This is a genomic window from Thalassotalea euphylliae (assembly GCF_003390335.1).
In the GTDB taxonomy this organism is placed as follows: domain Bacteria; phylum Pseudomonadota; class Gammaproteobacteria; order Enterobacterales; family Alteromonadaceae; genus Thalassotalea_F; species Thalassotalea_F euphylliae_B.
This window is the reverse complement of the sequence record NZ_QUOU01000001.1, coordinates 1,267,917-1,325,587: the sequence shown is the minus strand read 5'-3', so window position 1 is coordinate 1,325,587 and position 57,671 is coordinate 1,267,917. Positions and strand designations below refer to the sequence as shown.

The 57,671-nt window shown below is 42.4% G+C and carries 51 protein-coding genes and 2 pseudogenes (2 of these 53 cut by a window edge); 14 read left to right on the top strand and 39 right to left on the bottom strand.

The genetic code is table 11. From position 1 onward, the window contains the following. From DXX93_RS05905 to DXX93_RS05880, 6 genes are all read left to right on the top strand, one after another. Nucleotides 1-735, top strand: the 3' end of a protein-coding gene (locus DXX93_RS05905) for a vWA domain-containing protein (RefSeq protein ID WP_116007281.1). Its footprint begins 1,200 nt before the window's first position; the window shows 735 of its 1,935 coding nt (coding positions 1,201-1,935); the start codon falls outside the window, past its left edge; it ends in the stop codon at nt 733-735. A gap of 2 nt (nt 736-737) precedes the next feature. Continuing rightward, the gene (locus DXX93_RS05900) at nt 738-2,480 is read left to right on the top strand and encodes a BatD family protein (protein WP_116007280.1); all 1,743 of its coding nucleotides are present in this window, start codon (nt 738-740) and stop codon (nt 2,478-2,480) included. Nucleotides 2,481-2,594: 114 nt separating this feature from the next. Continuing rightward, nucleotides 2,595-3,161: a sigma-70 family RNA polymerase sigma factor gene (locus DXX93_RS05895; RefSeq protein WP_116007279.1), complete on the top strand. Its 567-nt coding sequence runs from the start codon at nt 2,595-2,597 to the stop codon at nt 3,159-3,161. Then, nucleotides 3,154-3,867: a DUF3379 family protein gene (locus DXX93_RS05890; RefSeq protein ID WP_116007278.1), complete on the top strand. Its 714-nt coding sequence runs from the start codon at nt 3,154-3,156 to the stop codon at nt 3,865-3,867. Before DXX93_RS05895 ends, DXX93_RS05890 begins: the two co-directional genes overlap by 8 nt. Before the next feature lie 123 nt (nt 3,868-3,990). Then, nucleotides 3,991-5,451: a sodium/proline symporter PutP gene (gene putP / locus DXX93_RS05885; RefSeq protein WP_116007277.1), complete on the top strand. Its 1,461-nt coding sequence runs from the start codon at nt 3,991-3,993 to the stop codon at nt 5,449-5,451. 328 nt (nt 5,452-5,779) lie between these two features. Then, nucleotides 5,780-7,000 carry an EAL and HDOD domain-containing protein gene (locus DXX93_RS05880; RefSeq protein ID WP_116007276.1) on the top strand — a complete coding sequence of 407 codons (1,221 nt, stop codon included), beginning with the start codon at nt 5,780-5,782 and terminating at the stop codon, nt 6,998-7,000. Nucleotides 7,001-7,074: 74 nt separating this feature from the next. On the opposite strand, the gene galE is transcribed toward DXX93_RS05880, so the two are convergent. From galE to DXX93_RS05835, 9 genes are all read right to left on the bottom strand, one after another. Then, the gene (galE, locus tag DXX93_RS05875; RefSeq protein ID WP_116007275.1) at nt 7,075-8,085 is read right to left on the bottom strand and encodes a UDP-glucose 4-epimerase GalE; all 1,011 of its coding nucleotides are present in this window, start codon (nt 8,083-8,085) and stop codon (nt 7,075-7,077) included. A gap of 53 nt (nt 8,086-8,138) precedes the next feature. Then, complete coding sequence (locus tag DXX93_RS05870) at nt 8,139-9,095, bottom strand: DHH family phosphoesterase (protein ID WP_116007274.1); 957 nt, start codon at nt 9,093-9,095, stop codon at nt 8,139-8,141. Between the two features lie 60 nt (nt 9,096-9,155). Next, nucleotides 9,156-9,755, bottom strand: coding sequence for an adenylyl-sulfate kinase (cysC, locus tag DXX93_RS05865; RefSeq protein WP_116007273.1), 600 nt, complete (start codon nt 9,753-9,755; stop codon nt 9,156-9,158). A gap of 46 nt (nt 9,756-9,801) precedes the next feature. Continuing rightward, entirely contained in the window at nt 9,802-11,529 is a 1,728-nt protein-coding gene (locus tag DXX93_RS05860) for an SLC13 family permease (protein ID WP_116007272.1), read from the bottom strand. Between the two features lie 100 nt (nt 11,530-11,629). Next, nucleotides 11,630-13,042: a sulfate adenylyltransferase subunit CysN gene (gene cysN, locus DXX93_RS05855; protein WP_116007271.1), complete on the bottom strand. Its 1,413-nt coding sequence runs from the start codon at nt 13,040-13,042 to the stop codon at nt 11,630-11,632. Between the two features lie 71 nt (nt 13,043-13,113). Beyond that, nucleotides 13,114-14,013 (bottom strand): sulfate adenylyltransferase subunit CysD, encoded by a 900-nt coding sequence (gene cysD, locus DXX93_RS05850; protein WP_116007270.1) that lies wholly within the window; start codon nt 14,011-14,013, stop codon nt 13,114-13,116. A gap of 301 nt (nt 14,014-14,314) precedes the next feature. Further along, the gene (gene galU, locus DXX93_RS05845; RefSeq protein ID WP_116007269.1) at nt 14,315-15,217 is read right to left on the bottom strand and encodes a UTP--glucose-1-phosphate uridylyltransferase GalU; all 903 of its coding nucleotides are present in this window, start codon (nt 15,215-15,217) and stop codon (nt 14,315-14,317) included. 35 nt (nt 15,218-15,252) lie between these two features. After that, nucleotides 15,253-16,260 carry an NAD-dependent epimerase gene (locus DXX93_RS05840; RefSeq protein ID WP_116007268.1) on the bottom strand — a complete coding sequence of 336 codons (1,008 nt, stop codon included), beginning with the start codon at nt 16,258-16,260 and terminating at the stop codon, nt 15,253-15,255. A 44-nt stretch (nt 16,261-16,304) separates the two neighbouring features. Then, nucleotides 16,305-17,648, bottom strand: coding sequence for a UDP-glucose dehydrogenase family protein (locus DXX93_RS05835; protein ID WP_116007267.1), 1,344 nt, complete (start codon nt 17,646-17,648; stop codon nt 16,305-16,307). Between the two features lie 600 nt (nt 17,649-18,248). On the opposite strand from DXX93_RS05835, the gene DXX93_RS05830 reads away from it, so the two are divergent. From DXX93_RS05830 to serA, 4 genes are all read left to right on the top strand, one after another. Beyond that, complete coding sequence (locus DXX93_RS05830; protein ID WP_116007266.1) at nt 18,249-19,775, top strand: peptide MFS transporter; 1,527 nt, start codon at nt 18,249-18,251, stop codon at nt 19,773-19,775. Between the two features lie 230 nt (nt 19,776-20,005). Continuing rightward, a complete protein-coding gene (locus DXX93_RS05825) occupies nt 20,006-20,707 on the top strand; it encodes a 5-formyltetrahydrofolate cyclo-ligase (protein WP_258872594.1) in 702 nt (233 codons plus the stop codon). A 42-nt stretch (nt 20,708-20,749) separates the two neighbouring features. Beyond that, nucleotides 20,750-21,409, top strand: a complete 660-nt coding sequence (gene rpiA, locus DXX93_RS05820; protein ID WP_116007265.1) for a ribose-5-phosphate isomerase RpiA — start codon at nt 20,750-20,752, stop codon at nt 21,407-21,409. 111 nt (nt 21,410-21,520) lie between these two features. Further along, nucleotides 21,521-22,750, top strand: a complete 1,230-nt coding sequence (serA, locus tag DXX93_RS05815) for a phosphoglycerate dehydrogenase (RefSeq protein ID WP_116007264.1) — start codon at nt 21,521-21,523, stop codon at nt 22,748-22,750. Between the two features lie 116 nt (nt 22,751-22,866). Here serA and DXX93_RS05810 read toward each other — a convergent pair whose 3' ends face one another. The 6 genes from DXX93_RS05810 to DXX93_RS05785 form a co-directional block, all read right to left on the bottom strand. Beyond that, the gene (locus DXX93_RS05810; protein WP_116007263.1) at nt 22,867-23,355 is read right to left on the bottom strand and encodes a phosphatidylglycerophosphatase A family protein; all 489 of its coding nucleotides are present in this window, start codon (nt 23,353-23,355) and stop codon (nt 22,867-22,869) included. Further along, nucleotides 23,352-24,323: a thiamine-phosphate kinase gene (thiL, locus tag DXX93_RS05805; RefSeq protein ID WP_116007262.1), complete on the bottom strand. Its 972-nt coding sequence runs from the start codon at nt 24,321-24,323 to the stop codon at nt 23,352-23,354. The genes DXX93_RS05810 and thiL overlap by 4 nt, the downstream gene beginning before the upstream one ends. Before the next feature lie 16 nt (nt 24,324-24,339). Beyond that, nucleotides 24,340-24,756 carry a transcription antitermination factor NusB gene (gene nusB, locus DXX93_RS05800; protein ID WP_116007261.1) on the bottom strand — a complete coding sequence of 139 codons (417 nt, stop codon included), beginning with the start codon at nt 24,754-24,756 and terminating at the stop codon, nt 24,340-24,342. A 65-nt stretch (nt 24,757-24,821) separates the two neighbouring features. Beyond that, on the bottom strand, nt 24,822-25,286 hold the full coding sequence (gene ribH, locus DXX93_RS05795; RefSeq protein WP_116007260.1) for a 6,7-dimethyl-8-ribityllumazine synthase: 465 nt from the start codon (nt 25,284-25,286) through the stop codon (nt 24,822-24,824). A 151-nt stretch (nt 25,287-25,437) separates the two neighbouring features. Further along, nucleotides 25,438-26,532, bottom strand: coding sequence for a glycosyltransferase family 4 protein (locus DXX93_RS05790; RefSeq protein WP_116007259.1), 1,095 nt, complete (start codon nt 26,530-26,532; stop codon nt 25,438-25,440). A 17-nt stretch (nt 26,533-26,549) separates the two neighbouring features. Further along, nucleotides 26,550-27,419, bottom strand: a complete 870-nt coding sequence (locus DXX93_RS05785) for a glycosyltransferase (protein ID WP_116007258.1) — start codon at nt 27,417-27,419, stop codon at nt 26,550-26,552. A 115-nt stretch (nt 27,420-27,534) separates the two neighbouring features. Between DXX93_RS05785 and DXX93_RS05780 the strand changes: the two genes are divergently transcribed. Continuing rightward, nucleotides 27,535-27,846, top strand: a complete 312-nt coding sequence (locus tag DXX93_RS05780) for a DUF6170 family protein (RefSeq protein WP_116007257.1) — start codon at nt 27,535-27,537, stop codon at nt 27,844-27,846. A gap of 1 nt (nt 27,847) precedes the next feature. Here DXX93_RS05780 and DXX93_RS05775 read toward each other — a convergent pair whose 3' ends face one another. The 5 genes from DXX93_RS05775 to DXX93_RS05755 form a co-directional block, all read right to left on the bottom strand. Beyond that, entirely contained in the window at nt 27,848-28,774 is a 927-nt protein-coding gene (locus DXX93_RS05775) for a hypothetical protein (protein WP_116007256.1), read from the bottom strand. 413 nt (nt 28,775-29,187) lie between these two features. Beyond that, nucleotides 29,188-30,315: a hypothetical protein gene (locus DXX93_RS05770; protein ID WP_116007255.1), complete on the bottom strand. Its 1,128-nt coding sequence runs from the start codon at nt 30,313-30,315 to the stop codon at nt 29,188-29,190. Beyond that, nucleotides 30,278-31,309, bottom strand: coding sequence for an LVIVD repeat-containing protein (locus DXX93_RS05765; RefSeq protein ID WP_181902155.1), 1,032 nt, complete (start codon nt 31,307-31,309; stop codon nt 30,278-30,280). The genes DXX93_RS05770 and DXX93_RS05765 overlap by 38 nt, the downstream gene beginning before the upstream one ends. Nucleotides 31,310-31,313: 4 nt before the next feature. Further along, nucleotides 31,314-32,015, bottom strand: coding sequence for a GDSL-type esterase/lipase family protein (locus tag DXX93_RS05760; protein WP_116007253.1), 702 nt, complete (start codon nt 32,013-32,015; stop codon nt 31,314-31,316). A 494-nt stretch (nt 32,016-32,509) separates the two neighbouring features. Then, the gene (locus DXX93_RS05755) at nt 32,510-34,036 is read right to left on the bottom strand and encodes a hypothetical protein (RefSeq protein WP_147302645.1); all 1,527 of its coding nucleotides are present in this window, start codon (nt 34,034-34,036) and stop codon (nt 32,510-32,512) included. 145 nt (nt 34,037-34,181) lie between these two features. Between DXX93_RS05755 and DXX93_RS05750 the strand changes: the two genes are divergently transcribed. The 3 genes and pseudogenes from DXX93_RS05750 to DXX93_RS21170 form a co-directional block, all read left to right on the top strand. After that, nucleotides 34,182-35,195 (top strand): glycosyltransferase family 2 protein, encoded by a 1,014-nt coding sequence (locus DXX93_RS05750; RefSeq protein ID WP_181902154.1) that lies wholly within the window; start codon nt 34,182-34,184, stop codon nt 35,193-35,195. Further along, nucleotides 35,192-35,458 (top strand): annotated as a pseudogene (locus tag DXX93_RS21175) (hypothetical protein); the annotation flags it as partial. The gene DXX93_RS05750 and the pseudogene DXX93_RS21175, both read left to right, overlap by 4 nt. Before the next feature lie 90 nt (nt 35,459-35,548). Then, a pseudogene (locus DXX93_RS21170) lies at nt 35,549-35,707 on the top strand (DapH/DapD/GlmU-related protein); the annotation flags it as partial. 38 nt (nt 35,708-35,745) lie between these two features. Here DXX93_RS21170 and DXX93_RS05740 read toward each other — a convergent pair. From DXX93_RS05740 to DXX93_RS05650, 19 genes are all read right to left on the bottom strand, one after another. Then, nucleotides 35,746-37,299 (bottom strand): right-handed parallel beta-helix repeat-containing protein, encoded by a 1,554-nt coding sequence (locus DXX93_RS05740; RefSeq protein ID WP_147302644.1) that lies wholly within the window; start codon nt 37,297-37,299, stop codon nt 35,746-35,748. 109 nt (nt 37,300-37,408) lie between these two features. Next, a complete protein-coding gene (locus DXX93_RS05735) occupies nt 37,409-38,587 on the bottom strand; it encodes a CDP-glycerol glycerophosphotransferase family protein (RefSeq protein ID WP_181902153.1) in 1,179 nt (392 codons plus the stop codon). Between the two features lie 20 nt (nt 38,588-38,607). After that, a complete protein-coding gene (locus DXX93_RS05730; protein ID WP_116007247.1) occupies nt 38,608-39,414 on the bottom strand; it encodes a hypothetical protein in 807 nt (268 codons plus the stop codon). Beyond that, the gene (locus DXX93_RS05725) at nt 39,414-40,652 is read right to left on the bottom strand and encodes a lipopolysaccharide biosynthesis protein (RefSeq protein WP_147302643.1); all 1,239 of its coding nucleotides are present in this window, start codon (nt 40,650-40,652) and stop codon (nt 39,414-39,416) included. Before DXX93_RS05725 ends, DXX93_RS05730 begins: the two co-directional genes overlap by 1 nt. Beyond that, nucleotides 40,642-41,925, bottom strand: coding sequence for an O-antigen ligase family protein (locus tag DXX93_RS05720; RefSeq protein WP_181902152.1), 1,284 nt, complete (start codon nt 41,923-41,925; stop codon nt 40,642-40,644). Before DXX93_RS05720 ends, DXX93_RS05725 begins: the two co-directional genes overlap by 11 nt. Nucleotides 41,926-41,961: 36 nt before the next feature. Further along, nucleotides 41,962-42,900, bottom strand: coding sequence for a GNVR domain-containing protein (locus tag DXX93_RS05715; protein ID WP_116007244.1), 939 nt, complete (start codon nt 42,898-42,900; stop codon nt 41,962-41,964). Nucleotides 42,901-43,015: 115 nt separating this feature from the next. Next, nucleotides 43,016-44,080, bottom strand: a complete 1,065-nt coding sequence (locus tag DXX93_RS05710) for a glycosyltransferase family 4 protein (RefSeq protein WP_116007243.1) — start codon at nt 44,078-44,080, stop codon at nt 43,016-43,018. Between the two features lie 2 nt (nt 44,081-44,082). Then, complete coding sequence (pssE, locus tag DXX93_RS05705) at nt 44,083-45,252, bottom strand: PssE/Cps14G family polysaccharide biosynthesis glycosyltransferase (protein ID WP_116007242.1); 1,170 nt, start codon at nt 45,250-45,252, stop codon at nt 44,083-44,085. After that, the gene (pssD, locus tag DXX93_RS05700; RefSeq protein WP_116007241.1) at nt 45,249-45,743 is read right to left on the bottom strand and encodes a PssD/Cps14F family polysaccharide biosynthesis glycosyltransferase; all 495 of its coding nucleotides are present in this window, start codon (nt 45,741-45,743) and stop codon (nt 45,249-45,251) included. The genes pssE and pssD overlap by 4 nt, the downstream gene beginning before the upstream one ends. Before the next feature lie 13 nt (nt 45,744-45,756). Then, nucleotides 45,757-46,149, bottom strand: a complete 393-nt coding sequence (locus DXX93_RS05695; protein ID WP_116007240.1) for an adenylyltransferase/cytidyltransferase family protein — start codon at nt 46,147-46,149, stop codon at nt 45,757-45,759. A gap of 76 nt (nt 46,150-46,225) precedes the next feature. Next, on the bottom strand, nt 46,226-47,029 hold the full coding sequence (locus DXX93_RS05690) for a putative capsular polysaccharide synthesis family protein (RefSeq protein ID WP_116007239.1): 804 nt from the start codon (nt 47,027-47,029) through the stop codon (nt 46,226-46,228). A 17-nt stretch (nt 47,030-47,046) separates the two neighbouring features. Continuing rightward, complete coding sequence (locus tag DXX93_RS05685) at nt 47,047-48,366, bottom strand: oligosaccharide flippase family protein (protein WP_116007238.1); 1,320 nt, start codon at nt 48,364-48,366, stop codon at nt 47,047-47,049. Between the two features lie 3 nt (nt 48,367-48,369). Further along, nucleotides 48,370-49,092: a sulfotransferase family 2 domain-containing protein gene (locus DXX93_RS05680; protein ID WP_116007237.1), complete on the bottom strand. Its 723-nt coding sequence runs from the start codon at nt 49,090-49,092 to the stop codon at nt 48,370-48,372. Between the two features lie 41 nt (nt 49,093-49,133). Beyond that, nucleotides 49,134-50,393: a glycosyltransferase gene (locus DXX93_RS05675; RefSeq protein WP_116007236.1), complete on the bottom strand. Its 1,260-nt coding sequence runs from the start codon at nt 50,391-50,393 to the stop codon at nt 49,134-49,136. 268 nt (nt 50,394-50,661) lie between these two features. Next, entirely contained in the window at nt 50,662-52,389 is a 1,728-nt protein-coding gene (locus DXX93_RS05670) for a hypothetical protein (RefSeq protein WP_116007235.1), read from the bottom strand. A 247-nt stretch (nt 52,390-52,636) separates the two neighbouring features. After that, complete coding sequence (locus DXX93_RS05665; RefSeq protein ID WP_116007234.1) at nt 52,637-54,226, bottom strand: hypothetical protein; 1,590 nt, start codon at nt 54,224-54,226, stop codon at nt 52,637-52,639. A 394-nt stretch (nt 54,227-54,620) separates the two neighbouring features. Continuing rightward, nucleotides 54,621-56,717 carry a type II secretion system protein GspD gene (locus DXX93_RS05660; RefSeq protein ID WP_116007233.1) on the bottom strand — a complete coding sequence of 699 codons (2,097 nt, stop codon included), beginning with the start codon at nt 56,715-56,717 and terminating at the stop codon, nt 54,621-54,623. Nucleotides 56,718-56,787: 70 nt separating this feature from the next. Next, a complete protein-coding gene (locus tag DXX93_RS05655) occupies nt 56,788-57,330 on the bottom strand; it encodes a hypothetical protein (protein ID WP_116007232.1) in 543 nt (180 codons plus the stop codon). Beyond that, nucleotides 57,330-57,671, bottom strand: partial view of a hypothetical protein gene (locus DXX93_RS05650; protein ID WP_116007231.1) — the 3' portion only. It continues 252 nt past the right edge of the window; 342 of the gene's 594 nt are visible here — the last part of the coding sequence; its start codon lies off the right edge, out of view — the gene reads right to left on this strand; it ends in the stop codon at nt 57,330-57,332. The genes DXX93_RS05655 and DXX93_RS05650 overlap by 1 nt, the downstream gene beginning before the upstream one ends.

Below are 57,671 nucleotides of genomic sequence, written 5' to 3'. Positions count from 1 at the left end.
GATTTTCAAGGAGCGGCAAAAGCCTTTGCTGAATTAGACAGTGCGCAAGGCTATTACAATCAGGGCAACGCGCTGGCTAAAATGCAGCAATTTGACGAAGCGATTAACGCCTATGAGCAAGCATTAGCGATGTCACCTGAACACAGCGATGCAAAAGCTAACAAAGCATTGATTGAAGAGTTGAAAAACCAACAACAAAATCAGCAAAACTCAGATAATGACTCAGAGCAAAACGCTGACAATAGCTCAGACAAGGAAAGTCAACAGCAAGGTGATGACAGCCAAGGCGACCAATCGCAAAACCAACAAGATCAACAAAGCGATGCTGAGCAAAACAACGAGCAGAGTTCAGACCAACAGGACAGCGCCCAGCAAAATAGTGATCAGCAAAACAACGCTCAAGAAAACAATGAGCAAAACAATAGCCAGCAAGATCAATCACCTCCTGATAGCGGCTCACAGCAACCGGAGCCATCGGATTCAGAAAATACGCCTGAAAACGAGCAAGCAGGAGATCCGCAAGCACAACAAAGCCAAGCGCCCGAAGAGACTAATCAACAAGCTCAGGCAGGAAGCTTAGGTGACCCGCAAGATCAAGAGCAAGCGCAAAAACATCAACAACTGCTCAAGAAAGTCACAGACGACCCGTACTTATTGCTACGTAACAAAATGCAGTTGGAATATCAAAAAAGACGCCAAGAAGGTTCAAATAACGGAGTTAAGAAAAAGTGGTAAGAATGTTATGGCTAGTGACCTTGATAACAGTGGGACTATGCTTTTCACCAACAAGCCTTGCGCTCAGTAAAATCACCGCAAGCGTTGATAAAAACCCGGTCACGGTCAAAGAATCCGTTGTCCTTACCATAGTTGCAGACGATGATGTTGACTCTAACGCGCTTGATACATCAAAGCTGTTAGCTGACTTTATTGTCGGTCGCACGTCAGTGAGTTCGCAAACAAGCATGATTAATTTCAACACGACTCGCACCACGACGTGGCAGACGCTATTAATTCCCCGTCGAATGGGCAATATCACGATTCCGCCGCTGACCATTGAAAACCAGCAAACCGATCCCATCACCTTGACTGTGCTCGATGCCAATGACCCAGCGGCGAGCCAACAACGCGATGTTTTTATCACAGCACAAGTGTCTAATACCGAAGTGTATGTGCAACAAATGCTGACCTTGACGGTTAACATTCACATTGGTGCCGAATTAAAGCGTGGCAGTTTAACGGAGCCAGAGCTTGAAGGCGCAACCATAGTGCAAGTGGGCAAAGATGCTGAATCTGACACCCGCGTCAATGGTAAGCGTTATCGCGTGATCACGCGCACCTTCTCGGTGACGCCACAACAAAGCGGTGAGTTTGTCTTACGATCACCAATGTTTAGCGGTGAAATCATGATGCAATCGGGTCGCCGTAATAGCTTTATGTCATTTGGTGAAAGTAAAGCCATTAGCGTCTTAGGTGACGAAGTGCCAATTACCGTAAAACCCATGCCAGCAAGCTTTTCAGGTCATTGGTTACCCAGCGAATTACTAACCCTGCACGAAGAATGGCAACCGGATACTTCCTCAGGCGAAGCGTTTCGCGTTGGTGAGCCAATCACTCGTACCATCACCTTAACTGCGGTTGGCGTGAGCGAAGAGCAATTACCCGATATCGAGTTAACGGCACCGCAAGGGATTAAAATTTACCCCGATCAGCAAACCACACATGCTAATGCGGCAAATGGCCGCCATGTCAGCCAAGCGGTGAGTAATTTTGCGATCGTCATTAGTAGACCGGGTCAATACACCTTGCCAGCGCTAGAAGTTCCTTGGTTTAACACAGTTACCAAGCGCATCGAAAAAGCGATATTACCGGCCAAAACCATTGACGTGGTAGCAGGTGAATTTGCTGGAGCATTTCCTGGAGAACAGGGCAATACAGCCCCCATCGCAAGTGTCGATGCCAGTTCAAACCCAATAACGGGCAGCGCACCTTCAACAAGCACAGCGCCAGTTACTGTTTATCAGGCGCATTGGCTACAATGGGTGTTTTTGAGTTTGTGGATAGCGACTAGCCTTGCTTGGGCAACGACAGAGCTGACTCGCCGAGCGCGAAAGAACAGCCAAAGTAAGCAAATTAGTGAAAAAAACATGCCCGTAAGCAACGCACAATTGGCGCTGATTGCCGCCTGCCAGCAACAAGACGGTCACAAGGCAATAGGCTTGCTCGTTGCTTGGTTTAATCAAGTAAACGGCGCATCTGAGCAATTTATAGATGAAAAAGGCAAAGCCGTTGAAACCATCGCCGAGCTAAAACAAGTTAGCCAAGACACAGCGCTGAATGAAGCAATTGACGAGTTACAGCGCTATTGCTTTAGTGGTCAAGCGTGTTCATGGTCAGGCAATGCACTGGTTAGTGCTATCAATCGCATCAGTAAACAGCAACAACAAAAGAATGCTGACGCGTTACCTCAATTAAACCCATAACACACTCTTTTTCGCATGGGATAGGTGCGCTTTAGCGCACTTTTTTCTGTCTTATCAAGCAAGTTCCGGTTAAGCTAGCGCTATATTCAGTGGCGCTAGCTGTCCGGATCCTCAATGATAAAAAAAATTCGAAATAATTTAACCACTGCTAAGGTCTCATCCAGCATGAGTACAAAACAAGTTAGATATGAAGCCTTAGTTAAAGCGTTACATACCGATTTATTCCGTTATGCGTATTGGTTAACTCATGACAAGCAAGTAGCGGAAGACCTAGTGCAAGAAACCTTTTTAAGAGCTTGGCGTGCGTTAGACTCATTGAAAGATGAAAAAGCCGCCAAGTCTTGGTTAATCACTATTTTACGTCGTGAAAATGCACGCCGCTTCGAGCGTAAACGTTTTGACATGGGCGAATATGAAGAAGCATCGATTACTGATCACCTATCGACCAGTACCGAGCAAGAAATCGAAAACCACTGGCTACGTGAGCGCATTGCAAAAATGCCAGAGGAATACCGTGAGCCACTTGTACTTCAGGTGATCGGTGGGTTTAGTGGCGAAGATATCGCCGAAATGCTTGGGCTCAATAAGAACACTGTCATGACACGGTTGTTCAGAGCGCGCAATCAGCTCAAAGATGCTTTAGACAAAGAACCAGTGAAAAGAGGTAACTATAGTGGATGATTTGCAGTTTAGGCGACATTTGTATGCTGCACCCAATAGTCAGGATCCGGAATTTTTAGCTGCCAAGCAGGCGGATGAGTCTCGCGCACAATTTGCTCAAGAAATTGAGGAATTAGACAGTAAAATAGCGCAAGCACTAAAAGTACCTGTACCAGAGGATTTGAGTAATAAGCTGATCTTGCGTCAAGCGATGGCAAGTCATCAGCAACAAAAGCGCAAAAGTCGTATTCATTTGGCGTTAGCAGCATCCGTTGCTTTTGCCGTTGGCTTAACCGTTAATATGCTGCAGTTTTCAAGCGCCTATAACAACGTAGGTGACTACGCGATGGCGCATGTGTACTACGAGCAAGATAATTTTAGCAATGATATGCCGGCAAACATTACGTTGGCGTCGTTGAATAACAAAATGTCGACCTTTGACGGTAACTTTATCGACATGATTGGCCAGCTTATCGCCGCTGACTATTGCCGTTTCGATGGCATTAAGAGTTTACATTTAGTGTTTCAAGGAGAATCATCGCCAGTCAATGTGTTTATCGTACCTGAGCGTGACGAAGTGGCGTTTGCGGAAGCATTTAGCGATGAGAAACTCAATGGTAAGTCATTTAAGCATGGCAAAAACCAGGTGATTGTCGTTGGTGATAAAACAGAGTCACTCAACCAATGGAAAGAGAATATTAACAAAAATATTCAGTGGTCTATTTAGTCTAGCCCTCTGTTGTTAACCTCTGTTTACTCTTGCCTATTCACAATTGTTGACTAAAGTGGAACAGGCATTTGATTCTTGTTAGCATGGCTGGATAATCAGTCATCTAGCAAGAATAATATAATGACAACATCCCTTCCCACCCTTGTCACCTTTATCGGTTACTTACTAGCCATACTTTCCATCGGCTTCATTGCCTATCGCGCAACAGACACCTTGAGTGATTACATTCTTGGCGGACGCCAGTTAGGGCCAGCCGTTACCGCGCTAAGCGTAGGGGCATCGGATATGAGTGGCTGGCTATTGCTTGGCCTACCCGGCGCTATTTACCTCTCGGGTGCCAGTGAAGTTTGGATTGGTGTTGGCTTGGTGATTGGTGCTTTTTGTAACTGGCTTATTGTCGCCCCTCGCCTGCGACAGTTCACCGCCAACGCCAATGATTCCCTAACATTGCCTGAGTTTTTCGAGAATCGATTCAACGACAAATCACATATTTTGCGCTTTATCTCTGCCCTCACCATTCTTTTGTTTTTTACCTTTTACGTATCATCAGGCTTAGTTGGCGGCGCCATTTTATTTGAAAAAGTGTTTGGACTTGATTACACGCAAGCACTAGTGGTTGGTGCATTAGTGATTGTTACTTACACTTTTCTCGGCGGCTTTTTAGCAGTCAGCTGGACTGACTTTTTCCAAGGGTGCTTGATGTTGATCGCCCTTATTTTCCTGCCGATTGCCGCCATCAGTGCGCTCGGCGGGCTAGAGCAAACAACAACAGCCATTGCAGCCATTAACCCCGATTACGACAATTTATTTAAAAACTTTACCTGGTTAGGCTTTATTTCATTGATGGCTTGGGGATTAGGTTATTTTGGCCAGCCACACATTCTCAGCCGCTTTATGGCAATTCGCTCGACAAGCGACATCCCGACATCGCGTAACATTGCCATGGTTTGGATGGTCGTTTCACTTGCTGGCGCACTAGCCGTTGGTCTAGTTGGCCTTGCTTATTTTGCCGACCAGCCACTGGAAAATCCTGAAACCGTATTTTTACAGCTCGCCTCTGCCGTGTTAAACCCTTGGCTGGCAGGTTTACTTATCGCCGCCATTTTATCGGCGATCATGAGTACCATCGATTCACAATTACTGGTGTGCTCAAGCGTCATTGTGGAAGATTTTTACAAACACATCAGCAAGCGTGACGCCAGCGAAAAAGAGCTGGTTTGGCTGTCGCGCCTGTCACTTGCGGTAATCGCGATTATTTCGACCTTGATTGCGACAAATCCAGAAAGTAGCGTGCTTGATTTAGTGAGCTATGCTTGGGCAGGCTTTGGGGCAGCATTTGGGCCAACGGTCATACTGGCCTTGTTTTGGTCTAAATTTAATAAGTTTGGCGCTATTGCCGCCATTGCCAGCGGTGCCATCACAGTGGTGGTATGGAAGCAACTGAGCGGCGGTATATTCGACTTATACGAAATCGTGCCGGGCTTTATCGTTGCTTTTGTTGCTGGTTTTATTGTTAGTCGCTTAATCGACTCAAATAACACCGAGCCTGAGCAAATATTTAATCAATTGCAACAGGAGTAGCTGCCGAGTACTTACTCACCTGTAGCTAGGCTATCTGGGTCGTTTTCTTTCTGCACAGGTGACGGATTATTTAGCGCTAGATAGGCCATAATTTGAGACAAAAAATTGGCTATCTGGCGTGCTTTACCTTATAGTGCGTTAAATTTTTGTGAGTAAGCTAACAGACTATTAACGAACGCGTTTAAAAACTAGTTTTAGCGCTGCTAAAACCGTAATAAACTTTGGTTAAATATCAGTTTTACGGCAATGAGCAGTTATTAGCTAACAAGCGTTTAACACCATCACTTACTCACGTGCCATACAGAATTTCGCTAAGGATTTTTACTCGATGTATTTTTATGCAGCGCGTCAACCCATACTTGATAAAAACAAAAATCTCTTCGCCTACGAATTGTTATTTAGAGATAGCATAGATAACGTTTTCCCAGAAATTGATGGTGACGTAGCAACCAGTAAAATGGTTGAAGCTAGCCAATTTAACATGGGAATACACGAGTTCACGGGTAACAAGCCAGCTTTTATCAACTTTACACTAGATACCTTGAGCAAAGGCTACCCTGCCATGCTAACCAAGGAAGAAGTGGTTGTCGAAATTCTAGAAACCATTAAGCCGGGCAAAAAGCTGTTGGCGCTTTGCCAAGACCTTCACCAAAAGGGCTACACCTTAGCGTTAGATGACTATATCCATCAAAACGTGTGGGCGCATTTTTACCCTTATATCAAGATCATTAAAATTGATATTCAAGACACCTCTTTCGAGCAAATTAAAGAAATAAAACAAGCCATCGCTAAATATCCTCATATTCAGCTGTTGGCAGAGAAAGTAGAAACGTACGAAGAGTACAACCAAGCCCTGGAATTAGGTTTTGAATACTTTCAAGGGTACTTCTTTTCCAAGCCAGAAATGGTAAAAACCAAAAACTTGTCGCCATCACAAATTGCGATGGCTGAGCTTTTGTATGAAACTAGCAAACCAGAGCTTGATTTGGCGAGCATCACTTCGGTTTTTGAGCGTGATGTGACGCTTTCATACAAGCTATTGCGCTATGCTAACTCACCGATATTTAGACGCCGCAGTGAAATTGCGACAATCAAACAAGCCCTCGTCATTTTGGGCTCAGCGGAACTAAAACGTTTTATCGGTTTGATGTTTGCAGCCAATGTCAACCCAGACAAGCCGTCAGAGCTTATTAACTTATCCATGGCACGGGCAAAATTCTGTGAACTTGTCGCTACGAAGGTTACTCCGCCACTGGATAATTCAATCGCCTTCTTAACTGGCTTATTGTCGTTGATCGATGCGATCTTAGATGAAGATATAGAAACCGTACTCGAAAAACTGCCATTGTCACAAGAAATCAAAGACACCTTACTGACAAAGAAAGGGGTTATGGCGGCACTAATCACACTGCTAGAGCTGATTGAGCGAGCAGAATGGGACAAAACAAGCTTAGTGATGGATAAGCTTCAGCTCGATAAAGAGCAAACCGTTGAGTTTTATAACCAAGCACTTGCTTGGGCAGATGAACAAGCCCAGCAAGTCAGCTAAAAAAAGAGCACCTGCGGTGCTCTTTTTCATGTTAATGACCCATCCTAAATAAGGTTGACGACTTGTCAGCATCATTACTCATACCCATTGGGATTCATTGATTGCCAACGCCATGTATCAGCTATCATGGCACTTAAATCCAGCTCTGTTTGCCAATTAAGCAGCTCTTTTGCTTTGCTCGCCTCAGCAAACACGGTGGCGATATCACCCGCTCTGCGCGGCACGATTTGATAAGGAATGTCTTTACCGCTAGCGGCCTTAAAGGTCTCGACTATTTCAAGTACCGATGTACCATTACCGGTGCCAAGGTTAATGGCGTGACAGCCCGGTAAGTCGGTGAGCTTGTTAAGCGCTTTAACATGCCCCTTGGCTAAATCGACAACGTGAATGTAATCCCTTACCCCTGTGCCGTCTGGCGTATCGTAATCATCACCAAACACGCTTAGCTGTGCTAAACGCCCTACCGCCACTTGCGCGACATAGGGCAATAAGTTATTGGGAATACCTTTGGGGTTTTCGCCAATTAGCCCTGATTGGTGGGCACCTATCGGGTTGAAGTAGCGCAAATTCACGATTGACCACTGCGGGTCGCTTTTGGCTAAGTCTTGCAGAATATGCTCAATCATCAGCTTGGTTTGCCCATAGGGGTTCGTTGCTGATGTCGGCATGGTCTCAACGAGTGGCGATTGGTTGTGCTCACCGTAAACTGTTGCTGACGAGCTAAACACCAAGCGTTTACAGTGGTGTTTTGCCATCACTTCAAACAAGTTTACCGAGCCACTGACATTGTTGTGATAATAGCTAAGTGGTATTTCTGTTGACTCGCCAACGGCTTTAAGGCCAGCAAAATGGATTACCGCCTCAATGTTAAAATTGCTAAAGACTTGCTCGAGGTCTTCACGGCTGCAAATATCACCTTTAACAAAGTGTGGTTTGCGACTGGTAATTTGTTCGATTCGAGTGAGCACAGCTTCTGAGGCATTTGCCAAATTATCGAAAATCACCACGTCTTGATCGCGTGATAACAGCTCAACAACCGTGTGACTGCCAATGTACCCCATACCACCTGTTAATAATAAACTCATTGCATCCTCGCTAACGCTCTTACGAGCTTGTAGTCATCGTTATTGTGTTGAGATTAAGCATAATACGCGACCAGCGTATCGATAAATTTTGGTAATTGCGCTTGCGGCAACTGATTAATGCCAGCAGCTGCGGCTCGGCCACCACCAGTTGCAAACTGAGTACAGATATTATCTGCACCTTGGCGATTACTAAGCGGTGCCCGCAAGCTTACGGTAAACGTATCATCGCCATTTTGTGTTAATACAGCGTGTGCTTTATCCGGCGACTGATTCGCTAAATCGTTGCCAAGCACACCACTAACGCGCCTCGCCCAAGCCTGGTCGGGCAGCTCTATGACCTTGGCGATATGATTGTCGTGATGACAAAGCGCTTGTGCGGCATTGCTCATATCTTGCTGATAAGCCGCTTCGAGTTGATAAAACACTGAATTTGTATCTGCTCTAAGGTCAAGTGGATTGGTGTGCTGCAGCAACACTTTGAAGAGTTTAGCTGGCGCGACATGTAAGTCTTCAACCGTACGGCCATAACCATTGTAATTCACGTAGATACCAAGCGCCTGCAAAAAAGCTTGGTCTTGTTCGCTAACGCTATGCTGTTTAGCCAACTCAACCGCAGCGTTATTCATATTGTCACCAAAGGCCGCGGCAATCGCCCATAAATAATGGGCGTGGTTTAGGTGCTCATTCACCAGTAAACTGGTACACGTATTGGCATCTAAATCAATAATAGCCTGCAGATTTGGATTATCTGGGATATCGCCAGCGCGGTGATGATCAACGTAAAATACAGGTTTATTAGCCGCCAGCAGTTTAGCTACCCCGTCAGCGTTTTTTTCCATTGAAATATCAAGCGCGGTAACTGACGTTACTTGCGCCACGTCCAGTTTCGCCAACAGCGAGATATCACGTTTAACGCCAGTCACTAAAGTGCTCTCTTTTGGCTCTGCCAAGCGAAGCTGCACTAGCGCTAAAATTCCGTCAGCATCGCCATTAAATACATCAAAATGCATACTTTTTCCTTGTCTTGAGCTGGCTGTAAAAGTTCATCAAAGAGTTAAGCACAGGCAGATTTAAGACAAATAGCCATGGTCAGCGAGGTAGCTAACAATTTGCTCGGCACATTGCGTTATATCCAGCTCCGACGTTTTAACGTGTAATTCTGGCGCTTGTGGAATGTCGTAGGCAGAATCGATACCGGTAAAGTCTTTAATCTCGCCCGCTCGGGCTTTCTTGTATAAGCCTTTGGGGTCGCGCTGCTCACAAATGTCGATAGGCGTATCGATAAACACTTCGATAAATTCCCCTGCCGCTAACAGCTCGCGCGCTTGGGCGCGATCTGCTTTAAAGGGTGAGATAAACGCAGTAGAAACAATTAATCCAGCATCAATAAACAATTTGCTTACTTCGCTGATACGGCGAATATTTTCAACCCGATCGGTATCGCTAAAGCCCAGATCGCCATTTAAGCCGTGGCGTACATTGTCGCCATCTAATAAATAGGTATGATGACCACGTTCAAATAACAAGGCATCAACCGCATTGGCAATTGTTGATTTACCTGATCCGCTTAGACCCGTGTACCAAAGTAGACAAGGGCGCTGTTTTTTCTGCGCTGCACGTTGGCATTTAACCACTTGTTGTTGGTGCCAGACCGTATTTTCTGTTTTCATCGGTGTGTTGTACCTAGCTATTAATCGTTAGTTACTAATATAGTGACTAGAATGGGAAGACAAGTGGGATCATCACTAACACCACCAGTGAATATGTCAACGAGACAGGAATACCGAACTTAACGAAATCCCCTAAGCGATAATTACCCGCGTTATATACCATGACATTCGTTTGATAGCCATAGGGGCTAATAAAACTGCCACTAGCAGCGAACGCTACCGCCATCACAAATGGCAGAGGACTGGCATCCAGCCCCAGCGCAATATTGTAAGCTATTGGAAAAATTAGCGCGGCGGCGGCATTATTGGTGACAAGTTCGGTAACCAATAACGATAAAACGAAAATTAACACAAAGGCGACATAGATACTTTTGCCATCTAACACGCGCTCAACGTTTTCCGCCATAACGGCCGCTAAGCCACTGTTTTCCATGGCATTGGCGAGCGTTAATGCGCTTAGCACTATCATCCAGATTTCCAGCGGAAAGCGACGTTTGATCTCGTTAATTGTCAGGCAACCCGAGAAAACCAGCAGCGCGACATAAAACATCAAACATTTGAGTAGCGAGATGGAGGTAAAAACAGACACACCTATGGTAATAAAAAAGCCAGCAACGGTGAGTTTGTCTCGCCAGCCCGAGAGCATGTTGTCGGGTTTGTGACCAGACAATATATAAAAGTTTTTAGATAAGTTAGTACGCGAACTAAAGTCACCACCAACGGCAAGCACGAGAAAATCCCCTGACTGAATGGTAATTTCACCAAGCTTGCCCGACAAGGTTTCCCCTTCTCGACGAATTGCGACAACGGCAGCATCGAAACGCGCTCGAAAGCCTGCACTTTTTAAGCTTTTACCTATCACAGAGGAGTCCGGCTTAATCACCACTTCCGTAAGGTTGTCTCGTAGCAAGCCATCTTGTTCGGCAAATAGCGTAAGGCCATCAAACTGTTGCAGTGTCAAAACTTTGGTAATATCACCACTAAAGATCAGTTTGTCTTTCGGCTGAAGCACTTCTTCCGGCGTGACCGGTGAAATCAAGCGCCCTTTTCTGACCACTTCGACCAAAAATATTGAATCCAGGTTGCGCAAGCCATTTTCTTCAACGGTTTTGCCAATCAAACTCGAGTCTTCAGCAATTTCTGCTTCAAGCAAATACTCTTTGGTTTGCAGCGCTTCTTCGGCAATATCAGGCAATGAACCCGCTCTAAGGGCGATGACAAAGAAGCAAATAACCAGTGCGGTGCCACCAACTAAGGTGAAATCGAAAAACTGCAGTGGCTGGCCACTTTGCTCGATGTACATACTGTTAACCAGCAAATTCGTCGATGTCCCGACAAGCGTTAATGTGCCACCGAGAATGGCGACAAAAGACAATGGCAGTAACAATTTTCCAGGGTTGATTAGTGTGTTGTTTTTTATGGTATTAATTAAACTTGCAACAACAGCGGTGTTATTCATTAGCGCCGAAGCAAATGCAGCACTGAGTAACGTACGCAGAGTCGATTTAACTTTTGAACCACTAATTAAAATGTTAGAAAGTTTGCGCAGCACGCTGGTTCGCTCAAAAGAAAACGAACAAAACACAAGCAACAGCAAGGTCACTAAACCTGGGTTGACCGCGTTATACAAAATGTCTTGCGTAGAGACAATAGAGGCCAGCAAGCACGTTAAAGTAGAGGCAAAAAATACCCGCTCAGGTACTTTTTGAAATCTGATTAGGCCTAAAAAGGTAGCTACGAAAACAGCCAGCACAAACCATTGCATTGCTGTCATAAAAGCAGTCTCTTCAAGTAGTTGCAGTTACATTGCCCTTAACCACTTACTATTACCCAAGTTATTGAGTCGCGCAAGTGGTTAAAGGATTTTAACGGAATTAATTGAATAACTTAGCAATATCGCGCGCGCGCCAATGCGGGAAATGCTTGCGTACTAAGGCATTAAACTCGATTTCAAACGCAGAGAAGGTTTGTGCTTCATCTTTTTGCGTTTCGTGGTTGATCATACCGGCGCCAACAGTAATGTTCGTTAGGCGATCAATAATGATAAACGCACCTGTCTCTGGGTTTGTTTGGTAGGGGTCAAAGTGCAACACTTGAGCCACTTCAAAATTCACTGAGCCGATTTCGTTTAGCGCTAAATTAGTCGCCTCACTTTGCTCTAAGGTGTTAACATCCGTTCGGCTAACAATGCTCGATACATGACCCGTCGTCAGTTTGCTGCCGTGTTTAATGTAGTATTCACGGCCCGTTTCTAACGCGTCATCGTGCATCCAAACCACAGAGGCGTTGAATTCTTTAGACGAAACAATGCTACTGCCTTTGCGTACTATCATTTCACCGCGACTGATATCAATTTCGTCGGTCAGCGTTAGTGTTACCGCTTGGCCGAGCTCTGCGCGCTCAAGCTCGCCATCGAAAGTGACGATAGATTTGACTTCGCTCTCTTTGCCCGATGGCAAAGCGACAACCGTATCCCCCACACGTACTTGGCCAGCAGCTACCGTACCGGCAAAACCGCGGAAGTTAAGGTGTGGGCGATTGACATATTGCACAGGAAAGCGGAATTCACTTAATTGATTCGCAGGCTCAACCTTGATGGTGTTGAGTAATTTCATCATGGTCGCACCGGGGTACCAAGGCATATTTTCACTTTCATCAACAACATTATCACCGTTAAGCGCCGAAATTGGCACAAAGCGAATATCATCAAAATTCAGTGCTTCGGCAAATTCACGGTAGTCTTTTTTGATTTGCTGGTAACGATCTTGGTCGTATTCCACCAAATCCATTTTGTTCACCGCAACTAGCACGTGCTTGATGCCGAGTAATGAGCAAATAAACGAGTGACGACGCGTTTGAACCTGCACACCTCGACGTGCATCAATTAAGATGATCGCTAAATCACACGTCGATGCACCCGTTGCCATGTTACGAGTATATTGCTCATGGCCAGGGGTGTCGGCGATGATAAATTTGCGCTTTTCAGTAGAGAAGTAACGATAGGCAACATCTATAGTGATACCTTGCTCTCGCTCCGACTGCAAACCGTCAACAAGTAACGCTAAATCAACCGCTTCACCGGTTGTACCTGATTTCTTGCTGTCTTTTTCTATCGCCGCTAACTGATCTTCAAAAATCATTTTTGAGTCGTGAAGTAAGCGACCAATAAGTGTACTTTTGCCGTCGTCAACACTACCGCAAGTTAAAAAGCGAACCAGCTCTTTGTTTTCATGCTGCTTTAAGTAAGCTTCAATGTCTTGTTCAATTAAGTCTGATTGGTGACTCATCTTGGTAAATCCTAATTTATCTAATTCAGAAAATGTGCGTAAAAAATGTTGGTGCTAACGTTTATGTGCCGTTAGAAATAGCCTTCCATTTTTTTCTTCTCCATCGAGCCAGAAGAGTCATGGTCAATCACGCGACCTTGGCGCTCTGAAGTTTTGGTAAGTAACATTTCCTGAATAATATCAGGCAAAGTTGCTGCTTCTGATTCAACGGCCCCGGTTAACGGGTAGCAGCCTAACGTTCTAAAGCGAACTTTTTTCATCATCGGTGTTTCGTTTTCACCCAGTGGCATGCGCTCGTCATCCACCATGATCAAGGTACCGTCGCGCTCTACTACTGGGCGCTCAGCGGATAAGTAAAGCGGCACAATTTCAATGTTTTCTAAATAGATATATTGCCAAATATCAAGCTCAGTCCAGTTAGACAGCGGGAATACGCGAATGCTTTCGCCTTTATTTACCTTGCCGTTGTAGACATTCCACAACTCAGGGCGCTGACTTTTCGGATCCCAGCGGTGATTTTTATCACGGAACGAGTAAACGCGCTCTTTCGCACGAGATTTCTCTTCATCGCGACGAGCACCGCCAAACGCGGCATCAAACTGATATTTATCTAACGCCTGCTTGAGCCCTTGCGTTTTCATGACGTCGGTATGTTTAGCACTGCCGTAATCAAACGGATTCATGCCCATCGCTATACCGTCAGGGTTTTTATGAACAAGCAGCTCAAACCCATATTTTTCCGCCATTTGATCGCGAAACTGGATCATTTCTTTGAATTTCCAGTCGGTATCAACGTGCAGTAGTGGGAAAGGAATTTTACCTGGTGCAAATGCTTTGCGTGCCAAGTGCAAAAGAACCGCAGAGTCTTTACCAACCGAGTAAAGCATGACGGGTTTGTCAAATTCCGCAGCTACTTCGCGAATAATGTGAATAGATTCAGCTTCGAGCTTTTGTAGGTGTGTTAAGTTCATGGGCAAGTCATTAGGTTAAGTTTAATAATTCGAATAATTGACGAACAGTGTGACCGTTATATTTATTATCACATTTGCCGCTAACCCTTGAATAAACATAGCCTTATTAGGCGAGCTTGTACTTGCTGCCCTGAACTATGTAATTGCTAGTTAGCTTATTCTGATATGGTCATTATTCTGGCATATAAGACTACTGCAGACCATATAACAATCTGCTTTCATATAACTTCTGGTTATTTAAAAGCAGATATGCCTAAGCGGAACCCCATTGTTCCGCAATTTTCTGGTTTAGCTTTGAGTTTTAGCTTTGCTGGTTAAGTTCAGCAAGAAACTCACTAAATTGTGCTTTGAGTTCAGGGTGGCGAAGTGCATATTCCACATTCGCTTTCATGTAACCAAATTTTGAACCGCAGTCGTGTGACTTGCCCGTCATGTGAAATGCTTCCACCGTTTCCACTTTCATCAAGCTGGCAATGGCATCGGTCAGCTGAATTTCATCACCCGCGCCCGGCGGTGTAAATTCAAGTAGATCCCAAATTTGCGCTGACAAAACATAACGGCCAACCACGGCTAAATTCGATGGCGCTTTTTGCACTGGTGGCTTTTCAACCACGGCGGTCATTGGTGCGACATCTCCGGCGTTAAGCTTAGCACCGCCGCAATCGACCACACCGTAGCTACTCACTTTTTCCATCGGCACAGGCTCAACCATGATCTGGCTATGGCCACTTTCGTTGTAGCGAGCAAGCATGGCTGCTAAATTTTCTGTTTCAAGGTTTGCGCTACTGTCGTCGAGAATGACATCCGGTAAGACCACGACAAATGGCTCATCGCCCACTAATGGTCTCGCTTTTAAAACAGCATGACCTAGCCCCTTAGCTTCCCCTTGACGCACGTGCATAATGGTTACGTCTTTCGGACAAATCGCTTGCACTTCTTCTAGCAACTGACGTTTGACACGCATTTCCAGTGTTGTCTCTAACTCAAAAGACTTATCGAAGTGGTTTTCAATGGCGTTCTTTGAAGAGTGAGTGACTAAAATTATTTCTTTAATACCCGCATCAACACATTCGTTGACAATGTACTGTATTAAAGGTTTGTCTACGATGGGGAGCATCTCTTTGGGAATCGCCTTCGTCGCGGGTAACATACGAGTGCCCAAGCCCGCGACAGGAATTACTGCTTTTCTAATTTGCGCTGCCATATTCTTCCTTTACGTTTTTTTTATCTAAATATTAATTAAATTTGGTAATAACGGCGATACCAGTCAACAAAGTGCTGAACGCCCTCTTCTACTTTCACCTGAGGTTTATAGCCAGTTGCAGAAAACAGCTCTTCAACATCGGCATATGTTTGATAAACGTCCCCCGGCTGCATTGGCACCATGTGTTTTTTCGCTTTACGCCCAATTGCTTGCTCAAGTGACTCGACAAACGACATCAGCTTAACTGGCTGACCATTACCAATATTAAGCACCCGATATGGCGCGCTGCTCGATGCGGCACTACCTATTTCAACGCGCCAATCACAATTGCTAGCTGGCACCTGAGCCTGAACGCGAATAACGCCTTCAACAATATCGTCAATGTAGGTGAAGTCTCGCCTCATGTCACCGTGATTATAAATATCGATGGCTTGGCCTTCAAAAATCGCCTTAGTGAACTTGAACAATGCCATATCTGGCCTACCCCAAGGGCCATATACAGTGAAAAAACGCAAACCTGTGGTCGGCAAGCCATACAAGTGGGAATAGGTATGCGACATTAGCTCATTAGACTTTTTGGTTGCTGCATACAAAGATACGGGATGGTCAACAGCATCAGCAGTCGCAAAAGGCGTTTTATTGTTGAGACCATACACAGAGCTAGAAGAGGCGTATACGAGATGCTCGACCTTGGTATTGCGACAGCCTTCCAATATGGTTAGGTGTCCAACTAGGTTAGCATCTGCGTATGCCATCGGGTTGTCGATGGAGTATCGAACGCCAGCCTGGGCAGCTAGGTGTATTACTCGAGTAAACTTTTCTCGGCAAAACAGGGCGGCGATGCCATCTCGATCGACAAGGTCGAGTTGCTCACAATGAAACAATTTATGGTCATTGAGCTGCGCTAGTCGTGCTTTTTTTAAGTTTACGTCGTAATAGTCGTTGAGATTATCAATCCCGACCACATAATGACCCAGTGCCAGTAATCGCTGAACGACGTGAAAGCCGATAAAGCCTGCCGCTCCTGTGACTAAATATTTCACTGTCGCACTCCGTTCGCTATTTCACTGCGCCAAACACCATCTCATTAATTCACTGCTTGTACGCTATCACCACGACCAATTGCATAATAACGAAAGCCACGTGATGACATCTGTTGCGGATCATACAAATTACGGCCGTCAACTACTATTTGGTGTGTTAATGTCTCGGCGATATAGTCAAAATCAGGTGCTCTAAACTGGCTCCACTCCGTACAGATAACGAGCGCATCAGCACCTTTCAACGCCTGCTCTTTGGTACCAACCAAAGTCAAATCATCACGATCCCCGTATATTCGCTGACACTCATCCATCGCTTCTGGATCATATGCTTGAACTAAAGCACCAGCTTGCCACAGTGCTTCCATTAACACACGTGAAGATGCTTCACGCATATCGTCCGTTTGCGGTTTGAACGACAACCCCCAAAGTGCAATTTTTTTCCCTTCAAGTTCACCATTGAAGTAATTGTGCAAATGCGTAAATAGTTTACGCTTTTGTTTGTAGTTAACACGTTCAACCGCTTCGAGTAAAGTCGGTTGGTAATCTATACCTTGTGCTGTACGCACTAATCCTTGTATGTCTTTGGGGAAACAGGAGCCGCCATAGCCGCAGCCTGGGTAAATAAATTGATAACCAATACGGGAGTCGGAGCCGATACCATGACGCACTGCTTCGATATCTGCCCCCAATTTTTCAGCTAAATTCGCCATTTCATTCATAAATGAAATTTTGGTCGCCAGCATGCAATTGGCCGCATATTTTGTCAGTTCAGCCGAGCGAACATCCATAAATATCATACGATCGTGATTGCGATTAAATGGTGCATACAGCTCGCGCATTGCTTCGCGAGAATTTTCATTGTTGGTGCCAACCACGATGCGATCAGGCTTCATACAGTCGTTAACTGCCGCTCCCTCTTTGAGAAATTCAGGGTTAGAGACGACATCAAAGTCGAGCGCTGCATTGCGAGAGTCTAGCACTTGCTGGATACGAGCACTCACCTGATCTGCGGTGCCCACAGGCACGGTCGATTTATCAACAACAATTTTTGCCGATGTCATATGGGTAGCAATGGTTTCTGCAACCGCTAACACGTATTTCAGATCGGCTGAGCCATCTTCATCTGGCGGTGTACCAACAGCTATAAATTGAAGCGTACCATGCTCGACTCCGGCTTTAGCATCGGTTGTGAAATTTAACAGGCCATCTTTGTAGGTTTGCTCAACAATAGGCGTCAAACCCGGTTCATAAATTGGAATAATTCCTTTTTTTAGGTTGGCAACTTTTTCCTCGTCGACATCAACACAAACTATGTCATGCCCAACAGAGGCCAAAATAGCAGCTTGCACTAAACCGACATAGCCAATGCCAAAAACCGTTATTTTCATGAATTCCCTACTCGAAGATAGTTTTGCTTAGGAGCAACTTCGCTTTGCATAAGCATATTTTTTATTTTCCGCCCTTTGCAACAAGCAGGCAAAGCGCAACAAGAATTAACAAAGAATTATGATAACCAAGTTTCATTCTAAGAGATAGCCAATCACCGGGCTCGTCAACAAAAAGCCTTTCAATTAGCTAATAAAACCTCAGCTCTGGATAACTAATGTGCTTCTCGCGGCTATTTTTACTGCTACCAGCGTTAAATTTACTTGCAATACGACCCCACGGATGGGGGAGATAGAGCGACGTTGAACCCTAAGCCGAGACTCGCTATTGACGCGCAAATTTGTCTTGATATCAGCAAAAATTTCTCGCTAGAAGATAACGATGAACATAGCATTTGAATTGATTTGTTATTCACTATTGTTACCCAAAACTAAGGTTAATAAAGCAATATTTGAGCATAATTAGTTGGTATCAAGATTAGATTAAATACTCGGTAAAATATTTCAGCTTACATTTCAAAGCCTTTATCTCGCTAGCCTTGCGTTTCTGTGTCAGCAAAGGTATAACACGGGCTGATTTTGAATATTAGAAAGGATAATTATATGAATTCCCCTACTCAAGGGACTTTCTTCGGTCATCCAAAAGGCTTGCAAACCCTTTTCTTTACAGAAATGTGGGAGCGCATGAGCTATTACGGCATGCGTATGTTGCTTGTCTTATTTATGACAGCAACGTTGCAAGAAGGCGGTTTAGGTTTAACTGTTGCATCAGCCGCAGCAATTTACGGCTTGTACACAGCAAGCGTATATTTTATGGGCTTACCTGGTGGTTGGCTTTCAGACAGATTACTTGGTGGTCAAAAAGCCGTATGGTACGGTGGTATCATTATTATGATCGGCCACATTGTGTTGGCAATTCCTAGCGACAGCACCTTCTTTATTGGTTTGATATTGGTGGTTTTAGGTACAGGTTTACTTAAACCCAACATTGGTGCCATGGTTGGCATGATGTACTCAGAAAAAGACAACCGCCGCGATAGTGGTTACGCGCTTTACTACATGGGTATCAACATCGGCTCACTGATTGGCTACTTTGTTTGTGGTTACTTAATGGAAAACCAAGGCTGGCACTACGCCTTTGGCGCTGCCGCTATTGGGATGGCGGCAGGCTTAATCATGTACCGCAAAACGCTACCCAACCTAAACGGTGTTGCGGCTCAGCCTGCGTCGCCACTTTCACCGCAAGGCCAAAAAATTACATGGTCTGTTATTGCGGTGTTTCTAAGTGCTGTTGCTGTCGTTGCGACCTTGATTATGCAAGGTGTGCTCAGCTTTGACGCCGTCGCTGTAGCGGAGACTGTGGCGCTTGTATTTACAGCAACATTCGTATTGTATTTCGGTGCGATATTCTTCATGGGGCAATTAACGGGTAATGAAAAACGCCGCATGCTTGCGCTACTATTGATCTGTATTGCCTCAGCATGTTTCTGGTCAGGCTTTGAACAAGCGGGTTCATCACTTAACTTATTCGCGCGTGATTACACAGATCGCTTAGTGGGTAGCTTTGAAGTTCCAACTGGCTGGTTCCAATCACTTAACTCGATTTTCATCATTCTACTTTCACCTTTCTTTGCTGCGTTATGGATTAGCGTGGGTAAGCGCTATGTTAGCCCGGGTTATGGCATTAAATGTGCCGTTGGCTTGGTGATCATGGCGAGTGGTTTTATTGTGATGTTCTTCGCTGCTCAATATGCGGCGTCTGGTCTTAAAGTCGCGCCTTACTGGTTAGTTGCCACTTACTTTTTGCACACTGTTGGTGAGCTTTGCCTTAGTCCTGTTGCCTTGAGTGCAGTAAGTAAGTTATCACCGCGTCGCTTTGCTGGCCAAATGATGGGGGTGTTTGTCTTAACTTACTCTATCGGTAACATTATTGCGGGCTTACTAGCAGGTAACTTCGACCCTAACAATGTCTCAGAAATGCCAAACCTTTACATTCAAATTAGCCTATTCAGCATTGGTATTGGTATCGTTATCTTACTGCTTAGCCTGAAAAGCCGTATTTGGGAAAACCTTCCAGAAGACGAAAAAGCAGAAGATAAAGTTGACGGTAAAGCCGCTGTCGCAACTTAGTTCGTTAGTTTGACTTGCTTTGCTTTAACCACGAAATAAGCAAACAAATAGGCAAGTAAAAAATATGAAAAGCACCATCATGTATGGTGCTTTTTTTTGGCTTATTGTTTGGCCAGCTGCCTTTTACTAGCAGCTTTGAGCTACTTTTTAATCACAAATATGTTTACACTAACTTTCCTTTACTGGCTAACAAGGCTTTAATAGCTTACTGAAAGGACTGACTAACCACAGTGTTGAACTCATTAACTAAACTAGCTGCCGATCAAGTCCTGAACTCGACAGCAGCTAAACAGATAGCGCATCAAAAGGTACAAATCCGGAAAAACGTGCGGGCGAAACGCAACTCACTCGATGATGTTTTCCAACGCTCCGCGGCAATAAGTTTGTCTGACAAGCTATCAACGCTGCCGAGCGTTATGCGTGCTAAAACCGTTGCACTTTATCTCGCCAATGACAGCGAACTTAGCCCCTCACCTTTTATAAAATGGTGTTGGCAACACGGAAAACAGGTTGTACTGCCCGTTTTACATCCCTTTTCTAAGGGACATTTATTGTTCCTTTGCTATACACCAGAGAGTAAAATGCGCATTAACTGTTTTGGCATTCCTGAGCCTGCCCTTGATGTAACGACCGTGATGCCACTGCCAGCAATCGACATCATTTTCACGCCGCTTGTCGCATTTGATGATCAAGGCCACCGCCTTGGCATGGGCGGTGGTTTTTACGACCGAACACTGGTTTCATATGTTAATAGTGGCAATTCCAGCAACGCAAAGGCGCGTCAAAGTGTTACCCGCTCAGAAGTTATCGGCTTGGCACATGACTGTCAGCAAGTCGATCTTATTCCTATCGAGCCATGGGATATCCCCTTATCAACTATCATCACGCCGACTCAAATAATTCAAGCGAAGGATTTAAGTTCTACGCTATAATCGACCCGCATTAACCTTAATCTAGACACTTAGGCGAAACAAATGACGCAAGACGAATTAAAAAAAGCCGTTGGCCAAGCTGCCGTTAAATTTATTAAACCCGATACCATTGTTGGCGTAGGCACTGGCTCTACGGTTAATCACTTTATTGATGCTTTAGCCGAAATTAAAGACCAGATCCGAGGCGCAGTTTCAAGCTCAGAGCAATCGACTGAAAAACTAAAAGCCTATGGTATCGAGGTGTTCGACCTTAACGAAGTTAACGAGCTCGATGTATATATTGACGGTGCAGATGAAATTAATGAGCACATGCACATGATCAAAGGTGGCGGTGCCGCGCTTACCCGTGAAAAAATCGTCGCTGCGGTCGCCAAAGAGTTTATTTGTATTGCCGATGAAAGCAAACAAGTCGGTGTACTAGGTGACTTTCCACTCCCCGTTGAAGTTATTCCAATGGCGCGTAGCTATGTCGCAAGAGAGCTGGTAAAACTAGGCGGTGATCCGGTTTACCGCCAAGGCGTGATTACCGACAACGGCAACGTTATTCTCGATGTCTATAATCTGAAAATACTTGACCCTAAAGCGACAGAAATTGCCATTAATGCAATTGTCGGTGTCGTGACTAATGGCTTATTTGCCTGTCGTGCTGCCAATCGTTTATTACTGGGTACGAAAGATGGCGTAACTGAGCATAAAAGCTGAGCGTAATTTGGGCTAGATTAGACTAATTTAGTGCTTTAGAGTTAGAGCACTATATGCTAGTTTAGGTATCTAGCCATCTAAAACAAACTTTTACAACGAAGTACGGACATCATGAATAAAACATCTCTAGCGAAAGAAAAAATTAAAATTCTCCTATTAGAAGGGGTTCACCCCAGTGCCCTAGAAGAGCTTAAAGCTAAAGGCTATAGCAATATTGAGTACTTAAAAACCTCGTTAGCAGAGCATGAACTCATTGAGAAAATCAAAGATGTCCACTTCATCGGTATCCGCTCGCGCACACAGTTAACAGAAAAAGTGCTGAGTAACGCCAACAAACTCGTTGCTATCGGCTGTTTCTGTATTGGCACTAACCAAGTCGACCTAACGGCAGCGCAAGTGCTTGGTGTTCCAGTTTTCAATGCGCCATTTTCTAACACTCGCTCAGTGGCAGAACTCGTACTTGGTGAAATTTTACTGCTACTGCGCGGTATTCCTGAGAAAAATGCCAAAGCACATCGCGGCGAATGGTTCAAATCAGCCGCAGGCTCAGTTGAAGCTCGCGGTAAAACATTGGGTATTATCGGCTATGGTCATATCGGTACTCAATTGGGTATCTTGGCTGAAACCATAGGTATGCGCGTGCGCTTTTACGATATTGAAACGAAATTACCTTTAGGTAACGCCAGCCAAGCCCCTTCACTCACGGCGCTATTAAAAGAGTCTGATGTGATCAGCTTACACGTACCAGAAACACCACAAACACAAAATATGATCGGCGCAGCTGAGTTAGAAGTGATCAAGCAAGGCAGTATTTTAATTAACGCGTCACGTGGTACTGTCGTTGATATTGACGCCCTCGCCCAAGCACTAGAAAGCAAGAAAATTGGTGGCGCGGCGATTGACGTGTTCCCTGTCGAGCCCAAGAGTAATGACGAAGAGTTCATATCGCCATTGCGTGCCTTCGATAATGTGATATTAACACCACACATTGGCGGTAGTACCCAAGAAGCACAAGAAAACATCGGTTTAGAAGTTGCTAGCAAGCTTGCTAAGTACTCTGATAACGGCTCTACACTATCAGCGGTAAACTTCCCGGAAGTGTCGCTACCAGAGCACACAGGCACTTCTCGCTTACTTCATATTCACCATAACCAACCGGGCGTGTTAACGGCCATCAACAACGCGTTCGCCGGCCTTGGTATTAACATTGCTGCGCAATACCTACAAACTGACGATAAGATAGGTTACGTGGTCATTGAAGTTGAGAGCAAAAGCAGTGAAGCGGCACTCGCTGAGCTCAAGCAAATTAACGGTACCATTCGCACGCGTATTTTGCATTAGCGCAAAGTAAGGCATAGTCAAAAGCCGAGCGTATCGCTCGGCTTTTTTGTTGGCATTTGAATTGGGCTAATTGGACTAAGCTAACGAGGGCTAACGAGGTTGGCTGAGAATATAAGCTAGAATGGCGTAAATGCGAGTATTACGTGTAAACAAGCACATGCCATTATGCCTGCCAATACATCATCAAGCATAATGCCTAACCCGCCATGTAGGCGTTTGTCGGCGATAGAGATTGGCCACGGTTTAACAATATCGAATAGTCGAAACAATGCAAAACCTAGGATTACATTAGTAACACTCACTGGCACAAATGCCATGGTAATCAAATAACCCGCTATTTCGTCCCAAACAATGGCGGGGTGATCATGAACCCCAACCTTCTTAGCGGCAATACCACAAATAGCGATGCCAACAACAGAAACCAGCAAGGTTAACGCAAGGTAGCTTGTCGTTGACAGCATCATCACCATGATGAGATAGAGCGGTATCGCCGCCAAAGTGCCAAAAGTGCCAGGAGCTTTTGGTGCAAGGCCAGAGCCGAACCCCAGTGCCAAGAACTGAACAGGGTCGCTCAGCGTAAATGCTGCGGTAGACTTATTTGTCATTCGGATGCTTCACTAAAGTGTTCAAATCCCTTGGCATTGATTGGCACGGGATGACTGTCTAGCGTAGTCGTAATTTTCATCGACTTATTGAGTTGCCCAATACAGGTGTATTTTACGCCAGCATTACTCAGAGCCGTTTCCATTCCCACTTTGTTGTCTTGAGAAACGGTAAACAGTAGCTCGTAGTCATCACCACCAGCTAACGCAAACTCTCTCGCCTGCTCTGCTCCTACATTTGCACTTAATGCGTTTGATATCGGTAAATCGTCCAGCACGACATTAGCACCAAGCTGTGATGCTTGGCAGATATGTCCCAAGTCACCGAGCAAACCATCTGATAGATCAATGGCAGCTGACGCATATTCCTTGAGTATTTGACCGGCAAGCACTCTTGGTTTTGGGTAGTGAAGTTTTTCAAGCAAGGCTTCTTGGTCTTCCCGAGCAACGTCTGCGTTGCCCTTTAAAAACTGTAATGCAAGTGCAGCATCACCAAGCTCACCAGTCACATAAAGCCAGTCGCCATTAACAGCGCCGCCTCGTGATAAGGCTTTATTAGCGGGGAGTAATCCCTGAGCGGTAACCGTAATACTTAGCGGCCCAGCCGTAGTGTCACCACCGATCAGCTGAACATTGTAGTATTCCGACAGCTCAAATACGCCTGTACAGAACGCTCTTACCCAGTGCTCATCAATACTCGGCATAGAGATCGCAAGTGATATCCAGCTTGGCTCGGCGCCCATCGCCGCTAAATCAGAAAGGCTAACCGCCAGTGATTTATGCCCTATTGCACGTGGGTCTGCGTCTTCAAAAAAATGCACGCCAGCGACGAGGGTATCTGTTGTCACCGCAATATGATGCTGCTCGCCAGCCGATACTAACGCACAATCATCGCCAATACCCAAATGAACATCTTTTCGCCGAACAGGTTGCTCGGCGAAAAAACGTTTGATCAGATCAAACTCTTTCATGAAAGTCGTATGGAGGTTATTCGTTCGGGCGAAATTGCTTAACTAACTTATCAAGCACACCGTTGACAAACTTGTGGCTGTCGTCGGCAGCAAACGCTTTCGCTAACTCAATAGCTTCGTTAATAATCACGCGATAAGGGACGTCTTGGCAGTCACTCAACTCATAAATCGCTGTGCGTAAAATGGCTTTTTCTACGTGATCAATTTCATCAAGCGGGCGATCAACTAGTGGTGCGATTGAGTTATCTAACTGCGTAATACGGGCAGTTACGCCACGGAACAACTGCTGGAAGTACTCAATATCAAAACGACGCTTAGCGTTTTCCGTTAGGAAATGTGCTTCCACAACGGCAATATCATTACTGCTTAGCTGCCATGAGTAAACGGCTTGCACCGCTAATTCACGGGCTTTTCTTCGAGGAGAAGGTTTCACTGTATTATCCTATTCAAATTCTCTGATAAAACGTTAGCTATGTTGCAATTACAAGCAAACAGAAGCTAAAGCTTGGCTAATACATTAACCATTTCAAGGGCACCAAGCGCAGCTTCTGCACCTTTGTTACCCATTTTAGTACCAGCACGTTCAATTGCTTGCTCGATTGAATCGGTCGTGATCACGCCGAAAGAAACCGGTACTGAAGCAGCCAAAGCGACTTGTGCTAAGCCTTTGTTACATTCGCCAGCAACAAAATCAAAATGAGGTGTGCCACCACGAATGACCGCACCCAAGGCGATAATTGCGTCGAATTCTTGCTTTTCAGCAACTTTTTGCGCCGTTAACGGTAGCTCGTAAGCACCAGGCACTTTAACAACAGTAATGTCTTCATCATTAACACTACCGTGCCTTTTTAACGCATCGACTGCACCTTCTAATAACGCATTAACAACGAAGTCGTTAAAACGAGAAACCACGATAGCAAACTTTTTGCCTTTCGCTTCAAAATTACCTTCAATTACGTTCATTGAAATTTACCTTGGATAAAAAATTGTCGCGATTCTAACAAAAAATCGCGATTTTAGGTACTGGTTTTATGAGAAAAGCCAGCCGCTAAACATCTTAAATATTGGTTATTTGTATTGGTTCAGCTTCTATTTCACAAAAGCGCTGTCACTTTCACTGTACACACTGAAGTAGGTTTTCAACATGCTTGCGCCAGCTGAACCGCTTTAAGCGCAATTCTCCCGACTTGACTAAGTCATCACGAACCTTGTCGTTAGCCAGCACCTCAACAATCGTATCAGCGATATTCTCCACCGATTCCGGGTCAAAATGTTTGACGGCATCGCCGCCAACCTCTCTCAAAGGTGGAATATCAGAGCATACGACAGGGATCTTGTACGACATAGCTTCTAATAGTGGCAAACCGAATCCTTCGAAAAATGAAGGAAAGGCATACAAACTCGCGTTTGAATATAACCACTCCAATTGCTCATTGCTGACAAACCCTAAAAAATGCACATTCGCCTTTGACGCCATAGATGCATGATACTCTTTCACCGCTTGGCTTCCAGACCAATCTTGCCCCGGCAGCACTAAATCATAGGTTTCTTGAATATGGGGCGGTAGCTGCTGATAGGCTTTTAGTAGATTCAAATGGTTCTTGCCGGGATGTTCAAGCCTAGCGACATAAAGTATAAATTTTTTCTCAATCTTATTTATTGAACCTGAGCTTTGTAAATTAGTATTCGGGGCTGAAAAGCCATTGTGATTGACGTGTATTTGCTCTGCGGGAATGTTATAGAAGCGCATTATATCCGCTTTAGTACTTTCCGATATTGCAACAATGTTGTTCATTTTGCGCAGAAAAAAAGGGATTATTTTTTTAATATAAGCGGTTCGGTAAGTGTCGTATTTGTTGGCAATATGAAACTGTGACAAGTCGTGAAAAGTGACCACAAGATTATTGTAGTTTCGGCAAAAAAGACGCTGATTCCCTGCTGGCAATAGCACCAAATCATACTGATTAAAGTCACGCTGAAATGGTAAGACAAAAAGGTGCCATAAACTATTAACAATAGGACGTTCCAGAACTTTGTTAACGCGAATAATATTTATATTGGGGTGCAGAACAGGAAACTTTTCTCCTTCCAACAGTAATAAGTCAACAGAATGATCTCGGCAAAGTTCTCGAACGACATTGTTAATATAAACAGAAACTCCTGACTTACCGCCACCGTATGCCATAGCGCTGACAAATACTTTTTTCATATCATTGCTCCGCCTAGCTACTTCAATAGTATCACACGTAGGCGGGCCAGAAATGAGAGGTTAGAGGAAAGAAAGTAGCGAAATTTTTCTCGTACTAACCCGCCTTTAAGGCTTCTTAGTAACCGAACCAAGCCAAACTTTTCTTGTTTAACCGTTATTAACTTAAACTCCTGATTTGAAATATTTATTCCGTCCATCTTCCCGGCATGTTTAGCCATAAATTGACGATGCCCCATCAACCAGTTAGTTGGCTCCGTAATACGTTCAACCTCGTCACCACGATGCACAACATAGGATGCACCAGCCACTCGCTTGGCATCACCAAATCGTTCAATCAGCCTTGTCCACATATCGTAATCCTGACAAGCAACAAGTGCTTCATCAAAGCCTCCTATCGCCCGAAATCGTTCGGTTAGGGTCAATACTTGATTAGAGCAATAGTTATAACTTAGCTGATCGGGCAATCGAATAATTTTCTCTTTATTATCAACTTTTCGATATCGTTTGCCGTAGTGCCATTTAAAACCCGTACAGACCAGTGAATACTGCTCATCAAATTGATTGACCAATTCCTGTATCCGGCATGGCAGAAATTCATCGTCATCATCTAATCCAGTAATATAGTGGCCTTTGGCATGGCGAATCGCTATATTTCGAGCCACGCAAGCGCCCTTCGCTATTGCTTGATGAAACACCTTAATATTAAATTTAGACTGACTTGCCAACTCATCTAAATAGTCTTTGGTGCCATCTTGCGAGCCGTCGTTGACGACGATCAACTCAATATTGGGGTAGGTTTGAAGGAAAATAGAATCTATTGCTCTTTTTAATAATCGACACCGATTATGTGTCGGAATATAAACCGTTACTAAAGGAAGGTCGGACATTAATGAAAAACTGATGTTAATTAAAAACTACCTAATCAAAGGCGCGTATTCTTTTATCAAAGTAAAATTGATAAAATCGAATCATAACATGTAATCAAGATTAACAGACAGTCAAATGCTATTTTCAACAAATCAACTCACGGAGCTTGAGCAATTTTCTTTAACGGAAAAGCATGCCATTATGCACATAGCTCATCAACACCTGAGCGTGCCAGAAAAGCTGGTATTAAATTTAATTAAACTCTTATTACTTATCCCGCCATTTATATATTTAGCGAGACAAGACTGGTGGGCGCTTGCTTTAGCGGCGCTAATTTCAACGGCAGGTTATGTGCTAGTGATGAGACCTGTATCTATCCACTTTAGCAAACGTCATTTAAAAACAGCAATAGCGAAATTTACAGCAAACACTGTAAATAACGGATGACTTAATCGTCAAAGTTAACGCGAATATCGTGGAAAGTTGCGTTGTTGGTTGGTAATGATGTATCACCTCGATATGACTCAATGGTTGCAACATCAATATTTGGCACTAATTGCTCAATATAGGCTTGAGCGTTCCAAGGAAACAAGGTAAACACATTCACACCAAGCCCAAACGACTTAGCAAAACGGGCAAGTTCAAAAAGGCTATCGATGTCGTTGCCAGCGTCAAACTCTACCATATGAAAACCGCATTGATGCGTATGCTCGACACTCTTAAAAGAAGAGGCTAATGAGCTTTTTCGCATTAATTTACTAATGCGCACATACGGCCTAAGTTGTTCAAATTCAACCTCAGTTAATACATCCCTGACAATGGATAAATATTCAAAACCAGAAAAGCTGCGCAGAATTAGCAAACGATTATCATTGATATAGTCAAAAGTCCCATCTCGACGTCTGTGCTCCATCATCTCACGTAATAGCAACCTGATACTCTGCGCAGTATATGACTCATCTTTCAATTCAATAAACAGCATTTGCTCTGCATCTTTAAGTATTGAACTCGCTATTACTTGGGAAAAAGAAACATAAATATTATTTGTACCGTGGTTTATCCATGTCCCCGCTAATTCAGGCGCAGAAAAGGTCACATCTAACTCGATCAAGTTAACGCCATCAAGAATAGCCATGTTAATAAGTGCCAATGTATCGTCAGGTGCTCTGCTGAAATAGTCATAACAGTTGTGACAAGCCAACCCTAAGCGACCTTCATTGTTGGTATTTTGAAGCAGGCTTGCTGACTGCGCAGGAAAAAAAGCAGTGTTTTTAGTTACCGCTGGGGTTATGTCAATGCAGCTATCTAGCGCGTCACTACCGCCACAAGCCCCTAAGATTAAGGTAGCACTACACAGCACTATTACTCTGAGCATAATAATTAACCCTTACTATAATTTTTGCCTTTGACTAATTGGCTCGATAATTGACATTGGCACTATCAAAGCAATTGGAATGAGCTTTCATTTGCGGTTCAAAGTCCGGCCAACTTTGTCTTTTCACTCGTCCAGTACACTTGGGCACGCGCTAACGTTCTAGAAAAAGCATATACTGTAAATGCTCAAAGTCGAATATAGATGCCGTCCACAACTGAGCCTGCCCTTACAAAATCGAGTGTCTTTTTGATTATTTCTCCTTCCAAATTGCCTTGGCATTTTGAACATTCTAGTTGTTGCACATTAAACGCGTTAACACAAATTTAACTATCAAACAGTTTTGTGCCACTAACCTCATAACTGCATCCCTGCTTCAACAGATTAGCCTTACCCCTACTTTGTAATCGAGCCTGCTACTCGACAATAACTTGATCATGAAACACGTTATAAAAAGAGAGGTTTCCGCCGACAATCGAGATTTCAGCATGCCCTGCATCAGCGGGCATAGTCCAAGTAACTGTTGCGTTTTTATTAGCGACATCTAGCGCCAACTGACATTCTCCGGCACTTACAAAGCATTTAAATTCCACCGGTAACTCATCATCCCAGAATAAGTGGTAGACTAATGCCTCTGCCGTGTTGGCATGGGTATACTGGTCGGTTGAGCTTATAATCGTGTCCGTATTAAAAGCCATCAGCCCTGACGCCATAGCGACTAGAGCAGTATTATCTGCTACATCAATAACATATGGCGATTCAGGCATTTTATAAAGCGCAAGCGATTTTATCGTATCAGCATACGGATCTATGACTTTGAGACCAAACCGGCTACCCAGATATATTTTTTCATTAGACATCTCCATGATTGATTGATCATGTATTCGATAGGACTGGTCATTGGTATCATCGCGTGGCGATTCTACATCTATCCAAGACAACTCGCTTTTAGGGTTGCTTTTAATAAGGAATGACCAGCCTATAAGGTCACGATCATCATAAACGTTCCAAAACACTGAGTCGTCAATTTCACTCACTTCCACCGCATTGTATGCTTCAGAGCCATACGTTTTATACTCCAGAAATTCAGCAGGCGCTTGAGGCTCCGTCAAGTCAAAAAACTTAAAGCCATCTTGAATAGTACTAAACAAGATATCACCCGAGAACTTGATATCTTGCAGTCTCTCAAATTCAACACTAGAGATTGAAGATATACTATCTGCGCGATTAACATCTGAGATATCAACGATATCAATACCATCCATGCTTGATAAATACATAGTGTCTTCAAATACGTCTATCGACCAATAAGAATTTCCAGCGCCATAATTCAGCAATAAAGCTGGGCGTGATTGTTCAGTGAGACTAAAAATAGACATGCCTTTGGGGGTATTATCTTCATCGGCATTCAAACCAAAGAGGCGATTGCCCGATAAATGGAGCTCTGAAATCAAGCTATCTTGTGGCTGAGAAGCCAATATTTTCATATCACTAGGAGTACCAATATCAAGTGTTACAAGTTCTTTTTTCTGATGTAGCCACATAAGCGATATCTTTATCTATAACAATGTCTTGTATTGTACCAATATCAGTCAACTCCCCTAACCTTGGTGCGCTTGCCTTAATACTAGAGGGGTGTGAAAAGGCGCCGCCGTTGGACGTTAATACACCGCGTTTATTTGATAACAGCGTTCCTGCTTTTCCTACTGATTCATACCTATGTATAAACTTAGGGGCACTAATATCAGCAATATCATAGGCTCTTACATAAGATGGGTAGTAAACATCGTGTATCGAATCGGACGGCCTGGCTTCTGATGTCGTTAAATAAAGCCAGCCGTCTGATATGGAAACCGAAGAGTAGAATCCTGTCGCTTCGACTTGGCTTAATAGCTTGGGAACTTCAGGTGCAGCAATATCGTATATCAATACCTCACTAGAATTGTACCCGCCAGCATTCGTAACAAATAAGTAGTTTTTATAAACTTGCAGCGTTGTTATTTCGAATTGCATATTTTCATCTGGAAACGATGCAACATAATCGACTACATCAGGAGCCGCCTTATCTGATATGTCAATCACCAAGAGCTTAGTATAACTGGCTAAATAAAGCGTATCTTGATAAATGGCACTTGCTGGCCACCACCTTGACTCGTCAAACGCATCATCTGCCATTGATGCTAAGTTTGCCGAGAACAGCGTCTTAGGATCGTCAATATTACTAATGTCCACTATGGTTAAGGCTTCACTGTGCAAGTACAAGTAATCGCCATCAATATACGTAGTGGTAGGATAGTCAGAAGATGTCAAATTCACTGAAAACTGTCCCAATGCTTGTGGGGCAGACTTATCAGCAATATCAAATGCATACCAATGAAGCTCGGTTGCACTCTGATCGGCTTTCACACGAACATACAACCTATCACCAACTATTTGAAGATCACTACCTCGCTGTGCTTGCAAATACTCGATGTTCTCTACTTGTGAATAATCGAAACTCCCTAATAACTTGGGGGCGTCAAAATCAGCAATCGGCAAAAGATTAATTGAGATACTCCATCAACGCATCAGCCCAAATTTGATAACCTTTGGTTGTTAAGTGCACTTTATCGTACATAATATCGGCAGGCACATTTTCATCCGCGACAGTAAAGTAGTGATTAATATCGACGTATAGCGCCATATCATCGGCTAATAGTTCTTGTACTTTTTGACTGGCAAGGTTTGTCGTCTGGCGAGCGATACTAGCGGGATCTTCTCTTGGAAAGATGCGATGAACGATAATTTGGCTATTTGGTAGACGCAGACGAATTTCTTTAACTAAATTGATGATCCCTGTAGCGATATCGTCGGCAGAATCTGAAGACGCATTGTTAGTACCAATCATCACAACAACATACTCGGGCGACATTCCTTCCAGTTCGCCGTTTTGAATACGCCACAAGGCATTTTGAATTTTATCACTATCAAAGCCCAAATTAATCGGGTTGTACGATGAAAAGTATTGCTGCCAAATAACCGAACCATAGCGCTCATCTTGCCAAAGCTGAGTAATAGAATCGCCAATAAAAGCTAACTTCACATTCGACTTATCTTGATTAACTATGGCTCTGTGACGAGCTTGCCACCAATCCAGATTTTTCGCTGTTGGCGTTATTGTATCTGCTTGTTGTTCACTGGAGTTACATCCCGGCAATGACAATGCAAAAAAGATTACAAAAATAGCTCGAAGGATAATGCCCATAAATTGCTCGCTTTTTATTATTGATATTAAAAAGTTTTTATAAATGCGTCTATGGATTTAGCACTTTTGATAAACGAAAATCTAACACTTTGGTTTAATCAAAAGCCCATCGTTTGTAACTTTCTTTTCAATCAACCTTATCGCAAAAGCCTATTGGGGCATTAGTTATTTGAGTCTTTGACTGATATGCGATAAGCCACTCTAGGTTGGTGAGAGTATAAAGCAGTAAGTAACTACACTAACAACTCAATAATTTTCCCACTAAGCTATATGGAAGTGACATCAAGCGCCCCCTGTTTTAAGTTTGGGTAAACTAAGAACATTAAGGCTCTACAGCTTGCCTTTCCTGGTTTGCACTTTACTTGATTTGCACTATCGCCCTATCAGACTTATCGCAAAATAGAATAGATTCAATTTATTTTCACGAAACTGAGCCCAAGAAACTGGGCTCAAGAAACTAGGGGATGCTAAACAACCAAAGGAATGAAATTAAACTAGCTTGACTCTTTAGCACTTTTCTTTTTCCTATTAAGCGCGACGCCATAATTGGCTCTTGAAGGGATCAAGTGAAACATCAAACGATAAATGATCTGTATAAATGGAATAAAAATTACAGGTGTTTTGGGGCTGTAACCTGACTCAACGGGTTGCTTTCTAAATTTTTCTGGTATTTTTTTCCAAATAGAACGCATTGTTTTGTACTGTACCGACTCAGTAAAGTCCTGATGAATAAATGTGTTAAACAACTTCTTTGACGCAAATGGTGATACAACCGTAAAGAACTGGGCACATAGTACATTGCTACCAAACGCAGTATACCTTGCACCTCGCCCATAGATAAACTCGTAGTAAGTTACCTTTTGATACTCATCTAGCTTTAAATCACTCGTATTTTTTCGAAAATCGTTTAGTAGTAATTCGAGCTCTTCATCATTCAGTTGTTTATATCGTTTGGCTAGTATCTGCTCTCCTGACCAATTAAGGTATTTGTATACCAATGGAAATATTTTAAATAGCTCTCCCTCTGCACCTTTGAAATTGACGTAGGTTCCTCTTTGAAACAGATCGCCTAAATAACCATCGAAAAAGGCCGTAGCCCTGTTGAACTTAGTCTTAATATATTCATAGTTTGTTAGTAATCTGGCAATCGGGTTAATAACCCCAAACGCCATTTCCGATAATAGTTCCGACTCTAGCTTACTTTCATCCGGCTTCTGATAATCATATGAGTAGTACTCATCAAAACAGTCAGCAAATTTTGAGGCGATGCTAACCTCTGGTGAGTTATCTGGCCCGTACGTAAAGCCATAATAGTAGCGACTACTTGCCAGCAAATACCTAGAATCTAAACCACTACTGATAGGTAATAGCCTTTTATCTACCTGCCAGTGACTTGCTAACTCGTCGATATGCTCGTGTTGCCTTTCAAACTCCAACCTTTCTGGGGGATTTAATGAAAAATACTTTTGCTTATCCTTTGAGTTGAATATTTGGCAACCAGGCGACAAACGTTCAATACCATCAAATAAGGTAAAGTCCCCAAATAAATGGTCTTTTTTCTGTAAAACGGATGCTAATATGGGGGTTATTACATGCTGCCCATCTACAATTAATGCAGATACAAAAGGTGAAACCCTTAACTTGTTTGCAGTAGCATCGAAGTAATGACTTGATAAACCAAAAGGATCAACAAGCAAACTCGGTGTACGTTCGTTCCACCAATATATAACGAATGAACCAGCTTCAACGTCATTTAAGACATCTTTTCCACCTTGTAACAATTTCTCTGCAAGTGAGGGTAAGTCATTCAACTTGTTTTCAAATATAAACCAACCTGCAACAATAAATATATTGCCATTCACTTCCAAAATTGGTGATGAATTTGACCATTCTTCCGAGCTATATACGAGATAGCCATCACCTACTTGGGCTGGCAGTTTTATTGTCTCGCTATAGTCTTTTGACAATGGCGACATAGAATCCATTTTTTCAAAGTTACAATTTAAATATAAGCCCCGCATTCTTTCCTCATACAACATCATTGAATAGCGCGATGAATGACGCTCATGTTACCTTTGCCGCCGATTAATGGCTATATAATTTGTATATTGCTGGTATCGACTATGTTAGAATTTTTTATTTAAGAATTACTGAATCAATCTCTTTGTGACCTCCTTTATTTCCATTATTGTCCCCATATACAACGTAGAAGAATATCTAGATGACTGTCTATCAAGCATAGCTAATCAAACTGATCTTAATTTTGAAGCCTTGTTAATAAACGATGGCTCAACCGACAAAAGTGGACTCATCGCAGAGAAGTATTGCCAAAAATATCCCGAACTTTTCAGCTATCATTACAAAACGAATGGCGGCCTTTCAGATGCCAGAAATTTTGGTATTCAAAAAGCACAAGGTGAATACCTTATGTTTCTCGACTCTGATGACTATTTGGCTTCAAATACATTGCAAAAGGTCAATCAGGTTATCAAGGATTCAACGATTGATGTCCTCTGTTTCGGCATGGTTGAAGTTGATGAGCTAGGCCATAAGCTTAGAGACATACCACCTTGCTCTGATGGAAAGCAAGGCACTATACAAAAATCAGAAAACAGCTACTTGTATAGCAAAATGTTACCAAATGCTTGTAATAAGCTCATTAAATCAAGCTTGTTTTCAGACCATAACATCGCCTTTCCTAAGGGGCTTTGGTATGAAGACTTGGCAACAATCCCGAAAATAGTATATGAGGCAAACCAAGTAGAAGTTATCAATTCAGGGTTATACTTCTACAGAAACAGGGACGGAGCCATTACGAAAACATTTTCTCTAAAGGTGATGGATATATACGAAGTGCTCGAGGACTTAGATAATTACTTCAAGCATTCTCGGAATATTGGCAAAAAAGAAGTGTGGACTGAAATTAGTTCTTGGTATATCAACTTAACCAATATCACATTAGCAAGGTTAGTTAGAAATAATGATCCGCAAAAGCCAGCTGCATTAGCAAAGATATCTCGTATTATTAAGCAGAGATTTTCAAATCCACTCGAAATACTGTTCAGCACAACTTCCAAGCCCCATTACAAACTATTCGCCTTGTTGGTGCGGTTAGGTTTGATACAGCTCGTATCGAGAGCCTTCACTTATCTTGTCAACAAAGGAAAAATCAAAATATGAAGACACTATATCTGGTTTTGTACTATGCCATTGCCAAAAACCTTCCAACAGATGAAGCTCGCTTCATAGGAATGCTTTGTAGAAAATTACGAGCGCTTTGCTGCAAGAAAATATTCAAGGCTTCTGGTCAAACAATTAACGTAAACAAGGGGGCAACCTTTGGCACGGGTGTTGGAATATCAATCGGTAACAACTCTTCGATCGGCAAAGATTGTCAATTAGCCAATGATGTATCCATTGGTGATGACGTGATGATGGCTCCTGAGGTTTTGATTTTTTCCGTCAGTCATGAAACCCAAAGCGTTGAAACCCCAATGCGCCTTCAGGGAAATAAGGCACCTAATCCAGTTAAAATTGGAAATGATGTTTGGATTGGACAACGGGCTATTATATTACCGGGGGTACAAATTGGTGACGGAGCCATTATTGCTTCAGGTGCAGTGGTCACTAAAAACGTCGAAAACCACTGTGTTGTAGGCGGTAACCCAGCCAAGACAATAAAATATAGATAATCGTTTTATTGCCTCTAGCTGGTGTAGTCAGCTCAAATTTATTGATAGGTGATATCAATAAATTTGTTTTCTGTGCCATTATCTATATAGCCAGGGTAAAGGCCATCAAAAGATATATTTTTGAAAAAATTATTCGTAGACTTTTTATCATAAATAGTAAAACCACCAAAGCTTCGATCTGTACCGTCGTAACTTTTAAATACGCTATTTTGAAATACTGAATTACTAACCTCTCGTAAGGTCACAAAATTCCAGTTTTGAGATCTTGCTTTAGCCATTATCCAGTTGTTATCAAAGTAAAATCCCGATTGGCGTCTTAGTGAGATAAGAGGTTTTTGCTGAGCACCATCATTGTTAACAAAGGTATTGCTGACAATGGAGTTACCGAAACTTGGCGACTCAGAGAAAAAAGCAATGCCCCATTCAAGCGCATCGTAGAAGGTATTTCTTACAATTGAAATATCTGAATAACTACCACCATATTTATAAGTTACAAACACGCCACTACTAATACCGTTCATCAGGTTTTTTGATATTTTTACGTTTTTAATCGTGTCCCAACTTTCCAATGCGACACCTGTGTAGGTATTTTGAAAGCAATTTTCACTTATCTCTGAGTTAGTTAGATAGTGGGCTTTCACCGCAATTCCCGTATCTGCATCACCAACTCCAGAATCAATGCTGGTATCAGCACAATCACCCAATACATTGAAATAATTTTTTTTAACAATCACACCGTCACCATTCATTCTCACGGCGTTCATGCGATAGTTAATGATTCGATTTCCTTGAATTAACATATTATAAAATGTCGGTGAATTGCCAATATATATGCCAGCGCCACCTTTGAGGCCATAGCGCTTGGTTGGCTTTTCGTAATTGAGCAAATCAATGTAATTATTTAATATATATACGTTGCGATTTACCCCGCCAAAAAAAAGGCCTGTTTTCTTTATTTCATATATTTCATTAAAGGTGATTGTAGCGCCGGTTATGCCTGAAAATACTGCGGCATTTCCTCTAGGACGTTCATCGTCTGGGTCGCTCGGTGTTTCGTCAATCCTCATTGCCAGCCCAGCTCTTTTAAATACATTATTGGAAATATTCAAGTTTTTGGTATTCCATACAATCAATAATGTATCTGCTGCATTTTCAAAATGCATGTTTTGTACTGTAATATTGAGCGCCTCAGGGGAATCCTTCTTAGCGCCAAGTAGCACCAACGCAGAATCTTGCTGAACATCCCCGATATCATTGTGGATACCTGATATCTGGAGGTTATTTATGGCTAAGTCACTAATGTTTGTAAGGTATAACCTATCGGTTAATATAACGGGCTTGCTTGCTTGATTAGCAATCCCCTGCAACTTGATACCACTCAAGTTCATTTGACTGGTATCAACGGAATCGAGTCTGTAAGTGTTATTTGCTTCAAACAGCAGCGGTCGACCTGTGCCAGCTATATCTTGAAGAGCCCTGACAAACTCTACCGAGCAGTCTTGCTCGCCATTATTATATTGGCAGTACTCGCTAAAGCTTTCACTGTGAGCAGCAAAAGCAGACATAAATAAAATGAAAATAACTCTTTTCATAAAAGCGTCCTTGATTTTTAACTGAAACGATTTGTGTTTTGATGTTGGCCAATTTTGCAAACCAATGGCTTTGATTCTACGTGCAAAAGTAGCCTGAATAAACTTGTATTTACCCTAATAAGATACCGTTAATGGTTTTCATTAGCTCCCTGGAAGAGTTGCCCTTGGAGTCCAAATAAAACTTGCGCTTTATATCGCTGAGATCTTTGCCTTGTTCCAATAATTCAGCAAGTTCGGTTATTAATTGAGGCCAGTCATTAGCGAGAGGGTACGGATATAACTCGCTTGGCGAGAAATACAAAGGCCGATCATTCTTTTCATAACTTTCCAAACCAAAAGGAGCAAGTAACACAGGTACATTTATCGCCAAGCAGTCATAATATAGGCTAGAAAAATCAGTTACGACTAACTCATAATCTTTTAAGCTTTCATAAAGGTCGCGATTATCCCCAACGATAATTTTGGGAAAGTTTTTAAGCTCAACTAACTTTTCTTGTGGCAGCGCATTGGCTGGATGCAAGCGAATGGTCAGTGTTTTGTCATGCTCAGATAACCAGCTATTCACTTTTACTGGGTCAAAACCAAATTCGCTGAGTAAGTCATTTTCACTGTTATATTCACCACGGTACGTTGGTGCATATAGTATCTTGCCACTACTGAGTGATGTCGGCGCTTTAATCAAGTGATCAAGCTTAGGATAACCACCAATAATAACGTGCTCTTTGTCTATGCCCATTGCTGATTGCAAAATAGTTGAGACAGCCTCAGAGCTGGCTAAGAAATAGGTTTCTTTATTAGCAAAGCGCTTCATTCTTAAAAAAATAGATTTTGGCAAGAGTGCTTTTAGTGTAGTGCGCGAACTCACCCCAAGCTTTTCTTTTGAAATATTACTGTCTAATGCATCCAAGCCAATCTTCTTTATTGGTGTGCCGTGCCATAGATTAAACACGACTGTAGAGCGGTTAAGTACTAGCCCCCACAAGTCACTCTCTTGAGAAGTATTGCAAAACACAGCCTGAGCGCGCAGGTGAAGCCAAAGTGACTTAAAAGAACCTTGCTCAACGGCTTTCAATCCAGTTTGGTTGTTTATTTGCTCTAATACACCTTGATTCTTTGTTATCCAGATGCTTTCAATTTCTGGATGCTCTCTCGATACGTGCTCAAAAAAATATCTGGAGTTATCACCGTACTTATTACCGAACCAAGAGCCATAAAGAAAGAGGCCACGCTTGACTGGGATAAATAAGGTAATAAACGCAATAAAAAACTTAGTTAGCTGATTCAACACAACAACACCTTTATAACCAATTACAAACCAAGCTTTGCTAACTTCGTTTTTATCTGCGAATAGGTTTCATCAAAACCTTTATTGCTTAAATGGATATTATCAATTGTATTTTGCTTGACGGTTTGCTCGTCCCAAGCAGAATAATCGATAAAATTAGCCAAGTTATCACGACAAACTGCTGAGTAGTCGAGAATCATATCCATATTTTGGGGCCTATCTCGCCAATAGTTCCCATGCCAACTGGTGAGCACAGGACTACAGCCAACCATAATAAGCGGCTCAATCGCTTGTAATTTAGGAATAACCTGCTCTTGCAAAAACGCTTGTGAGTAAAAGTTTTTCACCGGTTTTCCATAGTACAGCTCGGCAAAATGGGCTGCATGATAAGTTTTAAAATCAAATTCACGCTCAGGAAATAGCGTATTAATTTTATGACCTTTTACAGCCATCATATCATTTAACATAGAAACAGGGCGTGGCGAATAGTCCACTACACCAACATGTGCGATAACTGCATCATATTTTTTTCCCGCTGCGACTCTAGACTGATACTCATATAAAAAATCGATAACGGTAGTGCTAAATTCAGGGCAAATAACATGCTCTACATGGTACTCTTTACATAATTTTCCAACATAGGAAGCGTAAGCACTCTTTCTATTCCAAGGCTTGACCACTTCGTACCCACGAGAGTCTGTAAACACCAGTAATCTTGGCTTACCAGAGTTTTTCTTCCGGTAGTAATTATCTCTCAATTGATGAACAACCTCGCCCATACGTCTGACAATGGCAGTATACAAGCGAGTAACTAAACTTACTTTGGGCATTAACTATTCTCCAACTCTTTTTTGAGCAAACGCCAAGCAAAACAAAATATGATAACAGCGGATATTAAATAAGTGACAATTGAAGACACGATCACTCCCTTGACGCTGTATGTCTGAACCAAGAAATAAGCTAAACCAACGTGTAACAAAGAGGTTAATGAAGTGATCATCGACAGGGCTTTCACGTGCTTGAAGAAATAAAGGAAATTACTTAGTAAAGTGACGGTTGCTTGGCATAGCGCAATTAGACACATGTAAGGCAGTAAATCAGCCGCTTGTCGGTATTTTTCATTAATAAACCAGTCAAAAATAAAGTTTCCTGCCACCACTACCGCAATACTAATTAACAGGTATATGGCGATAATCTTAATGCATAAAGCAAAACTTTCTTTATAGTGCTTAACCGCTAGCATTTGCATTAACTTAGGGGTAAATGCTTGGTTTGCCGCATTCGCAAATACAATAATAATTAAGCTAATTTGCGCGGCGACGGAGTACAAGCCAACTTGGTAGACCGAGACAAATTTAGCGATTAAGAATCTATCCATACCCGTTCGCGCCCACCAGCTTAATGCATGCGGCAATATACCAAGCCCAAAGCTCAGCGCAGGTTTTGAAAAGTGTGACTGCAATACATTTAAACTGCTGTGTTGGTATCTGATCAGTAACAAAGACAGCAATGCCGTGCTAATAGCGCCAATGAAGAACCCCCAATATCTTGACTCTTCTGCAAAATCTAAATTTAGCAGCAACACAGTTACAATCGCAGTTACCGTTGCAGAGGTTAAATTTAACGCCCCAACCCACAACGCTTTTCCTTGGCATTGGTATTCGGCAATGACCAGTAAAACAATACTTTGCATTAGGGCAATAAGCACAGCACTAAATAACCAATGGTCACTTTGGCTACCTGGGTTAATATCAATGGCAATAAAAATACCGGTAAGTAATAAAGCGGCCGGGAAGGTAATAATGAGGTTTTTAAAGAGACTTGCGAGCAAATTACTCGCACGCTCTGGCTTAAAGTACTCTACTCGATAAAATGAATTGGCACCAAAAACCACAAAGATGATTGCAATTTCGACGATCACATTAAATATTGCAATGTTGCCAAATTGCTCTGGTTTTAAGTAAATCGTATACACAGGCAGCAGCAGAAAGGGAATTCCCTTAGCCAGCATATCAGTAAACATATATATCGCTAGGTTTAGCTTTTCCTTGCTAAGTTTATGCAACACGTTGGCGAGCCCTAATTAAGTCCATGTAAGCCAAGCCGTTAATTAACGCGAATAATGGTGCAAGCATACCAGAGGTAAATATGTGACCAGCAATGAAAGATATGCCAATAAGCACAATATTAATGATCAACGCGGCTGGTCCCCACATACTGTCAACCTGTCGAGTTGCTAAATAGGATATTCGCAAAAAGAGTACAGATATCACCATGAAAAAAGTCAAACCGATAAGCCCGTGCCACAGAAACATATCAATGGGGTCTATCTCCATTGCATTTTTCGTCAGCTTGCCTAAACCCGTTTTACTAATTCCGAAAATAACGTCGGATATAATGGCATAGTGTTCAAATACCCTCATCATGTTAATAATGAATTCATCTCTGCCAGATAGAATGATGCCAATAACCCCTTTCTTCTCATAAAACCAAATAAACCGGTCTAGTAAACCTGTGGACTCAAATATAGGAATTAACACAATTGCTAATGTTCCCCCGACAAGGGCAATAGGGGCAATTAACTTTAATTTGAGCGGGGTAAGATTCAATATGCGGTGCCTTTCGTTAAGTAAGGGAATAGCAAAGACCAATAGCGCGGCGGCCATCATTGCGGCTTTAGTCGCGATAAGTAACCCAGATAAAAGTGTAATCAAGCTAAAAAACAGATAAAGCAATTTACCTTTTTTCTGCCACAAGAGGTGTAATATTACGCCATATAACACAACGAAAACGCCACTTACCTCATTACCCGCATAAAAAAAGCCTTTGATACCAATCGCATCCTCTTCGCCTTGCTTGGCGTTACCATAGCTCGAAAAGCCAAAGCCGAGTACACCTAAAACTATATTACCGATGAGCACTAAAAAAGCGAAAACCAGCGCGTATTTACCATACTTATCTATCTGTTCAGGGTATTTTTCGGCGCAGTAGCAGATATAGATAAACGCCAGCATAGTGGTAAGAATTCGCAGCGCGGAAGTAAAGTCATCGAAAAAGCCAGCTACGCTTAAAGTTTCGATAAATGTAAACAACGGCCCCGCTAAAAACAGCAGAAAGGTGATTAAAGACCAAGCTAGCGCTTTGCGTGAGATACTGCCTAATTGGTACAGCATCATACCAATAAGCAAAATTTTAAACATCGCCGAAAGCTTGGTATCGACTCCCAATCCCGATAGAAAAAAGCCATTAATTGCATCAACTAACAATGACAGGCCAAACATTAAGAATGTTAGCTGGAATAGCGCAAAACTCGCCTTTGGATAGGCGCTACGATATGGCAACGAATTGCTGGTTGCGACCATTGATTAGTTCTACAACTAATTGGAAGCAAGGTAAGCTTTGCGGCCGGAACGAAACAGCACAATAATAATACCGATAATGCCGCCTATAAAGCCTGCTACAACCACAATAATCGAGCGTTTGGGCTTAGACTTTAATTCTGGAACAACCGCAGGGTCTACGATTTTAAAGACGTAATCTTTGCGCACCTCGGCAAGCATTCGAGACTTTATTTGCTCTTCCATCAGACTAGAAAACGTGCTTCTCAAGCCCTGAACATTAGAGTCTTGCGATAACTTTTCTAAGTATGTAATACTCTCTGTCGCTTCTTGCTTATCTCTCAAACGAATACTTTCGTTAAGTTTCTCAACGAGCCCATCCACCCATTTTGCAGCGAGATATGGCGAGTAAAAGTCAACACTAATGGTAACAAATTTAGATTTTGGATCTTGCTCAACAGAAATTAGCTTTTTCAGCTCTTCATATGTTTCCTGAGTACTTGGTATGACTTTGCGAGGCGCTTTCGGTTTTCTCACCCAAGTTGAAGTCGCTTCATCATATTTTTCAGGATCGATAATTAGCTTGTTACTTGCCTCATCCCAACCCTCGGCTGCCATAATTGGCAAAACAAGATCATTTTCTTCAATAAACTCACCAAGAAACACTTGTGTTTCAATCAGCTCTAACGCCAGCTTAGTATTGTCTGTTTTACCTTCAGGTAAACTCACTCCTGCAACCGCAGCCAATCCGCCAAGGCTTCCCGCTAGCCCACCTAAGCCACCACTGTCATCACCAGCAGGCATCAACAGCGTTTTGGCGGTATAAATATTGGGTTGTCCTAACGACCAAACAAGTGCAAGAATAGCGAAAGAAAAGCCGGATACAGTGAGTATCAGCCAATTGCGAAGAAATAAGGCGAACAGGCCATATAATGTTAAATCGTCTGTTACTGTTGTGTTATTCTGGTTTGTTGTCACAGCTTAATCCTGAGTGTTAACGCCCATCAAAAGCGCAAAATTATATATAAACCACGTTATTGTGTCGATCAATTAGCGTATTGCCAGCAAAGAAAGTTTCTATCCAAGGCGGTATTTAGTTTTTATCGGTAAATTCATCCATTATGTTGGCAACAACAGCTTTCGGCGTATAAAAGTTGATAACTTTGCGCGGGCCATTGCCATGATAATGTTCAAAATTACCAATCACTTTAGTGATGCAACGCGCAACGTCACTGCTCGTTGCTTCGGTGCAGCACTCGCCGACATCTGGGGTTACGACATCGCCGATAGGCCCCCAGTTATAAGCAACGACGGGTAAGTTGAATGCCATGGCTTCAATAAAAACCATACCGAATGAATCATAGCGAGAAGGTAAACAAAGCAAATCTGCTGAATTGAGCATGTCTTCCTTTTGTTGACCTGATATCCAGCCTTTAAAAGTCACCCTGTCTTCAAGGCCTAGTTCATGGGCAAGTAACTGATAGTTTTCAGCTTGTTCACCTTCCCCAGCGATCACCAATCTAACGCGTTCAGGAAGTTGAGACATGGCCTTAATCACCAAATCAACCCCCTTCCCCTCAACCAATCGAGCCATTGAAATGATAGTGATCAGATCGTTTTTACCCTTAATGTTCTCTTCGTTCTGAACAAAAGATGCTGCTTGCTGGCAATAAACAGGGTCGTTAGGGTTTGCTGACACAATAGTAGGCTTATTAATACCACATTGTTTGATAAAGGACGCCCACCAAGGCGTTAGCACGACAAGTTTAGAATATGGCAATAAACTCACCTTAGTCGCTAAACTATTGAGCTTTCCTTTTGACAGGTAATCGTGAAATGCTGGCGAATGCACATGAAACAAAGTTGTTGAGCCGAATAATCGGGGAATAACAGCAAGTGTAGACTTCCTCAAGGTCGACAGCCACTGTGCGCCGTGAAACCAGAATACCGCATCTCTTCGATAACGAATAGACAGTAATGCAACACGCCAAAATGCTACCCACCATAACAACAAAATGTTCTTTTCGCTGTTATGCGACTCAATAAATTCATAGGGGACTTGATTCTCTTCAAGCCCTTTGATATAGCCAACCAAAGCAGACGATATCCCCCCCTTGCCAACACCGGGGGCAGTTCCAACAACGACAACTTTTTTCATGACTATATTTTTCTGCAGAGCTCTAACCAAAGATAGGTCAACAGATTTGATTGTCGAAAAATTCGCTTAGGTTCACTAATTAACCGATAAAACCACTCCAAGTTATATTTGCGGTATAGTGCAGGGGCTCGCTTAACATTCTCAGTGTAGACGTCATAAGTCCCCCCCACTCCCATATAAAAGGCTTCAGGTAGCTGCTCTCTGCACTTAGCAATAAATTTTTCTTGTCGAGGAGAGCCCAAAGCAACTGTCACAATCTTGGGCTTCTTTTCGGTAATTAGGCTAATTAATGCTGCCTCATCGTCAAAATAGCCGTTTTGGTAGCCAATAACATTTACTTTGTACTGCTCTTCTAGCTTAATTTTTGTTTCACTTATCACTTGCTCTTTAGCGCCAACAAGGAAAACTTCTGCACCTGTTCGACCAGCTTTTTCCATAACCGCTTCCCAAAGCTCACACCCTGGGATTCTAGCTATATGCTGCCTGGTTTTTCTTTTTAAGGTGGAGACAACACCAATGCCATCGGCAAACCTCAAACTGGCTTCCATCAATACTCTGTGGACACTGGTATCTTTCAGTGAGGATATTATTTTTTCGGGATTAATGGCTATGGCACTGCCACAATATGGCTGCCCTTCATCATCAAGAATAAAGTCTACTGCATCATCTATTGCCGGAAACAGGTTAATAGGAATACCAGCAACTTTTTCTACTTCAACGTTTACCAATCCTATACTTCTCCCGATCAGATCAAATCCAGAAAATGCCTGATATTCATAGCTATCATATTCTCTTTCTCTAGCATTAAGTGCAGACTCATAAAGCAAATTTAACTCTTCACATACTTCAGCATAATTATGAGTTTTAACAAAATTCGCCAGGTCTTTTTGATGGCCATCAATGCGCTCATAGTTTGGTACAACAACAACTTTTTTGCGATCTTCAAGTAATTGAAAAACAGTACCAGCTCCCGCATGACAGATGACTACGTCGGCCTTATCAAACTCCTCTTCAATTGCTGAAGAGTATCTGATGTATGCGTGATGCTTAGGCAGATAACTGCCATCAGCGACTTGTAATAAAACCTCTGCTGTCTCGCTTGAGAACTGCTCATCGGCCGCTTTTATCAGGCTATTAAAGTTAGTATTACCAACAGTTACAAGAATTCTCACAACCGCCCCTTAAAAACGGCTTTCGGGAAATATGCCAATTGTTCTTTGTGCTGAACGAAGAACAAATCTGCAATATGGTACATAACACGCCCCGCTATTGAGGATGTTGAGAAACGACACCAATCCTCAAAGAACACTACTCTTTTTCCTAGCAGTTTAAAAATTATGCTGGGAACAACAGCCATGCCCGGCCCTGTCGAAATCACAGCATCAGGTTTATGCTTTAAAATAATTCTCAATGTTTGCCAGCAAGCAACAAGAGAGTACGCAAACATGTAAAAGATGTTTTTGAAAGAAGAATACTTATCCCTTGCCTCAATGCAGTAAAAGGAATCTGAAATCAAATTATTTAGTTTTTCAGTATTGGTGAGCGCTATATACTTCTTGCTTTTAAACTCCTCTGGGAGCGAATTTAAAAAGCGATTCATTTGAGCGGTGTGTCCGCCTTTGCCAAAAATTAGCAGTATGCTACCACTATCGTCGATTTTCATATTGTGCAATTTACTAGCTTTCCTTAACTATTTCTATCAACTCCGTCGTCGATATTGATGGCGTTCTGGGTAGGTAAACCACTTGGCAAATATCCGAAAACTCATCAAACTTGCCTTGCCAGTCATCCCCCATAACTAAAATATCAGCTTTACATTGCAAAATATATTCACGCTTTAACTCAAGCGACTCTTCATAGAAGACTTCATCAACACACGCTAGTGCATCAACAATCTCAGCACGACTGTGTTGTGGGCAAATAGGATAACGCTGTTTCTTACTGAAATTTAATGCATCCGTAGATACACCGACGATTAGGTATTCCCCCAGCTCTGCTGCACGTTTAAGAATGTTAAGATGACCGACATGAAAAATATCAAATGTACCAAAAGTGATGACGCGCGACATAAACCGACCTGTTTGCGAAAAATCTGCGGATTATAGCTTACCTTTCATGTCAGGGATATCTATTTCAATAATGACACTAGTCGAAAAAGTGTTTCTGAAAGGGACTATTATCTATCGATTTTGCTAGTTCTTCTGGGTATTGATAGGTGCTTTTAAAGCTTTGGTAAAGTTCTGCATACCATTTACTGTTTGCATCGTTCTTGAACTCAAGCGCAACCTCTCTCCCTATAAATTCTTCCAACGCCCCCTTGTTAGCCGATAGCTTGTCCATTCTTATACACAAGAGATCGATACTATTGGCTTGAATACGCTGAACCCCGTTTTCTTTATCAAAGGTGTGCTGAAACATGTCGATCCCTGTCATAGGCAGCAACTCATTGTCGAACCAAGTTAACGGATACGCGTGATTAAATTCATCTTCAAACACAGTGGCTAGCAATTGTTTGCTTTGATTTCGCGTTGGAATCGGCACTCTACGAGATGAAATGCAATTTGTATGAGCCGCAAATAGGTAGGCATCGATATCATGAAAGAACATCGAGATATTGCGCTGTTTTGCGTCTCTGACCAGTGTGATAATTTTGGTATGGGATCTGGCACGAAATGCTCGCCTAATTAAAAATGCAATAAGCTCTTGCTCTAGTCGCAATGCAATGTGCTTGAAGCCAAATTTGGCGAGTCCCTTCAAGCGAACTGGACATGTGTGATTTTTGTTGTAAAAAGCATGAACATGCAAGGCTTCAGGAATAGCCGACTCAAGTGCGGTTGAACCGACCTTACCCATTTGATAAACAAATACCGTGTCCGGATCTTTGTATTTATCAATAAGTACTTTGTGCCTTTTTACACGGCGTAGCGCGGCTTTAATTAGGGAAAGCATATATTTGGGATCTGTATTTAAAAGAGGCTAATGTTTAATTTGTTTCGAACCGAATAATAGCCCAAAGCGTTGTTTAACGTAACAGCGATAAGCGTCGCGAAAGCAGCCCCAAAAGCACCATAGTGAGGAACTAAGGCAAGACAGAATACCACCAAAGTAACAACAGCAAGCGTAATATTCTTTCGCTGTATCTTACTATTGCCTGTCATAACGAGCAGTTGACCCACAGAGCCAAATACAACCTTTGCCAATTGAGCGATAAGCAAAACTCTCAGCACTGAACTAGCTTGCTGATAGCTTTCACCAAAAATAAGTAATATTTGCTCGGCAAAAACAAAACAAACAAGAATTAAAGGTAAAGTCATTAGATTAAGCAGGAGCGTTGATTCACGATATGTTTGCTTGAGCATTTGCCTGTCAGCAACATCGGATAACTCAGCAAACTTTGGGGATAAAACCCCATTTAGTGACAATAGTAAAAAAGCCAAAACCAGCGCAACTCGGTTAGCGACCGAGAATAGTGCAACTTCCACTTCATTGCTCAGCAAACCGACTATTATCTGAGCACCTTGCATCATGATAATACCTAGACATGCAATGCCCCACATTGAAGGCAATAGTTGCTTAAAGTCCTTATTAACGGCAACACTAGTTTCATCTAGCTGTTGTTCTGAGCTTGTAGCATCCCAAGAGAGCTTTTGTTTCCAATAAAACCACTGATGGCTCAGAACCACAAAATGAGAAAAACAAAAGAGCAGCAATAAATTAATGAGCGTTAACTGGTTAATAAAAAACAAGCATAAAATACAAGCTAAAAATACAACGCTTGGAAAGCCATTTACCATAGCTAAACTAAAGGAATGCTTTAATCCCTGATGAAAAGCTGAGCATAGCGATATCAGAGAGTAAAGCGGTATAGACAAAGCGCACACCAACAACACGGTATAATAACCGTCACTTAGCAAGTTGTAATTGCGCGCAACTAAGGTCAATAGAGACAAAAAAACTGCTATTGCCCCTGCACCAATCAAGGCGTAGTGAATTGACTGGCGACAAATTCCAGTTAACAATAGCTCACCATTGGCCTTTCTTCTGAGTTTGGCAAAGGTCTTGACGATTGCTTGATCTAAACCAAAGCGCGAGAAAGTTGACAGTAGCGTAACTAGCGCGATGGCAAAAAATACACTACCCGCCTCGTCAATACTCAAATATCGAGTAATTACAACACTTGTAAAAAAGCCAACGATAGTGAAAAAGATTTTTAGGGCAAGAATAATCGAGCTGCCTTTCAACAGCTCTTGATTGCGCTGAAGGTAAGGTAAAATCTTTCCAATCATCGACTAGCTTTCATTGTTAAATTGATAATTAAAGTTTTCAATATCTTGAGCATAAAGCTCTGCAACAAACTCCCTTGATTCACTATCATAGTATTCCTGATAGGCTTTTTTAGGCTGCGCCGTTGGCAAGAGTTGACTAAGTTTGAGTTTAAGGCGTTGCTTAACACCAATAGCCTTTGAGGTATTTTTATGCGGCAGCATAGTTTGGCTTAGGCCTATTGCTTTACACACATAGTCAAAGTCGTGTTGAAGACGCTCAAACTTACCTATGTAATCAACTAACTGGTGACCATTTTCATCAAATAAAAAATGTGATTGAGGCAGTACATGGCGATAATAATCTTTGTGATTTATGTAATCGTCATCACTAGGCTTTGGAAAATAACGAAATAAAAAAGTTTTAAAGTCGGCTTGATAAGCCTTATCACCATGTAACCTTCGATATTTGTATTCTGAAACCAGTCTCGCCCATGGGTTTCTGACAAATGAAAACTTAAAATACGCTTGGAATAAGTCTTTAGAGATGTGACCGCAATCAATATATTCTTGGGCGGTTAAATGAGCCAACCTAGGTGGGCCCAGCTTAGGCTCACTATTGGCGCGCAGTAATAATGGCGCGCGCTCTTGCCAAGTTAAGCCTTGTTTTTCAACAAAAACACTTTCAACACTCTGTCCAGCGGCTTTAGGAATATGAATAAACAAGCATTTTTGCTGATGGCAAATCATTCTTAGTAGGTAAACCAGTTAAAACAACTAGGGTAATCGTTTTAACTGGGTGAGTCTAACAAATCCTGAAAAGTCGAGATTAATTGCTCATTAAGTTTACGAACATCGGCTACTTGTTCGATTTTTGTCCGCGCGTTAGATGCGATCGTCTTTTGTAGCCCAACATCTTTGCAAAGCTGGTATATATTTTCAGCCAATGCTTTCTCATCACGTTCAGGCGACAACATCCCACTCACTTGATGTTCAATAAGTTCAGGTATACCACTGTGATAAGTTGACACAACAGGCACACCCGTTGCCATAGCCTCCATAATTGCGACTGGCACTCCTTCCATATCACCATCTCGCGCGGTGATACTTGGTTGAATAAAGGCATCCGCCAACTGCATTTGTTCTTTCACTTGCGCAGAGGATAGCTTTCCTAAAAAACGGACGCTGTTTGCCAAGCCCTTAGCTTTGACAAGTTCTTTAAGTTCATTCTCAAGTTCGCCAAAGCCAGCAAGGTAATAGGTGTATTCGAGTCGCTCAGGCAAACTTGCCAAGGCACATATTGCGTGCTCTAACCCTTTTTTCTCAGAGAACCTCGCTACGGTAAATAAGCGATAGTGTTCGTTTTCTTGGGTCGCTCCTGCGTCACTTTCAAAAGTATCTCGATAAGTAAATAACGAAAGATCAACTCCCATACGATGAACTTTAATCTTATACGCGGGCGCACCGTGCTCAATTAGTTTGTCACGCCAAAGGTTACTTATTGGTAAAAGTAGGTCACCTTCAACAAATAACTTTTTATAATCGCTTAAATACTTATCTAAAGCCGGCTTTGCCGAAATATCATAACCATGGAAAATGGTAGCTATTTTGCCGTCTAACCCCCCTAGTTGGTGCAGCTTATGCGCCAAAATGCCATTATGGCCAAAATGACATAGCACTACATCAAATGCTAATGGTCGTTTAACTTGAACAATGATACTGCTAAGCAGCAAGCTTTTGCCCTGATTACCAAATCGAGGGGATAACGACTTTAATGCCCTAGCTGCAGACTTACTGAATATACAGCGCAGGAGTTTACAGCTACGCGACAATAGTTTCTGTACTGCTGACTGCGGCTCAGCTTGGGTTAAATAAATGACTTTTTCGGCAGGGAAACCCTGTGGTAGTGCTTGGGTTGATATGCCCCCAACAGGAGCGTGTAAAGCAAGCACAGTCACATCCATACCAGCCTGCCAAAGCCCTAATACTTGGTTACTAACAAAAGTTTGAGACGTTAACGGGAATTCATCAACAAAAACGGCAATTTTCATATTTATTTTTCAAAAGGGCCAGCATAAATAAAGCGCTTTGTACAAGGGAGGCCTCTACTCAGATCCCATAGATTTTCGACGATATGGTTATCAATAACAAAAGTAAATGAACTGACGGCGCTATCATACTGCTATTTTCTGTTTAGTCATAGGCATAAAAAACGCCCGATAGAAATTATCGAGCGTTTTTGTTTTTGCCTAGCTAAACTTGTTAATTACGTGCCATCTACATAAGAGATTACAGCTAACGATTAGCTATATTGCAACATTAGTTGCTTGGCGCACCACAATCAAAGTTAGCATCATCTTCATTGTCTGACGTTGTAACGCGAACATTATTGTTGGCAGTATCAACATAAGCCCAACCAACGGTTATTTGGTTACAGACAAGGTTAGCAGCAGTAAGCTCTGATGCAGGAATTGTACTGGTACTTACGATCTCATCAGCAGCATTCTGCAGCGACGAAACTACCACTCGAGTGGTAGCTGGTGAAAGAGCACTCACGCCAGAAGAAATACCATTAACAGTTTGTACTAAACCAGAACTATTGTCGCCTAGCGTATTAGAGATACCAGTAATAGCGTTTAATACCGCTGTTTGGTTACTAGAAGCCGTATTGCTAGCAGCAGTTGCAGCAGTATTGGCAGCCGTCACAGCAGCTTTAGCTGCCGCTAGGGTATCATTTGCAACATTATCAACTTGTTGAAGCTCCATACGGCTGCCATCTGTTAAGTCTTTAAAGCCGGTGAAGAAAGACACATCACCCTCTGGCGCGTTTACAGAGACAGTAATTTTAGTTTTACCGCGGTCAGCACCTGTATCAGCAATAATTGCATCAGAGATAATATCACCTAGTTTAGTGACGGCATTTGGCTCAACCGTAGCGATATCAGTTAAGGTTTCTGGCTTACCATCAGCTTTAATATAAGTGACATCAACAGATGCCGCTTCATCAAAGTCAGAAGTCGCGTTGACGATTAACTGAGTATTTGGACCAAATGGTGCATAGTTAAGCGTGGTTGAAGTACTGTTCAGTGTCCATTCACCAGCTGCTGCATCAGTTGCTAGCTCAATTGACTGGTTAGTATTGTACTTGATAGTCGCGTCTACTTTGAACTCTTGCTCGGTCAGTTCAACAGCATCGTCACCAGATTTAACTGTTAGTGTAACGTTAGTGTCGATTGTGTTTAAGTCTGACGCTGTTAATGGCGCCGCTGACTCTAAGTAAGTGAATGTTGCAGTTGTTTTCGCGTTGTTAACAACGTATTCGTTGTTAAAGCTATCTTTTACGCTCACGATGTCAGTGAAATCACCTTTGATGACAACTTCAACAGACGATAGCGCAGCACCACCAGCGGTGTTTACGTCACCGAATTTTAGCTCTAAAACGTCAGATGTTTGAGCAGCACCTTCGCCAACAAACGTTTCACGATCATCTTCAACGTTAATTTTCGCGTCTAATTTACCAAAGGCTAAAGACCATTCTTGAACGACAGTAGCAACTTCTGTTGAACCTGTTGTTGTACCTGGCGTTGGAGCATCGCCTGATGTTAAGAAAGAAACAACATATGATACTTTGGTAGAATTTTCGTTAAAGATCACAGGTAACGCAGGGATCGTGATCTTCTCGCCATCATCAATTGAGTTAGCTTTGCCTGCCAGCTCGTAAGTTAATGTTGAACCTGTATTGGCTTCAGCACCACCAGCCGTTGCGAACTGGCCTGAAAGGTTAAGAGATGATGCGTCTGCTGTTGAATTAAATACCGCGCCACTTACCGTAATTACTAGCTTAGCACCGTCAATTAACAAGGTGTCAAAGGCATCATCTAAGACAACGTCTACCGATGGTACAATTGCTGTTCTTGCTGCGGTTAAGCTTTCTGCTGAAATCTTGTGCGCTGCATTTTTGTCATTATTGGTAGTAATGGTGTTAGCAGCATTTGCTGACATTGCTGCAGTAGCCAATGCTAACGCAATTAAAGATTTTTTAAACATTTTAAGTTTCCTTTGTACTTCATGAAACGAGGAGTTAGCTCCTCAATAGAGACTTTTTATCTGGGTAGGCAAAGCAGTTTGCCATCCTTGGTACCAAGGTAATAACCTAAATCAAGTAACGCGTATCGCTTTGATTATTGGTCACCTTTATCCATTTAAAGGCTAGTATTTTCTTGGTTTATCCGTATAAAGACATTAAAAAAGCGAGCCTAAGCTCGCTTTTTAACACTATATCTAAAACTAGATATTATTCACAGTTATCTTGTGCAGGAACAACTGTAGCACCATTCGCCATTGCACTACCATTGTCTTGGTAAGTGAATGATGAATTGATTAGCTTACAAACTGCAGTTGCTGATGCAATTGAAGCAGTTGAAGCAGTTGAACCAACAGCTTCATCAGCTGCTGCTTGTAGCGTAGCAACACGATCAGTGTTGTTAGTGATTGCAGTTTTAAGTTCACCTAAACCGTCAGTTTGGTTAGCTAGGTCATCACGAGCAGCTTGAGCAGCAGATAGTGTAGCGTTTGCAACAGTATCAATTTGTTGAAGCTCCATACGGCTACCGTCTGTTAAGTCTTTAAAGCCAGTGAAGAAAGATACATCACCTTCAGGCGCATTAACAGAAACAGTGATTGTCGTCTTACCGCGGTCAGAACCAGTGTCAGCAATAATCGCGTCAGAGATAATGTCACCTAACTTAGTTACTGCATTTGGTGCAACCATGCCGATGTCAGTTAATGTTTCTGGCTTACCATCGTCTTTGATGTAAGTTACATCTACAGATGCTGCAGCGTCGAACTTAGAAGTTGCGTTAACGATTAACTGTGTGTTTGGACCAAATGGTGCGTAGTTAAGCGTTGTAGACGTGCTGTTAAGTGTCCATGCACCAGCTGCTGCATCAGATGCTAGCTCAATTGACTGGTTAGTGTTGTACTTGATAGTTGCATCTACTTTGAACTCTTGCTCTTTAAGTTCTACAGCGTCGTCACCAGATTTAACAGTTAATGTTACGTCAGTGTCGATTGTATTTAAGTCTGCTGCTGTTAGTGGAGCTGCTGACTCTAAGTAAGTGAATGTTGCAGTAGTTTTTGCGTTGTTAATCACGTAATCGTTGTTGAAACCATCTTTTACGCTAACGATGTCAGTAAAGTCACCTTTAATTACAACTTCAACAGAAGATAATGCAGCACCGCCAGTAGTGTTTACGTCACCAAATTTTAGTGTTAAAACGTCAGACGTTTGTGCGTCACCTGTACCTACGAATGTTTCACGATCGTCTTCAACGTTGATTTTCGCGTCTAACTTGTCGAATGCTAAAGACCACTCTTGAACAACAGTAGCTACTTCTGTTGAAGCAGTAGTTGTACCAGGTGTTGCAGCATCACCAGATGTTAAGAAAGAAACCGTGTATGAAACTTTAGTAGAGCTTTCGTTAAGGATTACTGGTAACGCAGGAATAGAGATTTTGTCACCATCAGCAACTGTACCGCTTTTCGATGCTAATACGTAAGTAAGAGTTGTACCAGTGTTAGCGTCAGCACCACTAGTAGTAGTGAACTCACCAGAGATATTTAATGATGAGCTGTCAGCGCTAGAGTTGAATACCGCACCGTTTACTGTGATAACTAGCTTAGCGCCGTTAACAAGTAATGAGTCAAACGCGTCATCTAAAACAACGTCTACACTTGGTACAGTTGTTGTTCTTGCTGCTGTTAAGCTTTCTGCTGAAATCTTGTGTGCAGCATTTTTGTCGTTAGTGGTATCAATTGTGTTAGCAGCATTTGCTGACATTGCAGCACCAGCTAATGCTAAAGCAATTAAAGATTTTTTAAACATTATAAAATTTCCTTTATGTTTCATGAAACGAGGAGCTAACTCCTCAATAATTTCTCTTTATCCGGGTAGGCAAAGTAGTTTGCCACCCTTGGTACCAAGGTAACAACCCAGACCAACCAAGATAAAGCTAAAGCGATTTTAATGAATCGTTTTGGCACTTGTCAACTAGTAAACCTCAGATTAAAAGTTAAGACTTATCCTAACTAACAAGTTGCTTCTAGTAGATACGAAAAAAACGGTTAAATCAAGCGTCATTACCCGTAAAAACAGATAAAAACATCAGTTAAATCAAGTTAAAACGAATAAATTCAATTAGAGCTCAAGCCAATGGCATTGTTTGCCGCTAAAGTGAACAATTAAAACTGTTTATTATCTGAGCTACACACCACTTTTATCAATTTGCGATGCCCTCTAGATCCAGTAGTTTTAATTCTTGTTTAAACTGTTGATGAATACTTTGCCATTCATTATTGGACTCGATAACGCGTGGCGTCACCATAATCACTAACTCAGTTTTAACCGTGCTGTCGTTTTTTGTATCAAATAGCTTACCAATCAAAGGAATATCAGAGAAAAACGGTACACTGGTATCACCTAGATCCTTGCTTTCGCTAATGAGCCCCCCCAGAACAACGGTTTGACCGCTTTCTGATACAACCTCAGTACTGATCTTACGTTCAAAAATAGAAGGAGACCCGGCAACGGCGGCATTACTAGTAGAAGAGTTACTATTGCTTTGTTCCACTTCCATTATTACCACGCCTTGGGCATTAATAGTTGGTGTTACGGTCAATTCAACACCAGTTTTTCGATACACTACAGAAGTTCGGTTGCCGTTTACCGGATCGGTAACAATTTCGCCAACGGTAGGAATATCGTTACCTACACTAAAGTTAGCACTGACGCCATCGCGCACTAACAGGCTTGGACGAGATAAAATATCCACATGAGAACTCGACTCGAATAATGTTAAGTTAAACTCGCCATCTACCCCTGTTAACGTATAACTAAAACCGTCACTGCCAGAATTGATATTAAAGCCGCCTCTTGTATTCGCTAACCCTCTATTGGTTAGTGAGAAAGAGACACCCTGTCTAAATTCATCGGTTAACTGCACTTCAGCTATTACTACTTCTAGCAATATTTGCTTAGGCATAACATCTAAACGTTTGATCAGGGGCAATAATTTACGGTAGCGCTCACCAGTGGTTTGAAAAATCAGTGTATTAGACCGTTCATCTATAACCATTTCTGCGCCCTGCACCTCCGCCTGATTTTGGCTAGTAGCTGCATTCTGTGCTCTTGCAGAAGTTGACTTACTAACCGCTGCCGCGCCATCAATGAGGCTTCCTAGGCTATCTCCAAGATCAGCAGCTCGCGAAAATTTAGGCGCATAGACGAAGAACTGAATATCATCACCAAGTTCGGGTACATCAATTTTGTTTAACCAATATAGTGCTCTATTGATTAGCTCTTTGTTGTTAGAGAACAATGTTATTGAATTTATGTTTGGTAACTTAACAACAGACATAGCTGATTTCAGTGAATCGGCATTACCAAGTGTTATTCCTTCTTGTTTCAACAGCTCTGTTAGCTTACTGGTAATGCGCTCAGTATCGGAGAACTCAATGGCGTACATCGAAAGGTGCTTTCTACCGGCATTGGGTTTGTCAAATAAATGAATAAACTCGACAGCTTTTAACACTTCAGAGCGCTTACCCTGAATAACTAACATATTTTGCTTGGCATCTGGCCTAACAATGACTTTAGCAATTTGCATGATCGGGACGGCAAGACTCCCGTTAAAATCGTAAGTAAATGGCACTAACTGCCAAATATCTTGATTGGTGTTAGGCACGTCTTCAACTTTGTTGCCATAACCAAATATTATTTTACCTAAACCTGCAACTTGTTCTTCTTGGTTGATATAGTAAATGCCATCGTTAAACCGTATCGCATACTCGCGCTCAGCTAGTAGTTCTTCAACTAAGCTAAATAGCTTACGGTGACTAACACTTTCAATTAAATTAAGGGTTAACGTATCACTATCCGCTTTGACACTATCGCCCAGGATATAGCTAACTTGTAGCACCTCTCCCATTACATAATGCAAAAATTCATTAAGCGGTAACTCATCTGCCGCTAATGATACTTTTTTAGTATCACTAAACGCTTGTTCGCTCTGATCCCCTTTGTTTTCGATTTTTTGCTTGAAAATAAAAGGCTTTAGTTCTTGATTACGTTCAGAATCTGTCACTTTTTCTTGCTGCGCCTGTTCTCCTTCTGCAGCTTGCTGCTGGGCGACATTTTCTTTTAACAAATAAGAAGGCGAATAAACAAGCTGTTTATCTTGCGTAACAGAGCAACCCGCAAGCAAAGTAAGAGATAACGCAGCAAGTAAAGGTTTGGCTTTGGCTAATGGCTCAGCTTTTTCCTTGACTAATATCGAGCTGGATACTGGATTTACCACTAAATTAATCATTTTTAACATCAATCGCTTTTAACTTAAATCTTTATAACTTCTATGTATTGTCTTTGTGCTAACGCTCTCACGCTCTTACTTATACACTCTTTGCTTTATACATCAGCAAGGTTATTTCTTGCTGTTTATAAGCCAACTTAACCTGTTTAGTATTCGAAATTGCAACACTATAGTGCCCCAATAGCCCACCATCGACGACACTTTCAATTTTAGTGTCCACACTAGTACTTTTTACATTAGTCGCCCGTAAAATAGCGGTAGTATTTTTGAGGGCTTGTTCGCTACCGTCTGGCGCAATGACAGCAAGTAACTGGTAGCGCCAGTCACCTTGATAAAACTCAAGCAGCTCCCCATTTTGAGCAAGTTGTTCTTGCTCTGTTAGTGCATACTGATTTTGTTGAACAACTTCTTTTGGCGTATCTTCTGGTTTAAACTTAACGTAGGCCTGTTCAATCGCCAACACCTGAGTATTAGTGAGCTGTGGTAATTGAGTAGCGGCTAGGTTCGCTTGTTGTTGCTGACTTCCAGCATTTAGGTTTTCTTGTGCTGAAAATCGTTCAGAATAGTCGCTCGCAGCGTAGATTAAACCGATAGCAACGGAAGCCAAAGTTATTACTTTCATTACACTTTATTCCCGTTATTGGGATCTTGCATAAATAATTTTATGTTCATTCTTCCTGTTACTTTACCCAGGTCTATTCCTTGTTCTCTTTTTCTTAATTTTTCTAGTTTAAAGTTAAAATTTTCAACACCGTACCATTGAGTTTGGCTTTCCAATGCAACATGTAGGCGATGAAGGTCATATAATTCGCCCTCAATATCAACCCTTAACTCAAAGTGAGTAACCCCCCATTCGGGCGTTGGTATCATTTTTTGCCACGCTAAGCGCGTGATTTTTATATCGTGCTCGCTAAATAGCGTTTCAATTTTCTTTTGTTCTGCTAACTGGAAACGACTTTTTGA

Excerpts from the sequence above, each read along its gene's own strand:
- DXX93_RS05670 (WP_116007235.1), bottom strand. The coding sequence starts at position 52,389 with ATGTTTAAAAAATCTTTAATTGCGTTAGCATTGGCTACTGCAGCAATG.
- DXX93_RS05785 (WP_116007258.1), bottom strand. The coding sequence starts at position 27,419 with ATGTCCGACCTTCCTTTAGTAACGGTTTATATTCCGACACATAATCGG.
- DXX93_RS05780 (WP_116007257.1), top strand. The coding sequence starts at position 27,535 with ATGCTATTTTCAACAAATCAACTCACGGAGCTTGAGCAATTTTCTTTA.
- DXX93_RS05655 (WP_116007232.1), bottom strand. The coding sequence starts at position 57,330 with ATGAAAGTAATAACTTTGGCTTCCGTTGCTATCGGTTTAATCTACGCT.
- cysD (WP_116007270.1), bottom strand. The coding sequence starts at position 14,013 with ATGAACTTAACACACCTACAAAAGCTCGAAGCTGAATCTATTCACATT.
- DXX93_RS05880 (WP_116007276.1), top strand. The coding sequence starts at position 5,780 with ATGTATTTTTATGCAGCGCGTCAACCCATACTTGATAAAAACAAAAAT.
- DXX93_RS05775 (WP_116007256.1), bottom strand. The coding sequence starts at position 28,774 with ATGCTCAGAGTAATAGTGCTGTGTAGTGCTACCTTAATCTTAGGGGCT.
- DXX93_RS05730 (WP_116007247.1), bottom strand. The coding sequence starts at position 39,414 with ATGCCCAAAGTAAGTTTAGTTACTCGCTTGTATACTGCCATTGTCAGA.
- DXX93_RS05675 (WP_116007236.1), bottom strand. The coding sequence starts at position 50,393 with ATGAAAATTGCCGTTTTTGTTGATGAATTCCCGTTAACGTCTCAAACT.
- DXX93_RS05760 (WP_116007253.1), bottom strand. The coding sequence starts at position 32,015 with ATGGGCATTATCCTTCGAGCTATTTTTGTAATCTTTTTTGCATTGTCA.
- DXX93_RS05680 (WP_116007237.1), bottom strand. The coding sequence starts at position 49,092 with ATGATTTGCCATCAGCAAAAATGCTTGTTTATTCATATTCCTAAAGCC.
- DXX93_RS05870 (WP_116007274.1), bottom strand. The coding sequence starts at position 9,095 with ATGCATTTTGATGTATTTAATGGCGATGCTGACGGAATTTTAGCGCTA.
- DXX93_RS05860 (WP_116007272.1), bottom strand. The coding sequence starts at position 11,529 with ATGACAGCAATGCAATGGTTTGTGCTGGCTGTTTTCGTAGCTACCTTT.
- DXX93_RS05770 (WP_116007255.1), bottom strand. The coding sequence starts at position 30,315 with ATGTGGCTACATCAGAAAAAAGAACTTGTAACACTTGATATTGGTACT.
- cysC (WP_116007273.1), bottom strand. The coding sequence starts at position 9,755 with ATGAAAACAGAAAATACGGTCTGGCACCAACAACAAGTGGTTAAATGC.
- DXX93_RS05660 (WP_116007233.1), bottom strand. The coding sequence starts at position 56,717 with ATGTTAAAAATGATTAATTTAGTGGTAAATCCAGTATCCAGCTCGATA.
- DXX93_RS05790 (WP_116007259.1), bottom strand. The coding sequence starts at position 26,532 with ATGAAAAAAGTATTTGTCAGCGCTATGGCATACGGTGGCGGTAAGTCA.
- DXX93_RS05665 (WP_116007234.1), bottom strand. The coding sequence starts at position 54,226 with ATGTTTAAAAAATCTTTAATTGCTTTAGCATTAGCTGGTGCTGCAATG.
- DXX93_RS05690 (WP_116007239.1), bottom strand. The coding sequence starts at position 47,029 with ATGCTTTCCCTAATTAAAGCCGCGCTACGCCGTGTAAAAAGGCACAAA.
- putP (WP_116007277.1), top strand. The coding sequence starts at position 3,991 with ATGACAACATCCCTTCCCACCCTTGTCACCTTTATCGGTTACTTACTA.
- DXX93_RS05755 (WP_147302645.1), bottom strand. The coding sequence starts at position 34,036 with ATGCGGGGCTTATATTTAAATTGTAACTTTGAAAAAATGGATTCTATG.
- DXX93_RS05695 (WP_116007240.1), bottom strand. The coding sequence starts at position 46,149 with ATGTCGCGCGTCATCACTTTTGGTACATTTGATATTTTTCATGTCGGT.
- galU (WP_116007269.1), bottom strand. The coding sequence starts at position 15,217 with ATGGCAGCGCAAATTAGAAAAGCAGTAATTCCTGTCGCGGGCTTGGGC.
- thiL (WP_116007262.1), bottom strand. The coding sequence starts at position 24,323 with ATGAAAGAGTTTGATCTGATCAAACGTTTTTTCGCCGAGCAACCTGTT.
- DXX93_RS05830 (WP_116007266.1), top strand. The coding sequence starts at position 18,249 with ATGAATTCCCCTACTCAAGGGACTTTCTTCGGTCATCCAAAAGGCTTG.
- DXX93_RS05810 (WP_116007263.1), bottom strand. The coding sequence starts at position 23,355 with ATGACAAATAAGTCTACCGCAGCATTTACGCTGAGCGACCCTGTTCAG.
- galE (WP_116007275.1), bottom strand. The coding sequence starts at position 8,085 with ATGAGTTTATTATTAACAGGTGGTATGGGGTACATTGGCAGTCACACG.
- cysN (WP_116007271.1), bottom strand. The coding sequence starts at position 13,042 with ATGAGTCACCAATCAGACTTAATTGAACAAGACATTGAAGCTTACTTA.
- rpiA (WP_116007265.1), top strand. The coding sequence starts at position 20,750 with ATGACGCAAGACGAATTAAAAAAAGCCGTTGGCCAAGCTGCCGTTAAA.
- DXX93_RS05740 (WP_147302644.1), bottom strand. The coding sequence starts at position 37,299 with ATGAAAAGAGTTATTTTCATTTTATTTATGTCTGCTTTTGCTGCTCAC.
- serA (WP_116007264.1), top strand. The coding sequence starts at position 21,521 with ATGAATAAAACATCTCTAGCGAAAGAAAAAATTAAAATTCTCCTATTA.
- DXX93_RS05835 (WP_116007267.1), bottom strand. The coding sequence starts at position 17,648 with ATGAAAATAACGGTTTTTGGCATTGGCTATGTCGGTTTAGTGCAAGCT.
- ribH (WP_116007260.1), bottom strand. The coding sequence starts at position 25,286 with ATGAACGTAATTGAAGGTAATTTTGAAGCGAAAGGCAAAAAGTTTGCT.
- pssD (WP_116007241.1), bottom strand. The coding sequence starts at position 45,743 with ATGAAAATCGACGATAGTGGTAGCATACTGCTAATTTTTGGCAAAGGC.
- DXX93_RS05895 (WP_116007279.1), top strand. The coding sequence starts at position 2,595 with ATGATAAAAAAAATTCGAAATAATTTAACCACTGCTAAGGTCTCATCC.
- DXX93_RS05685 (WP_116007238.1), bottom strand. The coding sequence starts at position 48,366 with ATGATTGGAAAGATTTTACCTTACCTTCAGCGCAATCAAGAGCTGTTG.
- DXX93_RS05900 (WP_116007280.1), top strand. The coding sequence starts at position 738 with ATGTTATGGCTAGTGACCTTGATAACAGTGGGACTATGCTTTTCACCA.
- DXX93_RS05710 (WP_116007243.1), bottom strand. The coding sequence starts at position 44,080 with ATGAAAAAAGTTGTCGTTGTTGGAACTGCCCCCGGTGTTGGCAAGGGG.